Raw genomic sequence first — 57,671 nt, 5'->3', positions numbered from 1 at the left:
ACGGCTTGGGGTCGCCGGCGTCGTCGCGGGTGTAGAAGTTCGTGCGCAGCATCGCGTTGATGACGCCGAGGAACGACCGCAGGATGCGGTCGTGGTCGAGGCTGGCGACGTCGTCGAAGGCCTCCAGCAGGTCGACGCTCGCCCGCGCGGCCCTCATGTCGCGATCGCCGTCGGACTCGTCGAGATCGGGGTCGAACCGCAGCGCGAAGAGCTGCACGAGGTCGGCGGCGAGCTGCGGGTGGGCGATCAGCGCCTCGTCGATGTACTCCATCGAGAAGGCCGACCCGGCCTGACGGAGGTAGCGTCCGACGGCCCGCAGGATCACGATGTCGCGCCACGGCAGGCCGGCCCGCAGGACGAGCGCGTTGAGTCCGTCGCTCTCCGCGGCGCCGGACCAGACGGCGCGGAACGCGTCCTCGAGCGCAGCGGCGGCCCCCTCGGCCTGCCACAGCGCCGGGTCGGGCGCGGTGATGCCGAAGTCGGAGATGTACCGCGTCGAGCCGTCCGCGGGCTGCACCGTGTACGGCCGCTCGTCGAGCACGTCGACGCCGAGGCCGGTGAGCAGCGGCAGCACCCAGGTGAGCCGGTGCTCGCGGAGCGACGCCACGGTCAGCCGACGCACGCTCGGGTCGGCGTCCTCCGGCGTGTACAGGTGCACCGCGATCGGCTCGGCCTCGGTCAACCCCTCGAGACGCCCGATGTCGCCGACGGCCGCCGCCGGGGTGATGTGCTCCTTGTACGCCTCGGAGAAAGCCGTGCCGTACCGGTGCAGGATCTGCGCCGCCGTCTCCTCGTCGTGGACGTGGTGCAGCTCGTCCACGAGCGCCGCCGTCCATGTCCGCACCGCGTCCTCGAGGCCGCGCTGCAGGTCCTCCTCGTCCACCGCGGGGATCCCGGTGTCCTTCGGGACGCGCACGACGAAGTGCAGCTGCGCCAGGGGCGAGTCGTCCACGCGGGTGGTGTGCTCCACGCGCTCCGCGGCGAACGCCTCGCGCAGCAGGTCCTCGATGCGCAGCCGCACCGTGGTGTTGTACCGGTCGCGCGGGAGGTAGACCAGCGCCGAGACGAAGCGCCCGAACTCGTCGGCGCGCAGGAAGATGCGGCTCTGCCGGCGCTCGCGCAGGCGGATCACCTGGCTGGCGACGTCGTGCAGGTGTTCGGGGCTGTCCTGGAAGAGCTCGTCGCGGGGGTACTGCTCCAGCACCTGCAGCAGGTCCTTGCCGGAGTGCGAGGTCGGGGCGAACCCGGAGGCGCTCAGCACGGCGCGGGCCTTCGCGGCGACGATCGGCAGGGTCAGCACCGAGGAGGCGTAGGCGGCCGACGTGAAGATCCCGACGATGCGGCGCTCGCCGGTGACGTTGCCCTCGTCGTCGAAGGTGCGCACCCCGACGTAGTCCAGGTAGACGTCGCGGTGCACCGTGGCCCGCGAGTTCGCCTTGGTGATCGTCAGCAGCCGCGGCTCCCGCGCGGTGCGCTGCGCCTCGGGGCGCAGGTGCACGATGTCGGTGGTGGGCTTGCGCAGGATCCCCAGGCCGGTGTGCGACAGGGGGCGCAACACGTCCTCGCCGTCGACGGTGTCGAGGCTGTACTCGCGGTAGCCGAGGAAGGTGAAGTGGTCCTCGGCGAGCCAGGTGAGGAACTCGATCGTGGGCGCGACCGTCGCCGGATCGGCGGTGGGCGGCGGCTGCACGCGCAGGTCGGTGCAGATGTCGAGGCATGCCCGGCGCATCGCCCTCCAGTCCTCGACGGCGGCGTGCACGTCGGCGACGACCTCCTGCAGCCGCGTCACGAGCGCCTCACGGTCGTCGTCGTCGGTGATGCGGTCGGTCTCCACGTGCATCCACGACTCGGGCAGACCGCCGCGGGCGTGGAGGCCCTGCAGCTCGCCGGACTCGTCGCGCTGCGCCCCGACCACGGGGTGCTGCATGAGGTGCACCGTCCCGCCGTGGCGGGCGATGGCGCCGTCGACGGAGTCCACCAGGAACGGCACGTCGTCGGTGCAGATGTCGACGACGGTGCGCCGCGACGTCCAGCCGTCCTCGCGCAGCGTCGGGGTGAAGGCGCGCACCAGCGTCTGTCCCGGGTCGCGCCGGTGCGCGAACCGGCAGGTGGACGCGGCCGCACCGACCACGTCGCGGGGCTCCCGCTCCGTCATGTCGTCGTCGGTGTAGACGCTCAGCAGGTGGTTGGCGCAGCGCCGCAGGTCGGCAGGGAGGTCGTCCACGGCATCCCGGATCTCGGGGCGCAGAGCAGCTTCGTCGGTCATGAACCTCTTCGTTCTCCGTCGGGACCGTGACCCGGGTCTCGGGTCGTCCCGATGCTATCGCTGGGACCGGCTGCCGTCAGGCCCACGGGGCGCACGACGAGAACGCCGTGCCCGGTGGTGCGGCGCGCTCGGCGCGACACCCCGGGCACGGCGCCCCGCAGGGAAGGTCCCGGCCCCGCCTACTCCGCCGGCGCGTGCCGGTCCAGGAACTCGTAGACCGCGGTGGTGTCCACGCCGGGGAACGCCCCCGACGGCATCGCCGCGAGCATGGAGGCGTGCGGGCGTGCGCTCGGCAGGGCGTTGCCGTCCCAGCGCTCGGCCAGCGGCCGCGAGGGCCGGCGGCAGCACGACTCGTCCGGGCAGCGCGAGGTGGACCGCGCCGTCGTCTCCCGCCCCAGGAACCACTTGACCTGCGCGTACGGCACACCGACGCTCACGGAGAACTGCCCGTCCGGGGTGTCCTGGACCCGCGAGGTGCACCAGTAGGTCCCCGTCGAGGTGTCGGTGTACTGGTAGTACGGGCTCAGGCGGTCCTTGACGTCGAACACGACCCGGGCCGTCCACTGCTTGCACACGTGCTGACCCTCGACGGTGCCCAGGGCGTCGGCCGGGAACCGGACGCCGTCGTTCTCGTAGGCCTTGTGGATCGCCCCGGACTCGTGGACCTTCATGAAGTGCACGCCGATGCCGAGGTGCCGCGTGGCGAGGTTGGTGAACCGGTGCGCGGCCGTCTCGTAGGAGACCGCGAAGGCGTCGCGCAGGTCCTCGATGGAGATCGCGCGGGCGTCCTTGGCCTCGCGCAGGTGCTTGACCGCCTCCCGCTCGGGCAGCAGCAGCGCCGCGCAGAGGTAGTTCGCCTCGACGCGCTGGCGCAGGAACTCGCCGTAGTCGCGCGGCTCGGTGTGCTCCAGGACGTGCGACGCCAGGGCCTGCAGCAGCGCGGAGCGGGCGTCGGACCGGCCGCGGATGCCGTTGCTGGGCAGGTAGACGCGCCGGTGGCGCTGGTCGATGACCGCACGGGTGGAGTGCGGCAGGTCCGACTCGTAGTGGATGGAGAAGCCCAGGTGCGAGGCGATGTCCACGGCCGCCCGCTGCGGGACCGGGCCGTGGGTGTGCCCGACGTCGTCGAGGAGGCTGCGCGCGACGATCTCCAGGTCGGGGAAGTAGTTGTCCTGCGCGCGCATGTCGGCACGCAGGTCGGTGTTGGCGCGGCGGGCCTCCTCCGGGGTGAGCGCCCGCTCGGAGTGCAACCGCTCCAGCTCGGCCTGCAGGGAGACGATCGCCTCCAGCGCGTCGGTCGGCAGCGACTTGCCCACCCGCACCGGCTTCACCCCGAGCGCGGAGAAGAGCGGTCCTCTTTGCACCCGCTCCAGCTCGATCTCCAGGGCGTCCCGTCGCGAGGGGGCCTCGGGGGACAGCAGGTCGTCGACGCTGGTGCCCAGCGCCTTCGCCACCGCCTGCAGCCGCGCGATCGTCGGTTCGCGCTTGCCGTTCTCCAGCATGGAGATCTGCGACGGGGCACGTGAGACCGCCTCTCCGAGCTCTCCGAGGGTCATGCCCCGCTGCAGGCGCAGGTGGCGGATGCGTCGCCCGATCGTCAGCGCGTCGGGCTCGGACTCGGCCGGGGGCGGCGTGGGGGGCGTCGCCGGCGGCCGCGACGTCGTCGTGAAGGCCATGCCCCAGGGTGACATGCGCCACTCCTTCTGCCAAGGAGAAGAACCGAGAAAGTTCTTCTCTCAGAACCTCGCCACAGGGGTTGCGCAGGGCGCAGAGTCGATACCGAGGGACGACGACGGCGGAACTCGAGGCGGTGCTCACCACCGCGAGGACCGCCGTCGGACCCCCTCGCCAGACAGGCAGCAGGCGGTCCGTCCGCACCGCGACGGACCGCACGACGAAAGGCGACGACGATGACCGCGACCCTCGAGACCGGTTCCACGAACGGGACGACGACCACCACCCCGCGCACGGGCGACCAGGTCACCACCGCCGCGGCCCTGGCCGAGCAGTGGGCTACCGACCCCCGCTGGGCCGGTGTCACCCGCGACTACACGGCCGAGGACGTCATCGCGCTGCGGGGCTCGGTCGGCGAGGAGCACACGCTGGCCCGCCGCGGGTCCGAGCTGCTGTGGGAGCTCCTGCACACCGAGGACTACGTCAACGCCCTCGGCGCGCTGACCGGCAACCAGGCCGTGCAGCAGGTCAAGGCCGGGCTCAAGGCCATCTACCTGTCCGGCTGGCAGGTGGCCGGCGACGCCAACCTCTCGGGCCAGACCTACCCCGACCAGTCGCTCTACCCGGCCAACTCGGTGCCGGCCGTCGTGCGGCGCATCAACAACGCGCTGCTGCGCGCCGACCAGATCGACGTCGAGGAGAACGGCGCCCCGACCCGCAACTGGCTGGCCCCGATCGTGGCCGACGCCGAGGCCGGGTTCGGCGGCCCGCTGAACGCCTACGAGCTCATGAAGTCGATGATCTCCTCCGGCGCCGCGGGCGTGCACTGGGAGGACCAGCTCGCCTCGGAGAAGAAGTGCGGCCACCTCGGCGGCAAGGTGCTCATCCCCACCAAGCAGCACGTGCGCACCCTCAACGCCGCGCGGCTCGCCGCCGACGTCTCCGACGTGCCGAGCGTGGTCATCGCCCGCACCGACGCCGAGGCGGCCACCCTCATCACCTCCGACGTCGACGAGCGCGACCAGCAGTTCCTCACCGGCGAGCGCACGTCGGAGGGCTTCTACAAGGTCCGCAACGGCATCGAGCCCTGCATCACCCGGGCCCACGCCTACGCCCCGTACGCCGACCTCATCTGGATGGAGACCGGCACGCCCGACCTCGAGCTGGCCCGCAAGTTCGCCGAGTCGGTCAAGTCCGAGTTCCCGGACCAGATGCTGGCCTACAACTGCTCGCCGTCGTTCAACTGGAAGAAGCACCTCGACGACGCCACGATCGCGAAGTTCCAGCGCGAGCTCGGCGCCATGGGCTTCAGCTTCCAGTTCATCACCCTGGCGGGCTTCCACGCCCTCAACCACTCCATGTTCGACCTGGCCCACGGCTACGCCCGTGAGCAGATGACCGCCTACGTGGAGCTGCAGGAGGCCGAGTTCGCCTCCGAGTCCCGCGGCTACACCGCCACCAAGCACCAGCGCGAGGTCGGCACCGGTTACTTCGACCGCGTGTCCACGGCTCTCAACCCCGACGCCGCCACCCTCGCCCTCGCCGGCTCCACCGAGGCCGCTCAGTTCTGACTCACCCCTCGCCTCGGGCGTCCCGGTCCGGCGCACGTCGCGCCCGCCGGACCGGGACGCCCGGCCCCCTTTTCGATCAGGAGTCCGCCATGACCACCACCGCCGACCTGCCCCGCACCCAGTCCGGTCGTTCGACCGGCTCGCCCGCCACCCCGCCGCGCGGCATCGCGCTGGCCGACTCGGCCACCGTGGCCGAGGGCACGATCGACGTCGTCGGCCCGATCGCCCCGGGCGACGAGGAGATCCTCACCCCGCAGGCGCTGGAGTTCCTGGCCCTGCTCCACGACCACTTCGCCGACACGCGCTGCGAGCTGCTGCTCTCCCGCCAGCGCCGGACCCGGCAGATCGCCGACGGCACCGACCCGGACTTCTTGCCCACCACGCGGCCCGTCCGGCACGACCCGTCCTGGCGCGTGGCCGGCTCCACCGGGGCGCCCGGGCTGTCCGACCGCCGCGTCGAGATCACGGGGCCGACCGACCCGAAGATGACCATCAACGCCCTCAACTCGGGCGCCAAGGTCTGGCTCGCCGACGCCGAGGACGCCTCCAGCCCGACCTGGGCCAACGTGATCGGCGGCCAGCGCGCGCTGCGCTCGGCGATCCGCGGCGAGCTGTCGTTCGACGGTCCGTCGCCCGACGGCGGCCGCACCCCCGGCAAGCACTACGCGCTGCGCACCTCGGAGCTGACCGAGATGCCGACGATCGTGTTCCGGCCGCGCGGCTGGCACCTGTTCGAGTCGCACCTGGCGTACACCGGCACCGACGGCTCCACCCAGCCGGCGTCCGGGTCGCTGGTCGACTTCGGTCTGTACTTCTTCCACAACGCCCGCGAGCTCATCACCCGCGGCCGGGGCCCGTACTTCTACCTGCCGAAGCTGGAGAGCCACCGCGAGGCGCGGCTGTGGAACGAGGTCTTCGAGCTGGCCCAGCACGCCCTCGACATCCCGCGGGGCACCGTCCGCGCGACGGTGCTCATCGAGACCCTGCCGGCCGCGTTCGAGATGGAGGAGATCCTCTACGAGCTGCGCGACCACTGCGCCGGGCTCAACGCCGGCCGCTGGGACTACCTGTTCAGCGTCATCAAGTGCTTCCGGTCCCGCGGCGACTCCTACGTGCTGCCGGACCGGGCGCAGGTGACGATGACCGCCCCGTTCATGCGGGCGTACACCGAGCTGCTGGTGGCCACCTGCCACCGGCGCGGTGCGCACGCGATCGGCGGCATGAGCGCCTTCATCCCCGACCGCCGCAACCCGGAGGTCACCGAGCAGGCGTTCGCCAAGGTCCGCGCGGACAAGGAGCGCGAGGCCGGCGACGGGTTCGACGGCTCCTGGGTGGCGCACCCGGACCTCATCCCCATCGCCCGGGAGGCGTTCGACGCCGTGCTCGGCGAGCGGGAGAACCAGGTCGACCGCCAGCGCGACGACGTGACCGTGGGTCAGGCCGAGCTGCTCGACATCGCCTCCGCGCGACGCGAGGGCGCGACCATCACCGAGTCCGGTCTGCGCACCAACATCTCCGTCGGCGTGCGGTACATCGCCTCCTGGCTGCGGGGCACCGGTGCCGCGGCGCTGGACAACCTCATGGAGGACGCCGCCACGGCGGAGATCTCCCGGTCGCAGATCTGGCAGTGGATGCACTCCGGGACCCGGACCGAGGACGGGACCGTCATCACCCGGGAGCGGTGCGAGTCGATGCTGCAGGAGTTCCTGCGGACGACGCCCCGCACCCCGGGCGACCGGCTGGACGAGGCCGTGACGATCTTCCGTGAGGTCTCGCTGGGCGACGAGTTCCCGCCGTTCCTCACCACGAGCGCCTACGCCCGCTACTTCAGCTGAGCAGTTCCGCTCGGCGCACCCGGCGGCGCCGAGCACACGCGACGGCGGCCCGTCACCGACAGGTGGCGGGCCGCCGTCGCGTCTGCCGGGGTGCGACCCCCGGTGCCCCAGCGTGGTCAGTCAGCGGGCGCGACCAGTCGGTCGACGACGGAGGTGGTCGGCGGGTGCGCCGCCATCTCCCCGGCGACGCGTTCGGACGTCGCGTGGACGTCCGCGTCGTCGAGGACCGCCGCGACGGCCGTGCCGAGCCGGTCCGGGAAGTCCTCTCCCGGGGTGACCATCCTTCCGAGGCCGCGCTCGTCCAGGCGGCGGGCGTTGAACCACTGGTCGAGCGCGAACAGCGGCACAGCCACCTGGGGCACGCCCGCGGCCAGGGCCGCCGCGGTGGTGCCGAAGCCCCCATGACCGACCACGGCCACCGCGTGCGGCAGCACCTCCTCCTGGGGCCACCACTGCTCGACGTGAGCGTTGTCCGGCCACGGACGCAGCCGGTCGGGGTCCAGAGCGCGGCCGACGGTGAGCAGGACGCGGACGTCCAGCGACGCCAGGGCGGCGAGCAGCTCGCGGTAGGTCTGCTCGGCGGACGGCATCGTGCCTGCCACGGTCCCCAGACTCGCGTACACCAGCGGAAGATCCGACGTCTCCGGAGGGAGGCCGCGTCCCTCTGGCGCGTCCGTCGTGGGCCCGGGCCGGAACCGGACGACGTCGCGCCCGCCCGACGGCGGGTCGTCGAACGACGCCGGCAGCACGGTGAAGGACGGCGCGGAACGCTGCGCGGAGATCAACCCGTCGGCGTCGAGCCCGAGGGGCCGACCCAGCTCCTCCGCCGGGTCGGTGAACCAAGGCGCCGTGCTTGCGATCAGTCCGTCGAGGCAGAGCCCGACGCTCCGGTGCGGGATTCCCTCGGCCTCCGCGGCGACGAGTGAGGCAAGCTCGAAGGGGTCGCGGACCACAAGGTCCGGCCGCCACGAGCGGACGGTGTCGAGCAGCCGCGGCAGCGCGGCACCGCCGTCGAGCCGCCCGAAGATCTCCCGGATCATCAGCTCGTTGGCGGCCTCCATCGACAGGCCGGCCATGCCGCCGAACGCACGGCCCATCGCGTCGGACGACGGTTCGTCGAACGGCGCCACGACGAGGCCCTCCCGCGCGACCTGGTCGGCGAAGCCGGCCGGGGCGGCGACGCGGACCTCGTGCCCGGCCGCTCCGGCGGCGTGGGCGAGCGGAACCTGCGGCAGGAAATGGCCGAGGTTGCCCGTCGAGGCGAACAGCACGCGCACGACCTCACCGTAGATCGGGGCGGGTCGGCTCGCCGCCTGCCGTCGGCGGTCACGCAGCGCGGTGGGTCACCAACGCCTCCAACTGGTTCATGACCAGCACGATGGCGTCCTGCCGCTTGTCCGGCGGGTACTTGTGCTCGGCCACGGGCACGGAGGCGACGAGCAGCCCCGAATCCTTGCCGCGGAAGGTCCGGTTCACCCGGGCGAGCGTCTGCATGAGCAGCGCACCGCGCAGCGGCCAGTCGAGGTAGAGCGTGTGCAGCGACGGCGAGTCGTAGCCGGTGAGCAGCATGTCGTTGACGATGACGAGGCCGCCCGACGACGCAGCGCGGACACCCTCGAGCGGTCCAATGGACTCCGGGCAAGAGCGGTCAACACGGGTACGGACGGCGTCGCCCGAGCGAGCGAGGCCACAAGCGGTTCTTCGGCGGCCTCGCCGATCGAGCCCGTCGTAGGCAAGCGGAGATCGACGAGGCACGGGCCGAGTCGTGGCTGTGAGCGGCTCGGGGTAGTGCCGCGCAAAGCCCACTGCTCCACCGACGCCAGCGAGTCAGCCCGCCGACCCCTCGAAGACGACTTCCACCGTCTCGTAGCCCAGCCCGCCGATCAGTCCCTCGAGCGTCTTGCGCGTGTTCTCCTCGGCGCGGCTCTCCAGGTCGCTCTCCCGGGCGGCAGCGGTGAGCATCTCCTCCGCCTTCAGGAGCGTCTGCTGGCGGCTGCCGTCGTCGTCGGCGAAGAAGTCCTCGGCGCGGTTGATCAGACCTCGCGAGTCGGAGAGCGCCCTGCTCTGCTCGAGATCGATCCGCGGCTCCGCGAGCGCGGGCTCCGGCAGGGTGACCGTCACGGTGGAACCGTCCTCGGAGACGACGACCGCCTCCTCGGGCAGGTCGCGGAAGTCGACGTAGACCTCGACCGAACCATCCGCGAGGAAGATCGTGCGCTCGCCCATCAGCCAGTCCGGCACGTACTTCGTGTCCTGCTCCAGGTCCACGACCACCTGGTAGTTCCCCTGGGCCGCGACGAACCGGGCGAGGTTCTGGATGCCCAGCAGCACCGGCCGGTCGGAGCGGTCGACCTCCTCGGTGGCGAAGGGGTTCTCCAGCTCCGGCAACGAGATCAGCTCGGTCCGGATGGCACCCCAGACCAGCACGACGAGCAGCACCAGCGCGCCGACGATGCCGAGCATCACGCCCAGGAAGGCCTTCAGGAAAACACCGCCCCGGGAACGGGGCGGGACATCATCCGGCTTCTCCGGGGAGGCGTGTTCCGGCCTCTCCTCAGTGGCGACGGGCGGCTGCTCGGACACCTGATCTCCTACCTCGTGGCGGATCGCGTTCACACCAGGTGCGTTCCGGGCCTCGTCGCCGTCGATCCCGACTCCGCGTTCTTGCCCGGGAGCACTTCTGGCATCGGTCGTTGGACAACCTAGGGCCAATCGGCCCAATCTGCCTCCGAAGCGGCGAAGTTGCGGCGCTTCACACCAGGCGGTGATGGGAACGGTCCGCGAACCGTTCCATCGCCTCGACCACCTCGACCGCCTGCCACACCCGGTCGCGGGCTCCCCGTCCGATCTGGTCGAGGACGCCGTCCTCGACGAGACGGTCGATGGCCACCTGGGCGTTCGCCGTCGTGACGCCGAGGAGCTCCGCGGCGAGACGGGAGTCGATCACGGGGCGCTCGACGAGAATGTCCGCGAGGCGCCAGGCGGCGGCACCGCGACGGGCCCGGATGATTCCCACCCACCGCGCATGGGCGTCGGACACGTCGCGCATGAGCTCACGTGCGTTCTGCAACGCCGGAAAGACCGCCTCGCACACCTCGGTGACGATCGGCACGGGATCGCCGGAGCGATACGCGGTCAGGGCCGCGAAGTACCGCTCGGTCTCGGCGATCAGCCCGGCCGAGATCGGCACGATGACGTGTCGGGTCAGGCCTGCGTGGCGCAGCTGGGCGTGCATGAGGGCACGGCCGATGCGCCCGTTGCCGTCCGGGAACGGGTGGATGTTCTCGAACTGGGCGTGCGCGACGGCCACCTGGGCGAGCGCGGGAACGTCGTCGCGCGCGATGAAGGCCGCCAAGTCCTCCATGGCACCCGGCACCAGGTCGCTCCGCGGCGCCACGTAGTCCGCCCCGTGCGGGCTCCGGGCAGAGCCGCCGATCCAGACGGCCGCGTCCCGCCACACACCGGCGGGGCCCGGCATGTGGTCCCTCATCAAGACCTGGTGCATCGTCAGGATGGCGTCGGTGTCCAGATGGTCGGCGACGTCGAGAGCGCGCGTCATGGCGCCGACGTTGGCGACGATCTCGTCGGCGTCGGCTCGGCCCCGGCGTCCCAGCTCCGCCAGGGCGATCGCCTTCGGGGACGAGGTCAGGTTCTCGATCTGAGACGAGCTCGCCGCCTCGGTCCTCAGCAGGAGCGAGGCGAACGACATCAGGGAGCCGAGCGACTCACCGTCGAGACGGGCGATCTCGGAACTCGCCTCGGCGACCAGCGCGGCCGTCGGCCCGTCGAGACGGAGCTCGGCGTCTGCGATGCGCGCCGGCACGGCCGCCTCGTACGATCCCCGGCGACGGCTGCGGCCCGCGCGCGGGCCGTACTCGACGTCCGAGGGCTCCCAGTCGAGCAGCTCGATGCCGAACACGGGCCATGTCGTATCCGATGACACGCGTCCAGGTTAGCATCGGAAGATTGCGGAACCGATGCTAAGGCGTTCGCGGGGTATCGGATTCGGCTCTGACGGACTTGCTGGCGCAGAGCCTCCAGGGCAGCAGCAGACGGGACGGCTTCGTACGGGGCCGTGATACCTCAGGCGAGGTCTGCATGGCTCCCTTGCGCGAGCCCGGGCACCGGGTCACCTCCGCCATCGTCCGGCGGTACGCGCCCCAGGGGGCCACGCATGGCCCTCACCCCGAGCAGCCTCAGCACCGCGCCGCGGCCGCCACCGCTGCCACCAGCGGGCGGCGCACCGTGCTCGTCGCCGGCATCGCCTTCGTCCTGGGCGCCGCCGTCGGGAGTGCCGCCACATGGTCCGCCCTCGGCGCCGAGGACGAACCGCCGTCGGCTGCCGCACCACCGCCCGCTGCGTCGGGCTCTCAGCTGTCGGCGGCCTACGACAGCTGCGGAGCCGTTGACGGCATCCGGCTCGAGGACGGCGGCACCACGCTCATGCTCGACGTCCAGGGCTCCGACGACTACTCCGGCGCCACGTTCGACGACCTCGCCTGCGTCCTGAGCGAGCTCGGGACACCGGCTCGCGTCACCGAGCTCATGGGTACCACCCGCGCGCTCGACGGGCATCAGAGCGACACCCGGGGCCGGTTCACGGCGACCTGGTCCTACCACCCCGATTCCGGCCTCGACCTGATCGTCGTCGAGGACTGAAGCCACCATCGACCGAAAGAGGATGACCATGTCCACCCCGTACCCGCAGGCGCCCGCGCCTGCACCTGCCGCGTCCGCCCCCTCCAACGGCCTGGCCGTCGCGGGCTTCGTCGTCAGCCTCGTGTCCCTGGTCCTGTGCCTGGTGCCGATCCTGAACAACGTGGTGTTCTTCACCGCGATCGTCGGCCTCGAGCGCTTGCTGCAGTCGAAGGTCTCGCTCTCCGGCGCGGTGGTGGTGCCCGAGCAGGTCACCGAGGAGGAGGTGGCCCGCGCGATGGGGCTCGCCTGACCGGTCGAGCCGTTCCACGGTCACCCCCAGCCTCTCCGGAAGATCCGGCGAGCACATGCCTGTGGACGACGGCGGCAGTGGTCCGTCCCGTGCGCGATCGTCACCGCCATGGACACCACGCCCACCCGTATCCGCCCCGGCGACCTCGTCCTCACCGACGACGACCGCCTCGCCCTCGCCTCGACCCTCGCCGCCGCCGCGCTCCCCCGCTCCCGCACGCTGTGCCTGTCGTGGATCCGCAGCGACGACCGCGCCACCGGTGTGCTGGTCCCCGTCCGCGAGGTCCCCGAGAAGCCGGACGTCGACGACGCCCGCCGGTTCGGCATGGTGATCGCCTCCGTGACCGAGCAGTCCGCGGCGGGCGGCAGCGTCGTCGCGGTCCTGTGCCGGCCCGGTGACGACACCATCACCGACGCGGACCGGGCCTGGAACGCCGCCCTGCGGGAGCAGGCCGCCACGCACGGATTCCGGCTGCACGGCTTGTTCGTCGGATCGGGCTCGGCGGTGCGTCCGCTCGCGATGGACGACGCCGGGTCATTAGCCTGACGGGATCATGGCACCTCCACACAGCGCCGATCCCGCCGGCGAGGTCTTCACCACGATCGTGGCCGAGCACGTCCGGCGCATCGAGCAGCGCCTCCCGCCCGCGCTCGCGGACGAGGACGACGCCGTCCACCGGCTGCGCACCGCGGTCCGCAGGCTGCGCACCGTGCTGGCCGTCTACCGTCCGGTGTTCGAGCGCAAGGAGGTGAAGCAGCTGCGCCGTCGCCTCGCCGAGCTGGGCGACGTGCTGGGCGAGGCGCGCGACCTGGAGGTGCGGCGGGCCGACGTCGAGTCGGTCGGCGCCGCGGCGAGCGTCTCGCGGGACGCCCGGGCGCGGCTGGTGGCGGAGCTCGACCGGGAGCACGCGGCTGCGCACGCCCGCTTCGTCGACTACGCCGGTGGGCTGCAGATGCGTGCGACGACGGCGGAGCTGATCCGCTGGGTCCGGGAGCCGCCGCGCGGGAAGGCTGCGGACCGACGGGCCGGCAAGGTCGCCCGCCAGCGGCTGCGCAAGGCCGTCGACCGGGTCGGCCGCGCCGCGGCCGACCTCGACCTGCAGGCCCTGGCCGAGGTCACCGTCGAGGACCTGGACGACCGGGCGGCGCTCGACGACCTGCTGGCTCGCGCCCACCGGCTGCGCAAGGCCGGACGGCGCCTCTCCCAGGGGGCCCGCGCGGTGACGCGCACCCCGACGAAGGTGCTGGGCTCGCGGGCGAAGGAGCTCGGCACGGCGGGCAAGACGCTGCAGTCGTCGCTCGGGGACCACCGCGACGCGCTGCTGCTCGCGCTCCTCGCCCGGGACCACGCGGCCGAGGCCGCGGCCCACGGTGAGGACCCCGCGCCGTACGACCGGCTCGCCCGCGCCGCGACACGGCGGGCCGCCGACGCCCTCGCCGATCTGCCCGACGCCGTCGACCGCCTGACGTCGGAGGCTCCCTAGCCGTACCGGTCGGCAGACGTCGTCGTTTTCCGCCCGAAACAGGATCTTCCGGGCCATCGTCAGGTCGATCCTGCCCAAAACTCTGGACTTCCCGGCCAGGCGCTCATATTTTTTCCGTGACAGGCGCCACAGACCGGCCTGTCCGGAGGTCCTGCCCGGATCGCCGCCGCACCCGACACCGACCCCTCGAGGAGCCGCCGAGAGCGCACCGGTCCACCGGCCCGTGCGCACCGCACCGGAAGGAGCAGGACCGTGGCCGACGTGCTGGTCCTCAACGCCGGCTACGAGCCGCTGCACCGCGTGTCGGTCAAGCACGCCATCACGATGCTGGTGCGCGGCGTCGCGGTGGTCGAGGAGTCCGTCGACGGGAGGTCCTTCGGCCCCTACCCGCTCCCCCGTGTCCTGCGGCTCGTGCGCTACGTGGCGATGCGATGGATCTACCGGGGCACCCGGCCGACCGTCACCAAGGACGGCGTCAAGCAGCGCGACGGCGAGTGCGCCTACTGCGGCGGGCCGGCCCAGACCGTGGACCACGTGATCCCGCGGTCGCGCGGCGGGGACAGCTCCTGGCTGAACCTCGTGGCGGCCTGCGAGGCCTGCAACCACCGCAAGGCGAACCGGACGCCGCTGGAGGCCGGGATGCCGCTGCGCCTCACCCCGCACGTCCCGGCGGCGGGTCGGCACGGGGTCGTCCGGCACCGCCAGCAGCTCCGGCCCCTGGCCGCCTGACCGGCCGGGCCGGCCCCCGTCGCGGGACGGAGGGCCGGCCGGGGTCGAGACCTGTCAGATCCCCGGGTGGGGCTCCCAGCGGGGGTCGTCGTCCGCGGGACGCGGCGCGTCGGTGGCCGAACCGGCCGTCAGCGCGTCATCACCGACCATCGAGATGGTGCCCGTGACGGGCTGCGGGACGGCGGGGCCGTCGGCGTCCAGGACCCGGGAGGCGACCACGGTGCTGCCGAAGTTCGCGTGGCAGTCGGTGCAGTACCACTCGGGCGTCGGCACCGGGACCTCGAAGCCGCCGTAGACGACGTCGGGCTCGGCGCTGACGACGTCCTCGGAGAAGGTCATGCCCCACACGATGCGCTTCGTCTTGCCGCGCATGCCGCAGCCGGGGCACTGCGGGCGCAGCCGGTTGCGCTGTGCGGTCACCGAGTGCTCGTGCATCAGCTCGTGGCAGTGGGAGCACAGCAGGTGCACGTCGCGGATGACCTGCTCCAGGGTGCGACCGCCGGCAGTGGTCGTCCCGAGCCGCACGGCGCCGTCGTCGTGCGCCTGCATCTCGCGCACGTCCACGAACTGCTCGCAGGTGGCGCAGCGCTCCTCGCGCCGCAGCGCCCACCCGGTCACCGCCCGGTGGCCGATGATGCGCAGCGCGTGCACGTCCGAGGCGGCCTCGCCGGCGCCGCAGTCGCCCGGGTCGATCGTGTGCACCGGACCGTCGTGGAACTGGTTGGCGACCCCGTCGAGGACGGCGCGGGCGTGCTCGGCCGGCAGCCAGCCGGAGGAGCCGATGTAGGCGTCGGCACCGTCGAAGAGGTCCGCCCACACGATCGGGCGGTCCGGGCCGAAGAGCTCGTCGGTCACCCAGGAGTCGCCGTCGGAGGCTCCCATGAGCTCGACCGCGGCGACGACCCCGGCCTCGCCGAGGACGGTCACCACGACGTCCCCGCGCTTGGGACCGTCGGGTCCCCCGGGCAGGTGGTGCTCGCGGGAACGCGTCGCGATGGCGACCGACTCGCGCAGCCAGTCCGTCGACCAGTTCAGGTACACGGACGGCACGAGCCACGCCGGGAGCGACGACACGGACGGGAGGGCCTCTGCTTCGGTGCTCACGGGGTGCAACATAGCGGGTCCGCACGGCCCGGCGACACCCCACCGGGCATCGGACCGATGCCCAGGTCAACGCCGCCGGACGGTCACTCCCGCCCGAAGGCGCGCCGGAGCTCGGTCTTGGCCTGCTCCAGCACCTCGCGGCGCTCGGGCGGCAGGTTGCGCCCGGCCCGGTTGAGGTAGAACGTCAGCATCGACATCGCCGAGGAGTAGGCCGACCCCTTGCGCCGGTCGCTGGCCTCGGCGGACCGCTTCAGCGACGCGGCGATCGCCGCGGGGTCGTCCAGGGTGAAGACGTCGTGCTCGAGGTCGAGGGCGTCGGAGTGGTCGGTGACGTCCTGCGACCACCGCTCGCCCCGGCCGTCGTGAGGGTCGTGCTCGTCCTGCGCCATGGGCACGACGCTAGGACGCCCGGGGCGACGACGCAGCCCCGGGCGCCCTGGCGCCGTGCCTCAGCGGCCCAGTGCCGTCAGCTCGGCGTCGGTCAGCAGCCGCGACCGGATGAGGAACCGCACGCCCTCCGGCGCCTCGACGCTGAACCCGGCTCCGCGGCCGGGCACCACGTCGATCGTCAGGTGGGTGTGGCTCCAGTACTCGAACTGCGCCCTGCTCATCCAGACCGGGACGGTGAAGGGTTCCTCCCCGTCGGACAGCGCCAGGTCGCCCAGGTGCACGTCGGCGTCCGAGGTGAGGAAGTCACCGGCCGGGTAGCACATGGGGCTCGAGCCGTCGCAGCAGCCACCGGACTGGTGGAACATCAGCTCGCCGTGCCGGCGCCGCAGCCGAGCCAGGAGCTCGGCCGCGGCGTCGGTGACGGCGACGCGCGCGGGGCCCTCGGGCCCGCCGGCGTCGGTCATCGATCCTCCTTCGGCCTAGAAGAAGCCGTCCCGCACGCCGGAGTAGCTGACGAGCAGGTTCTTCGTCTGCTGGTAGTGGTCGAGCATCATCTTGTGGTTCTCGCGCCCGACGCCGGAGCCCTTGTACCCGCCGAACGCGGCCGCGGCCGGGTAGGCGTGGTAGCAGTTCGTCCACACGCGGCCGGCCTCGATGTCGCGGCCGGCCCGGTAGGCCGTCGTGCCGTTGCGGGTCCAGACGCCGGCCCCGAGCCCGTAGAGGGTGTCGTTGGCGATCTTGATGGCGTCGTCGTAGTCGGCGAAGTCGGTGACCGAGACGACGGGACCGAAGATCTCCTCCTGGAAGATCCGCATCGAGTTCTTGCCCTCGAAGATCGTCGGCTGCACGTAGAAGCCGCCGGACAGGTCCCCGCCCAGGTCGGCGCGCGCCCCGCCGGTGAGTACCTTGGCGCCCTCGGCCTGGCCGATGTCGATGTAGGACAGGATCTTCTCGAGCTGGTCGTTGCTGGCCTGGGCACCGATCATCGTCTCGGTGTCCAGCGGGTTGCCCTGGACGGCCGCCTCGGTGCGCTTGAGCGCGTCGCCGAGGAACTGGTCGTAGATGTCGGACTGGATGAGCGCCCGGGACGGGCAGGTGCAGACCTCGCCCTGGTTGAACGCGAACATCGTGAAGCCCTCGAGGGCCTTGTCGTAGAAGTCGTCCTGGGCCGAGGCGACGTCGGAGAAGAACACGTTCGGGCTCTTGCCGCCGAGCTCGAGCGTCACCGGGATGATGTTGGCCGAGGCGTACTGCATGATCAGGCGGCCCGTCGTCGTCTCGCCGGTGAAGGCGATCTTGCGGATCCGCGACGAGGACGCGAGCGGCTTGCCCGCCTCGACGCCGAACCCGTTGACGACGTTGACGACGCCCGGCGGCAGCAGGTCGCCGATGATGTCCATCAGGTACAGGATCGAGGCCGGGGTCTGCTCGGCCGGCTTGAGCACGACGGCGTTGCCCGCCGCGAGCGCCGGGGCCAGCTTCCACACGGCCATGAGGATCGGGAAGTTCCACGGGATGATCTGCCCGACGACGCCGAGCGGCTCGTGGAAGTGGTAGGCGATGGTGTCGCCGTCGATCTCGGAGATCGACCCCTCCTGGGCCCGGATCGCGCCGGCGAAGTACCGGAAGTGGTCGACGGCCAGGGGGATGTCGGCACCGAGCGTCTCGCGCACGGCCTTGCCGTTCTCCCAGCTCTCGGCCACGGCGATCTTCTCGACGTTGGCCTCGATGCGGTCGGCGATGGCGTTGAGGATGTTCGCCCGCTCGGTCACGGACGTGCGGCCCCAGGCGGGGGCGGCGCCGTGCGCGGCGTCCAGGGCGCGCTCGATGTCCTCGGCGTTGCCGCGCGCGACCTCGCAGAAGGTCTGTCCGGTGACGGGGGTGGGGTTCTCGAAGTACTCCCCGCTCGCCGGGGGGACGTACTCGCCGCCGATCCAGTGGTCGTAGCGGCTGCGGTACTCCACGATCGACCCGGGCTGTCCCGGTGCCGTGTAGACGGTCATGGCGTCCTGCCTCCTCGCAGTGCTCACCGCACCACCCGCGTCCGGTGGACGGGATGATGACGACGCGTCGTCGCGTCGTGCCGGCGACGTTAGGCGGCGAGCGTTGCAGCGGCGTTGCAGGTGTCGGTCGGCGCCGCTCAGCGCAGGCCGGCGTCGACGACGGCGAGGTGGGCACGCGCCCGGGCCCACCGGGGACCGCCCTGGTCGGACCGCGCCACGAGCTGCTGCCAGGCCTCCACGTCCTCGGCACCGTCGTCCGTGCGGGTCCACACGTCCAGGACGTCCGGGTCGCCGTCGGCCAGGACCGCCGAGCGCATCTCGGCGGCCAGCTCGTCACGCATCCGCTCGACGCCGGGGGCGAAGGACCGCGGCAGCAGCGGAGCGGTGTAGGCCCGCACCGCACCGGCCACGTCACCGGCGGCGAGCAGGTCGCGGACGGCGTCGACGTCGCTGCGCACCTGGGCGGCGAGCCGGTAGGGCCGCGACCCGGTCACCACCGACCCGGCCGAGCGGCGCAGCCGGGAGATCTCGGCGCGGACCGTCACCTCGGACAGCTCGCCGGGGTGCAGCAGCACCGCGAGCTCCTCCGCGGTGAGGCCGCGCGGGTGCGCGCCGAGGAGCGCGAGGATCTCGGCGTGCCGTCCGGAGAGCCGGCGCTCGCCGTCCGGGGACCGCCAGGCGGGCGTGCCGAGCAGCCGCAGGGCGGGGTGGGTGTCGCCGGCCGCGTCCCGGGCACCTGCGGCCCGTGCCGCGAGCTCCCGCTCGAGGCTGGCGACGGTGGCGCGCACCAGGGACAGCGCGACGTGCGAGCCGGCGGCCCGTCCACCGGTGACGTCGAGGACCCCGAGGACACGGCCGTCGGGATCCTGGATCGGGGCGGCCGCGCAGTTGAGCTGCTGCACCGGCCGCGAGAAGTGCTCCGCCCCCAGCACCTGCACCGGCCGCCGGGTGGCCAGCGCCGTGCCCGGGGCGTTGGTCCCGACGTTCTCCTCGCGCCAGACGGCACCGGCGACGAATCCGACCCGCTCGGCGGCACCGCGGGTGCGCAGGTCCCCCTCGACCCACAGCAGGCGTCCCGCGTCGTCGGACACGGCCACGACGAGCCCGTCGTCGCGAGCGGCGTCGACGACGAGGTCGCGCACGACGGGCATGAGGTCGTGCAGGGGGTGCGCCGCACGGTAGGCGTCGAGCTCGTCGGGCGACAGCCCGCTCGTGGTGCGCGGCGTGTCGGGGTCGACGCCGCAGGAGCGGCTGCGGCGCCAGGAGGCGGCGACGAGGGGGTCGAGCCCGGGCGGCACGGCGCCGGTGTCGAGGAACGCGTCGTGGGCGCTGCGCACGGAACGCCGGTCGCGCCGGACGGGGACGGCGGGCGACAGCGCATGCGCGAGGTCGCCGTGCGGGGTGCTGGGTCGATGCCCCATGGAGCCTCCGACGTCGTCGTCCGGTGGTGCACCACAGTGTAGGGCGGCGTCGCGTCCGGGGTGTCCCGAGCGCACGGACCAGCCATCTCACATGCTGGTCCCGCATCGTGGAACCGCGGTGTCGGGGCTGGTCGCCCGCGGCCTAGGGTGGCTCCCGGACCACGCCGCACCAGGAGGAGATCATGCCCGCACCGCTCGACCCCACCCCGCGACTGCAGGAGTACGCGCACCCGGAGCGCCTCGTCACCACCGAGTGGCTGGCCGCGCACCGGGACGACCCGGGCCTCGTCGTCGTGGAGTCCGACGAGGACGTCCTGCTCTACGAGACCGGCCACATCCCCGGCGCCGTCAAGGTCGACTGGCACACCGACCTGCTGCTGCCCGTCGAGCGCGACTACCTGGACGGCCCGGGTTTCGCCGACCTGCTCGGCTCCCGGGGCATCGCCCGCGACACCACGATCGTGCTGTACGGCGACAAGAACAACTGGTGGGCCGCCTACACGGCCTGGGTGTTCACCCTGTTCGGCCACGAGGACGTCCGCCTCCTCGACGGCGGGCGCAACCTCTGGGTGGCCGAGGGCCGCGAGCTGACCACCGACGCCCCCGCCCCGACGCCGGTCGACTACCCGGTCGTCGAGCGCGACGACACCACCTTCCGCGCCTTCCGCGAGGACGTGCTCGACCACCTGGGCAAGGGCCCCCTCGTGGACATCCGCTCCCCGCAGGAGTTCACCGGCGAGCGGCTGCACATCCCGGACTACCCGGAGGAGGGCGTGCTGCGCGGCGGTCACATCCCCACCGCTCACAACGTCCCGTGGGCCACGGCGGTGGCCGAGGACGGCACCTACAAGCCGCGGGCCGAGCTGGAGGCCATCTACCAGCAGGGCGGCCTGGGCATCACGGACGACGACCGGGTCGTCACGTACTGCCGCATCGGGGAGCGGTCCAGCCACACCTGGTTCGCGCTGCACTTCCTGCTCGGCATCCCCGACGTGCGCAACTACGACGGTTCCTGGACCGAGTGGGGCAACGCCGTGCGCGTGCCCATCGCGGCCGGCGCGGAGCCCGGCGAGGCGCCGGCCCGCTGAACCCCGGACCCGACGCGACGTGAGAGACGATGGACCCATGACCGACGACGCCCCCGCGCTGCCCGACCAGCTGGCCGAGATCCGGGAGGACTTCCTGGCCCTGACCGAGTCCGAGCGGCTGCAGCTCCTGCTGGAGTTCTCCCGCGAGCTGCCGCCCCTGCCCGCCCGGTACGCGGACTCCCCCGCCCTGCTGGAGAAGGTGGAGGAGTGCCAGTCCCCGGTGCACGCCTTCGCCGAGGTCGACGGCGACGTCGTGCACTTCTACGCGACCGCGCCCGAGGAGGCCCCAACCACCCGGGGCTTCGCCTCGATCCTGGCCCAGGGGCTGTCCGGGCTGACCACCCGTGAGGTGCTGGACGTCCCCGAGGACTTCCCGCTGCAGCTCGGCCTCACCCGGGCGGTCTCGGCCCTGCGGCTCAACGGCATGGCCGGCATGCTCACCCGGGCGAAGCGCCAGGTGGTCGAGCAGCTCGCCGCCGCCTGACCGCCGGTGGTGGCGGCCCGCCCGTAGCCTTGTCGCGTGAGCCTCACCAGCGTCCTGCTCCTGCTCGCCGGGTTCGTGCTGCTCGTCGGGGGTGGCGAGGCCCTCGTCCGCGGCGCGGCGTCGCTGGCGCGGACCCTGGGGATGTCCGCCCTCGTGGTGGGCCTGACCGTCGTGTCCTTCGCGACCTCGAGCCCGGAGCTCGCCGTCAGCGCCGGCTCCGCGCTGTCCGGCTCCCCCGGGCTGGCGGTCGGCAACGTCGTGGGCAGCAACATCGCCAACATCCTGCTCGTCCTCGGGGTGGCGGCGATCGTCGTCCCGCTCACGGTCACGAACCGCCTGGTGCGCACGGACATCCCCGTGATGGTCGGGATGTCCGTGCTCGCCCTCGTGCTCGCGCTCGACGGCACCATCAGCACGACCGACGGCGTCCTCCTGCTGGGTCTCCTGGCCGCCTACCTGGCCGTCACCACGATCGTCGCCCGGCGCACGGAGACGGTCACCACCGTCCCGGAGGCCGACGAGGACGGCGGGGCCCTGGGCCGCCTGCGCACGACCCGCGCCCGCTCGGTCGGGATCGACGTCGCCCTCGTGGTCGTCGGGGTGGCCCTGCTCGTCGGCGGCGCCCGGTTCCTGGTGGACGGCGCCACCCGGATCGCCTCCGCGTTCGGCGTGAGCGACCTCGTGATCGGCCTGACCGTCGTCGCGGTCGGCACGTCGTTGCCGGAGCTCGCCACGAGCGTCATCGCCGTGCGGCGCGGCGAACGGGACATGGCCGTGGGGAACATCGTGGGCAGCAACATCTTCAACATCGGCGCCGTGCTCGGTCTCACCGCCGTCATCGCCCCGGGCGGGATCGACGTCGACCCCGCCGCCGTGAACCTCGACCTGCCCGTCATGGTGGCCGTCGCGCTGGTGCTCCTGCCCATCGCGTTCACCGGGCAGGCGATCGTGCGCTGGGAGGGCGTCCTCCTGGTCGTCCTGTACGTCGCCTACCTGGCCTACGTGCTGCTCGCCGCGACCGACCACGACGCCCAGGAGCCGTTCGGCGGCGCGCTGTTCGGGTTCGTCCTGCCGGTCACCGCGGTCTGGCTCGTCGCCCTGACGGCCTACGAGCTGGGTCTGCGACGCGGCCGGCGCGAGGTGTGACACAGTGGGCCCATGACGGTGCTCGTGGCCTATCGCGCCTGCCCGCACGGCGAGGCGGCAGTCCGGACCGCGCTGGAGGAGTCGCGTCGACGCGACCTGCCGCTGCGGGTGCTCGTGCTCGACGCCCAGGATCCCGGTGACGGCCCGTCGGCCGAGCTCTCCGCGATCCTCGGGGACACGGACGCCGCGATCAGCTACCGCGACGAGGACACCGAACCCGCGGACGCCATCCTCGACACCGCCGACGAGGTCGGGGCCGACCTCGTCGTGGTGGGGTCGCGCAAGCGGTCCAGCCACGGCACGTTCCTCATGGGCACCACGACGCAGCGGGTGCTGCTGGACGCCTCGGTGCCGGTCCTCGTGGTCAAGGACGCCTACGACTCCTGACCGGGACGCTCACCGCACCGTCAGGTGACGCTCGTCCTCGTGCAGCGCCGCGAGGGGCACGACCGGCAGCTTGTCCACCCCTCCGCAGTCGTCGATCCACTGCTGCAGGTTCGGAGCATGCTCGGCGTACCGGTCACGTGCGACGTAGCGCACGAGCGGCTCGGCGACGCACACCCCGTCGCCCCAGACCTCGCCGTCACGCCGGGCGAGCACCCGCAGGCCGTGCCGGAACACCTCGCGGCCGTCCACGACCCCGCTGCCCGGCCGCAGGCGCTTGACCCGGTTGATCAGCCGGAACAGCACCCGGGGCCGGACGTCCACGACCAGCTCCTCCTGGTGCGCCACCTGCTGCTTCCACAGGTCCTCGTCGATCGCGACGCCGACCTCGCGCAGCTCGCCCACCATCCACTCCAGCGCGACGTCGGACAGCCCGGAGCGCGGTCCCCCGCCGCCGACGTCGCCGTGCCCGCCCGGGAACCACACCTGCCGGACCCGGCCCTCGGGGCTGTCGCCCGGCACGGTCCACAGGCACGGCGAGTAGGACAACCGGCGTTCGTCCACCGAGAGCGCCTGGCGGGCCACCTGGACGCTTTCACCGAGCTTCACGTCGTGGAACCGGTAGCGGCGGCGCGTCAGCCCGGGGACGCCCAGCGTGCCGACGGTGTCGAAGACTCCGAGGAACCGCACCGGCCCCCGCGGGTCCCTCGGGTGGGAGTTCTCGGCCCGGAACCTGTCCCGCCGCTCCTGCCGTGCGGCGCGCGCGGCGTCGTCGTCGGCCGGCTCGCGGTAGAGGTCCGCGGCGTCGTGCAGCCGGCCGGCCACGAGCGCCTCGCGCGTCAGCAGGCCCACCGCCCCCACCATGCCGACGACGCTGCGCGCGGTGTACGCGCCCCGCGAGTAGCCGAGCACCACGATCTCGTCGCCGGGGTCGTAGTTCATGGCCAGGAACCGGTAGCCGTCGACGACGTTGTGGGTCAGGCCCGACCCGAACGCGCCACCGAGCACCTTGTCGAACAGGTACCCCTGCGAGCCGACACCGCCGACGTACTCGACCATCTGCACGACGCCGTCGTCGACCGCGCCCCGGCGCAGGACCCGGGCGATCTTCTCGATGTTCGACACGTACTGGTTGGCGGCATGGTTCCACGTGCCGTCGCAGCACAGGATCAGGCGCTTCATCGTCACCACGTCCCCTCGCCGACGGAGGGCGTCGCGCGACGCCCCACTGCCTCTCCAGAGCGTCGCGCGACCTCGGGTGATACGCACGCGGTCGGCCCGGCGCAGCCGGCGCGGCTCAGCGCAGCCGGCGCAGGAACTCCCGGGTCCGGTCCCGCTGCGGGTCGTCCAGGACCTGGGCGGGCGTGCCGCGCTCGTGCACCCGGCCGTCGTGCAGGAACACGACCTCGTCGGCGACCTCGCGGGCGAAGTCCATCTCGTGGGTCGCGACGAGCATCGTGGTGCCCTCGGCGCGCAGCTCCAGCAGCAGGTCCAGGACCTCCCCGACCAGCTCCGGGTCCAGGGCCGAGGTGACCTCGTCCAGCAGCAGCAGCTCCGGGCCGCCGGCCAGCGCCCGCGCGATCGCGGCGCGCTGCTGCTCCCCGCCGGAGAGCTGGTCGGGGTACCCGCGCGCCTTGTCCGCCAGCCCGACCTTGGCCAGCAGCGCCCGGCCGGCCTCCTCGGCCTCGCCCCGCGGACGGCGGTGCACGAGGCGGGGGGCCAGGGTGACGTTGTCCAGGACGGACAGGTGCGGGAACAGGTTGTACTGCTGGAAGACCATCGCGAGCCGGGCCCGGACGGCGTCGGCGTCGACCCACGGGTCGGCCACGTCGACCCCGTCGAGGAGCACCTGACCGTCGTCGACCTCCTCGAGCAGGTCGACCACGCGCAGCAGCGTCGACTTGCCCGAGCCCGAGGACCCCACCAGGACGACGCACTGGTGCTCGCCCACGTCCAGGTCGATGCCGTCCAGGACCGTCCTGCGCCCGGCCCGGCGGCCCGGTCCCGCGGGGAACGACTTGCGCACCTCACGCAGGCTCAGCAGCGGCGGTGCGGTCACCGGACCACCCCCGCACCGCTGACGCCGCGGAGCGAGCCGCGCCAGCCCTGCCGGGCCGACCAGGCGTCGACGAGCCGGGTCAGCGGGATCGAGATCAGCAGGAACAGCACGCCGGCCACCACGTACGGGGTGAAGTTGTAGTCGCCGGTGGTGGCGATCTGGGCGGCCCGGATCGCGTCGACCGCCCCGAGGATCGAGATCAGGCCGGAGTCCTTCTGCAGGGACACCAGCATGCTCGCCACCGGCGCCGACACGTTCCGCACCGCCTGCGGCAGCACGACCTTGCGCACCGCCTGGCCACGGGTGAGCCCGAGGGAGCGCGCGGCGGCGACCTGGGAGGGGTGCACGGACTCGATCCCCGCGCGGAAGATCTCGGCGAGGTACGCCGTGTACGTCAGGAGGATCGCCAGACCGCCGAGGAACGCCGCGCTCACCGGCAGCCACTCCAGCCGCAGGGCGGGCAGCCCGAAACCGACCAGCAGCAGCACCAGCAGCACCGGCACCCCGCGGAAGACGTCGACGTACAGCACGGTGAACACCCGCAGCGGGAACAGCGCCGGCAGCCGGGAGGTGCGCACGACCGCCAGCAGCAGGCCGACGGTCAGGCCCACCACGGAGGCCGCGACCCACACCCGCAGGTTGAGCCACAGCCCCTCGGCGACCTCGGGCAGGACCTCCCAGGCGCGCTCCGGGGAGAAGAACGCCTCCCGGGCCCGCTCCCAGCCGGGAGCGGTGGTGACGACCGCGACGACGGCGACGAGCACGATCGCCGTCGCCGTCCCGGCGACCAGCAGGGCGCGCCGGTGCTGGGCCCGGCGGTACTCCGCCCGGGCCCGGGCACGCTCCGACAGGGCCGGGCCGTCCGTCGCTCCGGTCATCGCCGTCGCGCGGTCAGGACAGCTCGGGGACGTCGTCCGACTTCAGCCACTCGGTGCGCAGCTCGTCGAGGGTGCCGTCGGCCTCCAGGGCGTCCACGGCCTGCGAGACGCACTCGGTCAGCTCCGAGTCCTTGTCGAGCACGAGGCCGAGCTGCTCCGGCTCGCCGACGTCCGGCAGCGTGCCCACGACCTGGGTGTCCGGGAAGTACACCGTCGAGGCCGCCACGCCCTGGTCGACGTCCATCACCATCGCGTCGATGGTGCCCGAGGTCAGCGCGGTCATGCCGTCCCCGGCGGCGTTGAAGGGGGTGATCTCCACCGCGTCGCCCCAGGCGGACTCCGCGGCGTCCAGCGAGGTCTGCGCGGCGGTGACGCCGATGCGGGCGCCCTCCAGGTCCGCGAGGCTCGTGGCGTCGGCGTAGTCACCGTCGTCGGCCACGATCACGCCCTGGTGGCTGGTCAGGTACGGGCTGGAGAAGTCCACGGCCTCCGCCCGCTCCTCGGTGATGGTGGTCTGGTAGGCGGCGAGGTCGAACGGCTTGATCGCCGGGGAGATGATCTGCTCGAACGTCACCGTCTCCCACTCGACGTCCTCGGCCGCGTACCCCAGCTCCTCGGCGACGGCGTAGACCAGGGCCGACTCGAAGCCCTCGCCGCTGGTGGGCTCGCCGACGTACCACGGCTCGAACGGCTCGCCGGCACCGACGGTGAGGGTGCCCTCGGTGAGCGTCGGCAGGTCGCCCGCGGCGCAGGCCTCGGACGCGGACGGCGTGGCGCTCGCTGCGTCGTCCGCACCACCGTCGTCGGCGGTGGAGCAGGCCGTCAGCCCGAGCAGCACGGCGGGCGCGAGGGCGACGGCAAGAACGGGACGGGTTCGCACGGGTGGGTCCTCCTGGTCGGGACGACGGCGCGGATCACCGTCGAGAGCCGCACCGAGCCTATGCGCGCGGCGGCGGCCGGAACACCGCGCGGCACTGTGCGTCCGGTCACCCCCGCCGGCCGGTCCCGCCCGGCCGTCCGCTCAGTCGTGCACGTGGGCCGGCACGCCGGTGGAGGCGGTGATGTCCTCCTCCGCCTGCCCGAGCAGGGCGTCGGCGAGACGCCGCAGCGCACGCCCGGCGGCCACCTCGTCGCCGATGACCGGGATCTCCGTGTCGTGGGGATCCTTGCGGGCGTGCCCGACGGACCGCAACGGGCCGACGTCGGCGTGCTCGACCGGGCCGGCCACCAGCACCGCCTCCGCCGTCGTGCTGCCCGACGCCTCCACCAGCGACAGCTGGACGGTCCAGGTGGCGGCGCGCGCAGGGCGGGCCGTCTCGTCCGCGGCCCCGGCGTCGCCGTGCTGCACGAGCGAGTCCGGCCCGGGATAGACCAAGGACTCCTCCTCCGTGTCCGACCACCTCACCGTGTAGGGCGGGGACCCGTCGTCGTGGTGGAGCTCCGTGACGACGCCGTCACGGACCGCACCTCCCACCACGCCGGACGCGGTGATGATCCTGTCCCCCACCGAGGCCTTCATGCTCCTCGCCTCCGTCTCCCCGTCGAGCCACGGAACCTGTCCCTCCATGGTGCTCCCGGCGACGACGGCACGCCAGGGGCAACCGGCCGGATCGGCCGTCTCAGTGCGACCGCAGAGCCTCGATCAGCTCGTCCTTGCGCATCGAGGACCGCCCCTCGATGCCCAGCTCGGCGGCGCGCTCGTGCAGCTCGTCGACGGTCCAGTCCTCGTACGCCGGGGACTCGCCACCCTCGCGGCCGACGTCGTCGCGACCGCGGTTCGCGGCCGCGTTAGCGATCCGCGCGGCCTTCTCCTTGCTGTTGCCCTCGTCGCGGAGCTTCTCGTACAGCTCCTCGTCCTTGACGCTGGGGCCGGGATCCTGTCGTGGCACGGCGTGCTCCTCTCCTCGTCCCTCCATCGTGGGACGGCGGGACGACGTCCGCACCTGGGCGGGACGGGCCGAGGTCCGCAGCACGACCGGCGAGGCGGGCGGAACCGGGCGAGCTCGACACCCCGACCGGCAGGACCCGCCGGGTCGTGCCCGGCTCGCCCGTCCGACGTCCCCCGGGACGTTCTTGCACGAGCAATCCGGGGACGGTAATTTCCTGTGTGCTCGACCGGCGACGGCCCCTCGCACCTTGCGAACCTTCCGGCCGCGAGCAGTGGAGGTGGCGATGGGCAGGATGCCTGCGGTGGTCGTCCCCCACGCCGGTTCCCCGGTCGGCGACCCCGACCCGACGGAGCACGGGAACGCGCCCGCGGCTCCGCACCTCCGCGCCGCGGACACGACCGATCCCGGCACCCCTACTCGCGGCATCGACGACGCCGCGTCCCCCCGCGTCAGGGAGCTCTCGAGCGCGCGTCCCCGCGCGCTCCCCTCTGATGCCAGCACTGGGCGAACCAGCGGTGTGGGAGCGCTCCCGCACACCGGTCCGCCCCGCACCACAACCGCAAGGAGCAGCGCATGACCACGACCGGGCCCACCTCCGAACGGCTCGTCGGCCACGCCGTCGTCGACGGCTCGCACCTCGGTCTCGACGACCGTCGCTACTACGCGATCACGTCGTACGACCAGATGCCGCCCTTCCTGATGACCATCGCCGGGGCGAGCGACCTGTGGATGTTCATCTCGAGCACCGGAGGACTGACCGCGGGCCGCCGTGACGCCGACCACGCGATCTTCCCGTACTACACCGAGGACAAGGTCGCCGAGGGGGCGGGTCGCACGGGCGGACTCACCACGGTCCGGGTGCACCGCGAGGACGGCGACGTCGTGTCCTGGCAGCCTTTCGCCGAGACGCGACCGGGCGACCCGGCCGTCGACCGCAGCCTCTACAAGGACTTCCTCGGCACCAGCGTCGTCTTCGAGGAGACCCGGACCGACCTCGGACTGCGCCTGCGCGTCGTGTGGCAGACCAGCGCACGGTACGGGGTGGTGCGCAGCTGCCAGATCACGTCCCTCGCCGAGCGCCCGGTCGACCTCGAGGTCGTGGACGGGTTCCGCAACCTCCTGCCCGCCGGCACCACCGCCCAGGTCCAGAACGAGCTGAGCATCCTGCTGGACGCCTACAAGCGGGCCGAGCTCGCCCCGGGCGGCCTCGGCATCTACTACCTCAACTCCGCCCTGACCGACCTCGCCGAGGCGAGCGAGTCCCTGCAGGCCTCGGTCGCCTGGCAGGTGGGCCTCGAGCAGGTCGAGCACCTGCTGTCCGAGCGGCAGCTCGACGCGGCGCAGGCGGGCGAGGCGCTGACCAAGGAGCTGGACGTGCGGGGCGGCCGGGGCGCCTACCTCGTCCGCACCCGTCTGGTGCTGGACCCCGGGGCGCAGCGGACCTGGCGCGTCGTGGCCGACGTCTCGCGGTCCGCACCGGACGTCGTGGCCCTGCGTGACGAGCTGGCCGACCCCACGGCGCTCGCGGCGCGACTCGACGAGGACGTCGAGGCGACCCGTCGCGGGCTGGAGGACCTGCTCGCGGCCACCGACGCGGCGCAGCTGACCGGCGACGAGCTGGCCACCGCCCACCACGGTGCCAACGTCCTGTTCAACACGATGCGCGGAGGCGTCCCGGCGGGCGGCTACCAGCTCCGCGGGGGCGACGTCCGGGCCTTCGTCCGCACCCGGAGCCCCCTCGTCGCCGAGCGCTGCGCCGAGGTGCTCACGTCGCTGCCCGCGACCCTGTCCCACGAGGAGCTGATGGCCGCGGCCGAGGAGAGCGGGGACGCCGACCTCTGGCGCCTGTGCACCGAGTACCTGCCGCTGACCTTCGGCCGTCGCCACGGCGACCCGAGCCGGCCGTGGAACAAGTTCCAGATCTCGCTGCGGGACGCCGACGGTGAACCCCTGCTGGACCACCAGGGCAACTGGCGCGACATCTTCCAGAACTGGGAGGCGCTGGCGTGGTCCTTCCCCGAGTACGTCGAGTCGATGGTCGCCGTCTTCCTCGACGCCACGACCGCCGACGGGTACAACCCGTACCGGATCTCCCGCGGAGGGATCGACTGGGAGGTCCCCGAGCCGGACAACCCGTGGTCCAACATCGGGTACTGGAGCGACCACCAGCTGGTCTACCTCGTCAAGCTGCTCGAGACGTCCGAGCGCTTCCACCCCGGGAGCGTGCGGCACCTGGTGAACCGTGCGGTCTTCACGCACGCCGACGTGCCGTACCGGATCGCGTCCTACGCCGACACCGTCGAGAACCCCTACGCGACGATCACCTTCGACACCGAGGCCGCGGCCGCGATCGCGCGCCGTGTCGAGGTGGAGGGCGCGGACGGCAAGCTCGTGCACGGCCCCGACGGGAACCTGCTGCACGTCACCCTGGCCGAGAAGCTGCTCGTGCTCACCCTGGCGAAGGTCGTGAACCTGGTGCCCGAGGGCGGCATCTGGATGAACACGCAGCGGCCCGAGTGGAACGACGCGAACAACGCGCTCGTCGGGCGCGGACTGTCCGTCGTGACCCTCGCGTACCTGCGTCGCTACCTGGGCACCGTGCGCGACCTGCTGGACGAGGAGCTGACCGTCGGCGTCGAGGTCCGGGAGCTGCTCAGGGAGGTCGGCGACGTCCTCAGCCGGCACCTCTCCGGCACCGTCGGCGGCTTCGACGACGTCGAGCGGCGACGCGTGGTCGACGCCCTGGGCGCGGCCGGGACGGCCTATCGCGAGCGTGTCTACGCCGGGCTCACCGGTGAGCGCACCGTGGTCGGGGCGGACGAGGTGCGCGAGGTGGTCGACACCGTGCTCGCGTACGTCGACTCGGGCCTGCGGGCGAACCGCCGTGCCGACGGGCTCTACCACTCGTACAACACGCTCGACCTGGGGCAGGGCCGCGTCACGATCAACCGGCTGCAGGAGATGCTCGAGGGACAGGTCGCGATCCTGTCCTCGGGGTTCCTGACGCCCGCCGAGTCGCTCGACGTGCTGCGGGCGATGCGCGAGAGCGCGCTGTACCGCGCCGACCAGCACAGCTACCTGCTGTACCCGGACCGCGACCTCCCCGGGTTCCTGGACAAGAACCGGGTCACGCCCGCGCAGGCCGCCCAGGCCCCCCTGATCGACGCCCTGGTGCGCGCCGGGGACCGGTCGATCGTCCTGCAGGACGCGGGTGGTGACTACCGCTTCGCCCCGGGGATCCACAACGCCCGGGACGTCGACGCGGCGCTCGACGCCCTCGAGGGTCCGGAGACGGACGGCGCGCTCGACGAGGCGGTGGCGACCGGCCGGGAGGCGCTGCTCTCCGTCTTCGAGGAGGTCTTCCGGCACGCGGAGTTCACCGGTCGGTCCGGGTCCTTCTTCGCCTACGAGGGCCTCGGCAGCATCTACTGGCACATGGTGTCCAAGCTGCTGCTCGCGGTGCAGGAGAACCTCGAGCGTGCCGTGGCCGAGGGCGCCGACGCAGCCGTCGTCGACGAGCTCCGGGCCCGGTACGAGGACGTTCGCCAGGGGCTCGGCTACTGCAAGCCGCCCGAGGTCTACGGCGCCTTCCCGGTCGACCCCTACTCCCACACGCCGAAGGGTCGCGGGGCGCAGCAGCCCGGGATGACGGGCCAGGTCAAGGAAGAGGTCCTCACCCGCATGGGTGAGCTCGGCCTGCGGGTGGAGGAGGGCCGGATCGTGTTCCGCCCCGTCCTGCTCCGTACCGAGGAGTGGACCGCGGAGCCGACGACGTTCCGGTATGTCGACGTCGGCGGGACCGAGCAGGCCGTCGAGCTGCCCGCCTCGAGCCTCGCGTTCACGTTCTGCCAGGTCCCGGTCGTCTACCGGCGGGGCGCCGACCTCGAGGTGACCGTCGAGGGCTCCGACGGGGTGGAGCAGGCCGTCTCCGGGGCCGCGATCCCGGCCGAGGTCAGCGCCGAGGTCTTCCGCCGTACGGGGGCCGTGCGCGCGATCCGGGTCACCCTGCCGGCCGCCTGACACCGGTCGCGACACGACGGAGCCGGCGCCCGGCCCGGGACGGGAACACCGCCCGGGACGGGCGCCGGCTCCGTCGCGCTCGATCGGAACGGGTCCTGCGGGGAAGCGACCTGGGCGGGCGCTGCGTCGCACACCCGTCCGAGGCGGGCAGCAGCCCCGGGCAACCCGACGTGGTCAGCGCAGGCGGCCCGTCGGCAGGGTGAGTATCTCCGCACCGTCGTCGGTGATGGCGATCGTGTGCTCGCTGTGCGCTGTGCGACAGCCGGTCGCGCTGCGCAGCGTCCACCCGTCGGCGTCCAGGGCGAGCTCGTCGGTGTCTGCCATGACCCACGGCTCCAGGGCGAGGAGCAACCCGGGTCGCAACCGGTATCCCCGGCCGGGACGTCCCGCGTTGGCGACGTGCGGGTCCTGGTGCATCGTGCTCCCGATGCCGTGCCCGCCGAACTCGGTGTTGATCGGGTAGCCCGCAGCGCTCAGCACCGCGCCGATGGCATGCGAGAGGTCGCCGATGCGAGCCCCGGGTCCGGCAGCGGCGATGCCGGCCGCCAGGGCGCGTTCGGTCGCTTCGATGAGGGCGACGCTCTGCGGAGACCGTCGATCGCCGACGACGAAGCTGATGGCCGAGTCGGCGGCCACGCCGTCCTTGAGGACGGCCAGATCGAGAGTGACCAGGTCACCGTCGGCCAGCCGGTAGTCGCGAGGGCGCCCGTGGAGGACGGCATCGTTGACCGCCGTGCAGACGTAGTGACCGAACGGCCCCCGCCCGAAGGACGGCGCATAGTCGACGTAGCAGGACTGCGCCCCGGCGTCGCGGATCAGGTCCCGAGCCCATCCGTCGAGGTCCAGGAGGTTCGTGCCGACCACGGCCCTGCGCCTCAGGGTCTGCAGGATGTCCGCCACCAGGGCTCCGGTCACCCGGGCACGGTCGACCTGGGCAGGCGTCAAGATCTCGATCATCGGCAGGCACTCTCCTCAGGGCTGATGATCGATCCACCCACGGTGTGTCCAGCCCGGCCGGCCTGCCCGGCCCGCGGCGCCACCACCGCAGCGAACCGCTCACCGATGAGTCGATGGGTGGCGGCATCGGGGTGGAGGTTGTCGGGCAGCGGCAGCCGCTCGGCGTCCTCGGGGCCGTACAGGGTCAGCCCGTCGACGTAGGACAGGTGCGGGTCGCCGCGACGCTCGACGACGTCGGCGAGCACCTCGCGAACCGCCTGCAGGGTCAGTGCCCCGCGAGCTGCTCCTTGCGGGTCTCCCTCCGCCCGGAAGGCCAGCCGCCCCTCGGTGAAGGCGGCCGTGTCGACTCCCGTCGGTCCGGGAACTGCTTCGTGGATTCCGCAGTGGATGGGTGAAACGATCACCAGGGGCGTCTCGGGGTGCCCGTCGCGGATCGTGTCGAGCCAACCGTGGACTGCGGGTCCCAGAGCGCGCCGGCGCACCAGGTCCTGGTTGACGAGGTTGATGCCGACCTTGACGCTGATGACGTCGGCCGGCGTGTCACGCATCGTCCGGGCGACGAACGGATCCAGCAGAGCGCTGCCGCCGAGACCCAGGTTGGTGAGGTCGACCTGGGCAAGGCGGGCGGCGACGACCGGCCACGGCTCGGTGGGGTAGGTGGCGAGCGAACCGTGGCTGATCGAGCTGCCGTGGTGGACCCAGCGCGGGCGGTCGTCCTCGAGCGGCGCGACCGGGGCGTCGGCGCGGAGGGCGAGGAGCTCGGTCTGCTCGTCGTGCGGCAGCCAGACCTCCACCTCGCTGTCGCCACCCGGGAGGGTGAGCACGAGGGTCGTCGGCTCGCCGGCGTCGAACGTGCTGGCGCCGGTCATCATGTCCACGTGGAGCACGTTGCCGCCCGGCGCCTGGTGGCGCTCGACCAGCTCGCCCCCGACCAGCACGTCGTACCAGCCGTCGGGTCGCGAGGGCGCCCCGACGTAGCGCCGCTTGGTCGGAAGCACGTCGAGCTCCAGCCGAGTGGCCGCGGTGCGGATCGCGAGGCGGACACCCGCGGGTTGTCCTGCGGCGTGGTGGAGCTGCGGATCGTCGGACTGCGCCCGCGCCCAGGCCGGTAGCCGATGGGGCAGCAGTCCGCGGTCGGTGCGCTCGAGCTCCAGCGCTCCGTGGATGAGCAACGGGTCGATCATCGGGCCTCCCAGAATCTCAAGATGGCGTCGAGCCCGTCCAGGACGCGCTCCCAGGACTCGTCGGACGCAGGTGCGTCGGCCGCACCGTGGCCGAAGGCTCCGGCGGCGTCGAGGGCCGCGTAGCCGTGGAACGTGGCGCCGAGGAAGCGCACGGCGTGAACCTCGTCGGCACTGGACAGCCGGTAACCGCGGAGCGCGGCCCGCGACAGGTCCGCGTGCCGCGGCCCGGCGCTCGCCGCGGCCGTCTCGGCGTCGAGCGGCAACCGGGACGCGGCGTAGCGCCCGGGGTGCTCGACGGCATAGGTCCGCCACACGCCGCCGAGGGCTGCCAGTGCAGCACGTCCGCTCACCCCGGCGATGGCCGCGGCGACCAAGTCGGCGGTCTCCGCCAGCGCGAGCAGCGCGACACCGGTGCGAACGTCGGCCTGGCTGCGGACGTGGGTGTAGAGACTGGGGGTCGCGACCTCGAAGTGCTTGGCCAACGCCGTGAGGGTGACCTGCTCCAGGCCCACCTCGTCGGCGAGATCGGCCGCGGCCGCTGTGACGCGACCGGTGGTCAGTCCTTGACGAGGCATTCCGCCCCCCTCCTATGCTCTGATGGTTTTATCCTAATGCGCATAGGTAACGGCGTCCAGCCGTCCACGCGAGAACCTGCGCGATGCCGGTGAACGGATTCGGACGGCCCCACGCCGGAACCCACGGCCTGCTCCTGATCCACGACCACGACCACGACGTGCAGGTCATCGACGCCGCCACCGGCGAGATCCTGCGCGAGCTCCCCATCGACCTCGCCCGCGACGACCAGCCACGCCGCACCAAGACCCGGGAACGACAAAGGCCCTCCCGATCTCTCGATCGGGAGGGCCTCTGCCGGGATACTTCCTTGGTAGCGGGGGCAGGATTTGAACCTGCGACCTCTGGGTTATGAGCCCAGCGAGCTACCGAACTGCTCCACCCCGCGGCGATGTCCTTAACTCTAGGACACGGAATCCGGCCCCGTCCAATCGGTCCGGGCAGATGGGACGCAGGTCACACCGCACGTCCCTCTGCCCGGACCGACCGGCTCAGGGGTTCAGCTCGCCCTCGGCGGCCAGGGCCTCCTCCAGCGCGGTCTGCAGACGCTCCTGGGCCTCGCCGTAGGCGGTCCAGTCGCCGTTCTGCAACGCCTCGTTGCTGTCGTTCAACGCCTCGTTGGCGTCCTGCAGCGCGGCGTCCAGCCGGGCCTGGGCGTCGCCGGCCGGCGGCGCCTGGGTCTCCTCGGTGGTCTCCGTCGGCGACGGCGTCGGCTCCTGGGTCGGCTCGGCCTCGGTGGGCTCCGGGGACGGCTCGATCGGCTCACCGGTCTCCGGGTCCACCTGGTCGGTGGGCACCTCGGTCTCGGCCTCGTCCGCGTCACCGGCCTCCGCACCGGAGTCTCCCCCGAAGACCTGGTCGAGAGCCTCGTCCAGGGTCTCGGCGTACCCGGTCTGGTCGCCGAAGGCGACCAGCACGCGACGCAGCAGTGGGAACTGGGTGCCCGACCCGGACTGGATGTAGACCGGCTGGACGTACAGCAGGCCGCCGCCGACGGGCAGCGTCAGCTGGTTGCCGCGCACGACCTCGGAGTCACCACGGCCCAGGATGTTGAGCTGCTCGGAGATCGTCGGGTTCGAGTTGAAGTTGTTCTGTACCTGCCCGGGGCCCGGGACCGTCGCGTCGCGAGGGAGCTCGAGCAGCCGGAGCGTGCCGTACCCCTCGGCGATCTCGCCGTCCTCCGACCCCGCGTCGGCCTCGGCCGCCAGGTAGCCGGTGAGGATCTCCCGGTCGGTGAAACCACCCGGGATGAACGTGCTCGTCAGCGAGAAGGCCGCGTCGTCCTCGCCCGGCATCTGCAGGGTGAGGTAGTACGGCGGCTGCTTCGACATCAGGGCGTCGTCGCTGCCGACCGGGTCGTCCGGGGTGCGCCACTCGTCGGAACCGGCGAAGAACTGCTGCGCCTCGGTGACGTGGTAGCGCTCGAGCAGCGTGCGCTGCACCTTGAACAGGTCCTCCGGGTAGCGCACGTGCGACATGAGGCTGCCGGACATCTCGGAGATCGGGCGCACCGAGTCCGGGAACACGTCGTTCCAGGCCTGCAGCAGCGGGTCCTCGTCGTCCCAGGCGTACAGGGTGACCGACCCGTCGTAGGCGTCCACGGTGGCCTTGACGGAGTTGCGGATGTAGTTGACCTCCGGCGGGGCCTCGACCGGCAGACCCTGGGCGGCGGCGGTCAGGGAGTCCGTCGTCGCCTCCTGCATCTGGTTGCTCGCCGAGTACGGGTAGGCGTCCGACGTGGTGTAGGCGTCGATGACCCACTTGACGCGGCCGTCGACGACCGCCGGGTAGACCTTGTTGTCCAGGGTCAGCCAGGGGGCCACCTTCGACACCCGCTCCTGCGGGTCGCGGTCGTAGAGGATCTGGGAGACCTCGGTGACACGGTCGGAGAAGAAGATCTCCTCGTCGCCGAACCGCAGCGCGTAGAGCAGCCGCTGCAGGAACGTGCTGATCTCCGGACCGGCCGACACCTCGTCCGTCGGGAAGCTGTACAGCTCCTGCTGCCCGCCCTCGGCGTCCGCCTGGTAGTCGAGCTCCCACGGGTCGGTGCCCTCGGGCGCTCCGACGATGGAGTACGGCGGCGCCTCGGGGCTGAAGTAGATCCGCGGCTCGTACCCGCCGGGGAACATGTCGGTCAGCGCGCCCTGCGTGGGGATCCCGCCCTCGAAGAAGGCCGGCTGCCCGTCCGGGCCGGGCTGGTTGCCGTAGGCCGCGACGACGCCGAAGCCGTGGGTGAAGACCGTGCGGTCGTTCGTCCAGTTCCGGTCCGCCAGGCCGCTGAGGTTCAGCTCGCGCACGGCGATCACGGTGTCGCGTGACTCGCCGTCGATCTCGTAGCGGTCCACCGCCAGGTTGTCGGTGAAGTTGTAGTACTGCTTGTTCTGCTGCAGCTGCCGGAAGGACGGGCTGACGACCTGCGGGTCGAGGAGCCGCACCTGGGTCGTCGTGCCCGCGTCGTCGCGCAGCTGCCCGGCCTCCGCCACCGTGGTGGCGTCGTACTGCTGGGACTCCACCTCGGCGATGTCGAACGCGTCGAGCGTGGCGTCGATGTTGCGCTGGATGTACGGCGCCTCGAGCGACTGGGCGTTCGGGTCGACCTGGAAGCGCTGCACGACGGCCGGGTAGATCGCGCCGATGGCGATCGCGGAGACGACCATGAGCCCGACGCCGATGGCCGGCAGCCGCCAGGTGTCGCGGAAGGCGGCGACCACGAAGAGGATCGCGACCAGGACGGCCACGCCGGTGAGGATCTCCTTCGACGGGATGACGGCGTGCACGTCGGTGTAGTTGGCGCCGTCGAACCGCTCGTGCTGGCTCGTCAGGATGGAGTACCGGTCGAGCCAGTAGTTCGTCGCGACGAGCAGCATGATCAGCGTGCCCAGCACCGCGAGGTGCACCCGCGCCGCCGTCGTGGTCCGCGACGCGCCGTCGGCGATCGGGCCCAGGCGGACGCCACCGTAGAGGTAGTGGGTGACCACGGCGGCGATGGTCGAGATGACCAGGACCGCCATGAGGAAGCTGACGACGAACCGCAGCACGGGCAGCATGAAGACGTAGAAGCCGACGTCGAGGCCGAACTCCGGGTCGGCGGTCCCGAACGGCTGCCCGTTGAGGGCCAGCAGGACGGTCTCCCACTGGGCGGACGCCGCCACGCCGGCGAAGAACCCGATGAGCACCGGACCCGCGTAGGTGACGACCTTGCGCAGCGGCTCGACGGCCTCGCGGTACTGGTCGAGCGTCGCCTGCTCCGGCGTCGACGGCGCGTAGATCGGCCGCGTGCGGTACCCGACGGCGAAGGAGCTGTAGACGGCGGCCGCCATGATCAGGAAGGCCGCGACGAACAGCACGCTGCGGGTGATCCACTGCGTCCAGATCACGTTGGCGTACCCGACCTGGGTGAACCAGAGGACCTCGGTCCAGAAGTTCGTCAGGAACAGCAGCACGACCACCAGGGCCGCCAGCACCACCAGCGTGATGAGCAGCGGGCTGCGACGTCGGGACGGGGCTGGACCGTCAGGACGTCGGGGCGGGGCGAAGGACACGGTGCGGGCACCTCATTCGTGCTCGGGTCGGGACACATGCGTCGGACATCGGGACAAACGTCCCGGCGTCGTTCCAGGTTCCCACGTTTCCGGCACGGGAGGGGTTCACGCCGCTCACGAGTCGGTCACGATCACCCCGCCCGGTGGCAAGCCCCTCAGGCGTCGCCGGCCTCGGCCTCACAGCTCGGCAGGTCGGACGTCTCACCGGCGCCGATGGCCTCCATGGCGTCGCGAGCCTCGGCGAGGGTGCCGACGGACACGACGTCCAGGCCGTCCGGCACGTGGCCGACCACCTGCGGGCAGTTGTCCGACGGCGCGAGGAACCAGGTGGCCCCGTCGCGCAGCGCGCCGTACATCTTCTGCTCGATCCCGCCGATCGGGCCGACGCGACCGTCGACGTCCATCGTGCCCGTACCCGCCACCACGACACCGCCGAGCTCGTCCTCCGGCGTCAGCAGGTCGACGATCCCTAGCGCGAACATCGTCCCCGCGCTCGGGCCGCCGATGTCCTCGATCTGGATCGTGACGTCCACGGGGAAGTCGTAGACCGGGTCGATGAGCACGCCGAGCAGGGCGCGACCGTCGCCCTGGCCCGTGGTGACCGTCAGGTCGGTCGGCTCGCCGTCCCGCTCGACCCCGAGCACGACGTCGTCGCCGGGCGTGACGCCGTCGAGCGCGGCCAGCAGCTCCGGGTAGGTGGCGAGCGGCTCGCCGTCGAGCGAGACGATGACGTCGCCCTCCTCGACGACCCCCTCGGCGCCCGTGTCCTCGGCCGCGGTGACCACGGTCATCGTGGTCGGGACCTCGTAGCCCAGCTCGGTCAGCGCCGCCACCGTCGCCGACTCCTGCGAGCTGAGCATCTGGGCCTGGCCCTGCTCCTGCTGCTCCTCGGAGGTGATGGGCTCCGGGAAGATCGACTCGACGGGCTGCACGGACCGTTCCGGAGCGGTCCAGCCCCACAGCACGTCGCCGAACAGCACGTCGCCGCCCGGCCCGCCGAACACGGAGACGGTGGTCAGGCGGAGCTCCCCCGAGGCCGGGTAGGTGTCCGCACCCGAGATCTCGATGAGGGGTACCGCCGTCGCGCTCTGCCCCTCGGCGGCCTCCTGGGTGCCGAGCGTGTCCTCGGTGGGCCCGGGCGTGCGGATCGCGTACGGGGCGGGCGAGACCATGAGCACGGCCGCCAGGACGGCGGTGATCAGCAGCGAGACGACGAGCGTCGTCGACCGCGGGCTCATCCGGCGTCGCGGCGCTCCCTCACGGGCACGGGGCACGTCGAGAGGGGCGAGCGCCTGCCCGTAGCTCTCGTACGGCTGATGACTGCGGTCCTCGAAGCTCACGGCCCCATCATCGCCGATGCGCGCAGTGCGCCGTGAGCGAAAGGGGGAACCCCGGCCGCTCCGTCGACGTCGGACCCGGATACCGTGAACGTGCGGCGGACGCCGCACGCGGAAGGAGCCGAGGACACCCATGAGCGACCTGCCCGACGACCCCGACGCCCGCGAGGAGATGCTGCGGGACGCGCTGCGCGGCATCTTCGGCGACCGGACCGACGAGGTGCTGAGCCAGATGCGGGCGCAGGGCCTCGACCCCGCCGCGCTGATGGGCGGAGCGGCACCGGACCCGGCGACCATGCAGCGTCTGATGAGCCAGCTGCAGCGCATGTTCACCTCCTCCGAGGGGCCGGTGAACACCGAGGTGGCGCACGACCTGGCCCGCCAGGTCGCGGTCGCCGAGGGCGACCCGTCCCTGACCGGCGGCCAGGCGAAGTCCGCCACCGAGGCCCTGCGCGTCGCCGAGCTGTGGCTCGACGCCGTCACGGACCTGCCGCCGTCGGGCGGCGCGACCCACGCCTGGAGCCGGAGCGAGTGGGTCGAGGCGACGCTGCCGGCCTGGCAGCGGCTCGTCGCCCCCGTCGCGTCCTCCGTCGCCGACGCGCTGGCCACGGTGCTGCGCGACCAGCTCGGCGACGAGGGAGCCGGAGCGCTGGGGCTGCCCGGCATGCCGGTGTTCCCCGGCGGCGGGCTGGGTGACCTGGACCCGGCGACGATGATGCGCGGCCTCGGGTCCGCGGTCTACGGCATGCAGGTCGGCCAGGCCGCCGGCACGCTCTCGCGCGAGGTCTTCGGCGCCACCGACGTGGGCATCCCCCTGCTCGAGGACCACGCCACCGTGCTGCTGCCCACGAACGTGGCCAGGTTCGCCGAGGGGCTCGACACCCCGTACGACGAGGTGCAGCTCTACCTGGCCCTGCGCGAGGCCGCGCACGCCCGGCTGTTCGTGCACGTCCCGTGGCTCCGCAGCCACCTGCACGGTCTCGTGGAGCGGTACGCCCGGGGCATCACCATCGACCTCGACGCCCTCGAGGAGCAGGTGCGCGGCATCGACCTGTCCGACCAGGAGGCCCTGCGCGGGGCCCTGTCCGGGGACGTCTTCGGTCTGCACACGACCGAGGAGCAGGAGGCGACGCTGCTGCGGCTGGAGACGGCCCTGGCGCTCGTCGAGGGCTGGGTCTCGGAGGTCGCCGCGACCGCGTCGCTGGCCCACCTGCCGCACTCGGTGCCGCTGCGCGAGATGATCCGGCGCCGTCGTGCCGCCGGCGGCCCCGCGGAGCACACGTTCAAGTCGCTGGTCGGCCTCGAGCTGCGCCCGCGACGGTCCCGGGACGCCGCCGCGCTGTTCGCCCACCTCGTCTCCACCGGCGGCCCGGAGGCCCGCGACGCCGTGTGGGACCACCCGGACCTGCTCCCGGGCCCCGAGGACCTCGACGACCCCACGGGCTACCTCGACCGTCGGCGCGCGCAGGACGAGGAGCACTCGGACGTCGACGCGGCGCTGGCGCAGATCCTGGGCGAGTCCGGCCCGGACGGCGACGAGCCGTCGCCCGACGACCAGGACGCCGAGGACCGCCGGACGGACTGACCGGCGGTGGAGCGGTTCAGCCGGCCGACGACCCGGAGTCGGCGTCGTCGGCGGGCGCGCCGCCCCCGGAGAACGAGACGCCCTCGAGGAACCCGCGCGCCCGCTCGGTCCGGGGGTAGGTCTCCAGCAGGCGCCAGAAGTCAGGGCCGTGCCCGGCGTGCAGCAGGTGGGCCAGCTCGTGCAGCAGCACGTAGTCGATGACCCACTCCGGCATGCCCTGCAGGCGGGTCGACAGGCGGATGGATCCGTCCCCGACCGTGCACGACCCCCAACGGCGCTCCTGGTTGCTCACCCAGCGCACGCTCGTGGGGCGGGCGAGGCCGTCCAGATACTTGACCGAGAGGTCCCGGGCGCGTTCGACCAGCTCGTCGTCGGAGGGTCGGCGCCGACGCTCCTTGTCCTCCAGCCGGGCCACCATCTTGGCGACCCACTCGCGCTCCTGCGCCTGGGAGAACCGCGCAGGGATCGCCACGACGGTGCGGTCACCGTCGCGAAAAGCGCTCACCGTAGCGGTCCGACGGCGGCTCCGTCGGACCTCGACGGACGCCAACGTGTCCGGGGTCACCTCATGAGAATACCGGGAGATCGTCAAGACTGTGTGCCAGGACACACGAAATACGCCCATCCCGGACCTGTCCACAGCACTGTGGACGACCCGCACGACACGGACGAAAGCCGTGCGAGGTTGGGTACATGCCCGTCACCGACGCCGGTCCCGCGACGCGCGCGCTCCGTCTGCGGCGGGGAGTGCCGGTCCTGGACCGCGGGCCCGACCGGCTCCAGCTCGGGTCCGACACCCGTTGGTCGCTCGTCGTCTGCGGGCTGTCGGACGGGGAACGGGCCTGGCTCCGCGAGGCCGCGACCTCTCGGCACGACGACCTGGAGCACGGTGCCGCACGGCACCGGGTGGCGCCGGAACGCCGGGCGCAGATCGTCGCCGCACTGACCGCGGGCGGTTTCCTCGTCCCGACCGCCGCTCCCCCGGGCACCGTCCTGGCGACCGCCGGCGGCGCGGCGGACGCCCCGACGCTCGCCGCGCTCCGACCCGACGGCGACGGGCTGCGCACGTTGACCAAGCGCGCCCGTCGGCAGGTGGCGGTCCTGGGGCTCGGCCGGCTGGGGGCGCTGACCGCCGCCCATCTGGCGTCCGCCGGACTGGGTGCCGTGATGCTCGACGACGACCGTCCGGTGCAGCTCACGGACCTGGGCCTGGGCCTCTACCGGGAGGCCGACGTCGGCCACCGCCGCGCCGCCCGCCTGCAGTCGGTCCTGGCGGCCCGGCACCCCCGCACCCGGTTCGGGTCGACGTGGCGTGACGAGGCACCGCCCGACGTGGTCGTCGTCTGCGGCGGGACGGACCCGCCGGAGGCGTTCGCCCGGCTGATGAGCCACGGCCTCGCCCACCTGCCGCTGGTCGCGGGCGAGGCCGGCATCGAGGTCGGGCCGTTCGTACGACCCGGTACGACGGCGTGCACCGCCTGCCGCTACCACCACGAGGTGGACGCCGACCCGGACTGGCCCCGGCTGGTCGCCCAGCTCGCCGCACGGCCCGGCGACGCCGGACAGGAGACCGTCCTCGCCACGACCGGGGCGGCCGTCGCGGCGGGTCAGGTGCTCGCGCACCTCGACGGCGCCCGGCCCGCCGCGGCCGACGCCGTGCTCGAGATCAGCCTGCCGGACCCGCTTCCCCGGGTCCGCGCGATGCCGCCGCACCCGGCGTGCGGCTGCACCGGGACCGCACCTCCGCCGGCGGCGGACCGGTCCGGGTAGCCGACGAGGCGGTGCACCGGTCGTGGTGCACCGCCTCGCGGGGCGACGGCGAGCACGGCTCAGGCCGCCTGCTCGCTCTTGCGGGGCCGCCCGCGGCCCCGCTTGCGGGCCACGACGACGCCGTCGACGAAGACCTCGCCGCCCCAGACGCCCCAGGGCTCGCTCCGGTCGAGCGCGCCCGCGAGGCAGCCGGCCTGGAGCGGGCACGACCGGCACAGGGCCTTGGCCCGCTCGACGTCGACGGTGTGCTCGGCGAACCAGAGCTCGGGGTCGTTGCTCCGGCACGGCAGCAGCTCGGCGAACTGCCGGTCCAACGCAGCGACCTCGGCGGGGTCCTGGGTCACGGGTTGGTGGGGGGTCCACGGGCGGCTGCCGCCGGCGGGGGTCGCATCGACCAGCCGCTCGTCCAACAGCTGTGCGAGACGCACGATGTTCCTCCGTCAGGTCCTGGGTGTGGTGTGAACGTCAGTGTTCAGGACCTACGGGTGGTCCCCCCGTGTGTCGGAGGGGCCGGTTCGTCCGGCCGTGGAGGCCGATCTCCCGGTCAGGAATGACGAAGGCCGCGGGTCCCGTGGACTCCGCGGCCTGGACCGGTCAGTGGACCGGATGTCTCCAGGGTGCGGAGCCGGGTGCGAGAGCGACGAGAGCGATGCCTGCTCCGCCGCCGGACGTGCGGAGACGGGCCGACGGAACGAAGTGGATGAAGGCATACTTCTCCCCCGTCGCGATGCCGTTGTCGCCGATGAATCGCGTCATCTTGTCCATCTCGTGCCCACCTCCTCACTGGTCTCGGGTTCCCACCTCTCGGCGGTCACCGCAACGAACTCGGTCTCCACGAGCATAGACCTCGGTCGCTGACTCGCCACATCTTTTTTCCAGAACTTCTTCGGGAATCTCGGTGCGCCCCGTCCGGCGCCTTCTCACGGGCGACCGGGAGCCCCCTGGACGAGCGCCAGCAGGGTGGCTCCGTACCGGTCGATCTTCGCCGGGCCGATGCCGTTGATCCGCGCCAGCTCGGCCGTCGAGGACGGACGCAGCTCGGCGATCGCGGCGAGGGTCGCGTCCCCGAGGATCGTGAAGGCGGGCTTGTCGACCTCCCGGGCGACGGTCAGGCGCCACTCCCGCAGCGCGTCGAACAGCGCGAGGTCGGCCTCGCCGGAGAGCTGGGACCGCGCCTGCCCGCGCGGACCGCGCGAGCCACCACGACGACCCCGACCGTCGTCCGGCCACATCCCGTCGAGGAACCGGGTGCGCTTGCGGGTCGCCCGGCCGCCGGGGTTGCGCGACCGGGCGTAGGAGATCTCCAGGTGCTCGCGCGCCCGCGTGATGCCCACGTACAGCAGGCGGCGCTCCTCCGCGACGCCGTCGTCGGTCTCGGCCAGGGAGATCGGCATGAGCCCCTCGCTCATGCCCGCCAGGAACACCGCGTCCCACTCCAGCCCCTTGGCGGAGTGCAGCGAGGCGAGCGTGACGCCCTCGACCGTCGGGGCGTGCTGGGAGGCCGCACGCTCGGCCAGCTCGTCGACCAGCATCGGCAACGTCGCCGGCGCGTCCTCGGGCGCGGCGGCCGCCAGGTCGTCCGCGAGCGCCACGAGGGCCTGCATCGCCTCCCACCGCTCCCGGGCGGCTCCCCGGGCGTGCGGCGGCTCCGCGGACCACCCGGCGCTGACGAGCACGTCGCGGACCTGCTCGGGCATCGGCTGGTCCGGGTCGGCGGACCGCGCCGCACCGCGCAGCAGCACGATCGCGTCCCGCACGTCCTTGCGGGTGAAGAACCGCTCGCCGCCACGCACCTGGTAGCTGACGCCCGCCTCGGACAGCGCCGACTCGAAGGAGGCCGACTGCGCGTTGGTGCGGTAGAGCACGGCGATCTCGCTGGGACGCACCCCCGAGGCGATGAGCCGCGCCGCCCGGGCGGCGATGCCGGCCGCCTCCGCCTCGTCGTCGTCGTGGGTGGTGAAGGACACCGCCGGTCCGGAGGGCCGCTGCGCCACCAGTTCGAGCGCCCCGGTCACGCGGCCCCGGCGCAGCAGGTCGTTGGCCAGGGAGACCACCTGCGGGGTGGACCGGTAGTCGCGCACGAGACGGACCACCTGGGCGTCGCGGTAGGTGCGCGTGAAGTCGAGCAGGTAGTGCGGCGTGGCCCCGGTGAACGAGTAGATGGTCTGCGACGGGTCGCCCACCACGCACAGCTCGCGCCGGTTGCCCAGCCACTGGTTCAGCAGGAAGTGCTGCAGCGGCGAGACGTCCTGGAACTCGTCGACGACGAAGTGGCGGTACTGCGAACGGACCTGGTCGGCCACGTGCGGGTGGGAGCCGAGCATGTCGGCGAGCATCAGCAGGACGTCCTCGAAGTCGATGACGCCCCGCTCGGTCTTGACGTCCTCGTAGGCGCTGATGAGCCGCGCCACCGTCTGGTGGTCGTAGCCGGACGGCGGCGGACGGTCGTCGGCCGCCGCGGCCCGCACGTAGTCCTCGGCCGTGACGAGGGACACCTTGGACCACTCGACCTCGCTGGACAGGTCCCGCACGGCGACGCGGTCCACGCTCGCCCCGATGCGGCGCGCGGCCTCGGCCACGGCCGGCGCCTTGTGCTCCAGGATCTGCGGCGGCGCACCGCCGACGATGCGGGGCCAGAAGTAGCCGAGCTGGCGCAGGGCCGCCGCGTGGAAGGTGCGGGCCTGCACCCCGTGCGCCCCGAGATCCCGCAGCCGGGTGCGCATCTCCCCCGCGGCCCGCGCGGTGAAGGTCACCGCGAGCACCGACGTCGGCGGGTAGGCCCCGGTGCGCACCCCGTACGCGATGCGGTGGGTGATCGCCCGCGTCTTGCCCGTCCCCGCGCCGGCGAGCACGCAGACCGGGCCCGTCAGCGCGAGCGCGACGTCACGCTGCTCGGGGTCGAGAGCGTCCAGGATCGCGTCGGGATGAAGCAGGGCGCCCGGTGAGTTGGTCGTGGGGGACATCGTCTGCGATTGTCGCAGCCGGTGCCGACACCGACCCCACGTCTCCCCAGGAGGACCCCGATGACCGTCGCCCCGACGCTGCCCGCACCCGGCACGATCACCATGTACTCGACGCCGTGGTGCGGCTACTGCCGGAGGCTGCGCACGCAGCTCGACTCCGAGGGCATCGGCTACACCGTCATCGACATCGAGGAGCACCCCGAGACGGCCGCCTACGTCGAGCAGGTCAACGGCGGCAACCAGACCGTGCCAACGGTGGTCTACCCCGACGGTTCCGCGGCGACCAACCCGTCGCTCGCCGACGTCCGGGCCGCCCTGTCCTGACGGCGGTCGGACGCTGCCGGGTCACCAGGCGCCCGGCAGCTCCGCGCCGTACCACTCCTCGATCAGCGCCCGTGCGATCGAGTGCCGTCCGGGCAGCGAGATCTCCCCGGCGGCGGCCGCGTCGTGCAGCTCGGCCCGGGCGAACCAGCGTGCGTCCGTGACCTCCTCGTCGTCGGTGCGCACCTCGGTGGCGACGGCCCGTGCCCGGAACCCGAGCATGAGCGAGGCCGGGAACGGCCAGGCCTGGGAACCGCGGTACACGACGTCGCCGGGCGCCGTCCCGACGACGACGCCGGACTCCTCGGCGACCTCCCGGCGCACCGTGTCCTCGAGCGCCTCGCCCGCCTCGACGAACCCGGCCAGGGTGGAGAACCGGCCCTCGGGCCACGTCGCGGCGTGCCCGAGCAGCAGCCGGTCGGCGTCGTCGACGACGGCCATGATCACGGCCGGGTCGGTGCGCGGGTAGGTCTCGCGCTCGTCCACCGGGCAGTGCCGTGCCCAGCCACCCTGCACGACGACGGTCGGCGTCCCGCACCGGCCGCAGCGCTGATGGGTGCCGTGCCAGCCCGCCAGGGCCACCGCCTCCACCGAGAGCCCGTGCACCAGCACCGTCGAGTCCTCGTCCGCGGCGAGCGCCTCGGCCTGCCCGGCGGTCAGCTCGCGCAGCCCCGCCCAGCCGTCGGCACCCGCCGGGGGTGGCGGGTCCTCGACGTCGTCGGGCAGCAGCAGCGCCACGTACGTCGACCCGTCGTCCTCGCCCAGGTACACCCAGGTGCCCTCGGGCAGCCCGGCGGGCGCGAGCAGGGCCGCTCGCGGCGCGTCGGCGCCGACGACGGCGAGGCGCTTGCGGTGCAGCACCAGGGCGCGGGTCGTGGACTCCCGCCGCAGCCTGTCCATGAGACCGGTCTCCGTGCGGCGGTGCGCGGCACGGTCGTGCCGGGTGCGCGAGAACGGCAGCTCCAGGGGGTTCACGCCTGCGACCGTACGCCAGGACACGCCCGAGGGCGCACCCGTGCTGCGCCCTCGGGGCGCACTACGGTGGCACTGTGCCCCGTAGTCCACTCGCTCTCGCCGCGCTCGCGACGGCCGCCGTCCCCGGCCTCGACGCGTGGTCCGTGCACCCCGAGGACGTCCCCGGCGACTACGACGTCGCGATCGTCACGACCGGTGACGGGACGGAGTGGCTGGTGCGTGCACCGTCGACGACGCTCGCCGGTGCGGCGATGGAGGCCGAGATCGAGCTCCTGGAGTCCCTGCACCTCTACGTCGAGGCAGGTGTGCTGCCCTTCACGGTCCCCCGGGTCGCGGGGTCGGCCCTGCTGCCCGAGGGCGGCCGCGCCGTCGTCCACCGTCGCCTGAGCGGCAGCCCGTTGGACGTGGCCTCGCTGCGCCCCGGGCCGGGTCTGGCCGCCGACCTGGGTCGCACGCTCGCCGCGGTGCACGAGCTGCCCACCGCGGTGGTCGAGGCGTGCGGGCTGCCCTGCTACTCGGCCGCGGAGTACCGCGAGCGGCGTCTGGTCGAGCTGGACGAGGCGGCCGCGACCCGCCGGGTGCCCACCCGGCTGCTGCGCCGGTGGGAGGCCGCGCTCGAGGACATCAGCCTGTGGCGCTTCCAGCCGGTCGTCGTGCACGGCGACCTCGCCCCGGACCAGGTGCTGGCGTCGGGCCGCCGCGTGAACAGCATCAGCGGGTGGTCCGAGGCCCGGGTGGCGGACCCGGCCGACGACCTGGCGTGGCTGCTCGCGGCCGCGCCACCGGACTGCGTCGACGCGATCATGGAGGCGTACCGGCTGCGTCGCACCGAGCTCACCGATCCCCGTCTCGTCGACCGGGCGCTGCTCGTCGGCGAGCTGGCGCTGGCGCGATGGCTGATGCACGGCGTGCGCCGCGGCTACCCCGACGTCGTCGCGGACGCCGAGTCGATGCTCGCCGACCTCGACGAGGCCACCCGCGAGGACACCCCCGCGTGAGGCGGAGGTGGAGCGGAGCGTGGGGCCCGAGGCACGAGGGACCCGCACGCAGCGGCGCCGCACCCGCACGCGGCGAGGGAACCGCCTGACCGGACTCGCCCCACGCTTCGGGCGACCAGGACGGCGACGAGACCCCCGGCGACGACCCCGGGTGCCTCCTAGGACCCGCGGACCAGTGCCTCCAGCCCGTCCTCGTCGAGCAGCTCGGCGGGCCGCACCGTCGTGCCGGACGTCACGTAGACGAACGCGGCGCTGACCTTCTCCACGGGCAGCCCCGTCCAGCGGGACCAGGCGAGCCGGTAGGCGGCGAGCTGGACCTCGCGCTGGGCGCGGTCGGCCGGGTCCCGCGGTTCCCGGCCCGTCTTCCAGTCGACGACGACGACGGCGGGCGGCTCGCCGTCCGCGGCGGGCGGGGCGTCAGGGTCGACGAAGACGGCGTCCATGCGCGACCGCACCATGACCCCGGCGATCGGCGTCTCCACGTCCTGCTCCACCGCGATCGGGGTCCGCGCGGCCCACGGCGTCTCCTCGAACCGTCGGCGGAGCTCGTCGAGCGCCAGGTCGGTGGCGGCGTCGGGCTCGTCGGCACCGGGCAGGTCGTCGACGTCCATCAGCGAGGCCTTCGAGTAGAACTGCTCCACCCAGGCGTGGAACAGCGTCCCGCGGCGTGCGTGCACGGTGGGTTCGGACGGGACGGGCCGGCGCAGCTGCCGGGCGAACTCCCCGCGGTCGCGGGACAGCCGCACCAGGCCCGAGGCGGAGACGTGCGCGGGCATCTCGACCGTGGGCCCGTCGCGCTCGGACCGCTCGGCGAGCAGGATCCGCGAGAGCTCGACGAGGTCGTGGCCCGTGGCGTCGCGCAGCGCGCCGTCCCGGGGCGTGGCGCCCTGCCGGGAGGCGTCGGCGACCCGCGCCGCCGTCGCGCGCAGCACGTCGCGGGGCGCGGGCTGCCGGGCGGCCCCGTCGCCGGCCGCGGCGTCGTGCCCGTCGGGCGGCGCGGAGCCGCCGGACATGTCGGGCGCGGGCCACACACCCGTCCGTTCGGCGTCGTCACGCGGGTTGTGGTCGGTCGCGCCCGGCAACGCCTCCCAGCCGGTGGGGTCGACGAGCCCCGACTCGGCCAGCTCGGCCAGGAACGGGGAGATCCGGCGCGGCCGGGCCCCGGTCCCCCACCAGTGGGCGGCGCAGAAGAGCTCGTGCCGGGCCCGCGTGAAGGCCACGTAGGCCAGCCGCCGTTCCTCACGGAGCTGGTGGGCACCGCAGTCGAGCGCGAACGCGTCGCGGCGCGCGATCAGGTCCTTGGTGTCGGTGACCTCGTGCAGGGGCAGCTCCGGCAGGTCTGCAGCGTCACCGCGCAGCGGGTACGGCAGCTCACCGAGACCGGTCAGCCAGCCGGAGTCGGTGCGGCCCTTGGCGCTCTCGGCCGTGGTGGGGAAGACACCGTCGACCAGTCCGGGCACGGCCACCACGTCCCACTCGAGCCCCTTGGCGGCGTGCGCGGTGATGATCTGGACGGCGTCCGGGTCGGGTTCGCGCACCGGCATGTCCAGGCCGCGCTCCTGCGTGCCGGCCACGCCGAGCCAGGCCAGGAAGGCCCCGAGCGTCGCGACGTCGGCGGACTGGGAGAACCCGGCGGCGACGTCGCGGAAGGCGTCCAGGTGCTCGCGCCCGCGTCGGCTGACCCCCTCGGCGGCGGTCGCCCCGCCGGCGGCGACGAGGCGGTCGACGACGACCTCCGCGGTCGCGACCTCCACGTCCAGCCCGAGGGCGCGTTCGGCGACCACGACGAGCTCGGGCAGCGAGAGGTAGGTCAGCGACCGCAGCTCCCGCAGCAGCCGGGACAGCGCGGCCAGGCGGGCATGACCCTCCGGGGTGAGGACACGACCGTCACGGGCGGCCCGGCCGACGTCGGGCAGGTCGTCGAGCGCGTCCACGATCGAGCGGTGGTCGACGACGTCGCCCTCCACGACCGCCGGGTCGTCCCCGTCGTCGGGGCCGGCCCGGTGGGTGCGCGGGGCGTCACGGCGCGCGAGGTCCGCCGCCCAGGACCCCAGGGCGTGCAGGTCGGCGGCCCCGAGGTTGACGCGGGGACCGGTGAGCAGCCGCAGCAGGGAGTCGCCCCGCGAGGGGTCGTGGACCGCTTCGAGCAGCGCGACGACGTCGACGACCTCGGGCGTGCTGAGCAGCCCGCCCAGGCCGACCACCTCGACCGGCAGCCCCCGTCGACGCAGTGCCGTCTCCAGGGCGGGGAACTGCGACCGCGCCCGGCACAGCACGGCGGCGGTCACACGGTCCGACGCGTCGGGACGCGTCGCCCGGCGCCACCGGGCACCGACGAAGTCCGCGACCGCCTCGGCCTCGTCCTCCAGGGTGGCGGCCACGTGCGCGCTGACGGCACCCGGGCCGGCGCCGGGTCGCAGGTCCAGCGGGGGCACCCGGACCGCTGCGCCGGTGTCGTCGCGCAGCGGGCGGGACGCCACGTTGGCGGCCTGCAGGACGGCGTCGTCGTTGCGCCAGGAGGTGCTGAGGTAACGCACCGCCGCCGCGCCGCCGTCGGCGTGACGGAAGCGGTCGGGGAACCGCGCCAGACCCGAGGCCGAGGCCCCGCGCCAGCCGTAGATGGACTGGTGCGGGTCGCCGACCGCGGTGACCGCGTGCCCGCCGCCGAAGAGGCCCGCGAGCAGCTCGACCTGCGCGTGCGAGGTGTCCTGGTACTCGTCGAGCAGCACGACGCGGTAGCGGGCCCGTTCGGCCGCGCCCACGGCCGGCACCGTGCGGGCGAGCTCGGCGGCGAAGGCCACCTGGTCCCCGAAGTCGAGGGAGTCGGTGTTGCGCTTGCGACGCCGGTACTCGGCCACGAGGTCGAGCAGGCGGGCGCGCTCGGCCACCGAGCCGATCAGCTTCTCCACCTCACGGGTCCGCTGCTTCTGCTTCGGCCCCAGCGGCAGGTTCTCCAGCCGCTCGACGATGTCCTCCAACGCCGCACGGGCCTCGTCGACGCCCCGCAGGTGCTCGCCGAGCGCCCCCGAGAGGGACAGCACGGCACCGACGACGGTGCTGACGGCCTTGTCGGTGCCCAGGTCGGCGTCCCAGGACTCGACGACCTCGGCCGCGAGCTGCCACTGGTTCGCCTCGCCGAGCAGCCGCGAGCCGGGCTCGACGCCGAGCCGCAACCCGTGGTCGCCGACCAGGGAGGCCGCATAGGCGTTGTAGGTGGCGACGGTCGGCCGGGCCAGCAGGTCCAGGTCCGACGCGCCGCGGTCCCGGGCCCGGGCGAGCTGGGCCAGCCGCGACTGCACGCGCGCCGCCAGCTCCCCGGCGGCCTTGCGGGTGAAGGTCAGACCGAGGACCTCCTCGGGCTCGACGAGCTCGTTCGCCAGGAGCCACACGACCCGGGCGGCCATCGTCTCCGTCTTGCCGGAGCCGGCGCCGGCGACGACCAGCACGGGTTCCAGGGGCGCCTCGATGACGGCCACCTGCTCGTCGGTCGGGACGGGACGTCCCAGGAGCTCGGCGATGTCCCGCGCGGACAGCCGTGGCCGGGCCTCCTCGTCGACGGGTTCGTCCGGGGTCTCCAGCGCGGGGTACCCGAGCTCCGCGCTGCGGTGGGACCCGCCGAGCGCCGCCCAGGCGCCGTCGTCGAGCAGCGTCTCCTCGTCGCGCCGGGACCGCCCGGCGTCCGGCGTCGTCACGAGATCACGCTCCGTCCCTCGGCCTGCACGGGGCAGCTGCGGCGCACCGGGCACACGGTGCACAGGTCGTTCTCACGAGCGGTGAACGCCGAGGCCGCCATGGTGTCGGCCGCCTGCTCGACGAGAGCCCGTGCCCAGCTCGAGCCGTCGTCCCCCACGTCCAGCGCCGACTGGGTGCGCAGGGTGGCGCCACGGGCGCCGGTGGCGACGTGGACGAGCCGCGCCCCCGCGCTGCGGGTGCCCTCCGGCAGGTCCAGCGCGCCGGCGTCGACGGCGAGCTGGTAGGCGCCGAGCTGGGGGTTCTCGGCGGCCTTCGCCTGCGGCGGCACGGAGCGGCCCGTCTTGAGGTCGGCGACGACGACCCCGTCGCCGTCGCCGGGTTCTACCCGGTCGATCTTGCCCCGCAGACGGGCGCGGCCGACCGTGAGGTCGAACGCGGGCTCGACCAGGAGCGGCGCGCCGTGCTCGGCGGTGTACGCCGCGAGACGTTCGACCATCTCCTCGGCGCGCTGCCGCAGCTGCCGCGCCGGCCACCCCTCGGGCAGCGCCAGCTCGGGCCAGCGACGGTCGAGCTCGGCGCGCAGCGTCGTCAGGGGTGCCGCGGGGTGCTCCTCGGCGATGCTGTGCACGAGCGTGCCCAGGCTCTGGTGCGTGGCGTCGGGGGCCGTGCCGCCGGCGGACTCGAACGCCCAGCGCAGCGCGCACGCGTCGACCGTGTCCACCTTGGACGGCGACACCGTCACCTCGTCCTCCGGTCCCCACAGGGCGGCGTCGCTGGAGGCGTGGGCGACGCCGTACCACGTGCGCGGGTCGGCCTCCGCGATCCCTGCCTCGGCCAACCGGGCCAGCAGCGCGGCGGCCGCGTCGGCCGCGTCGTCGACATCGTCGGCGTCGTCCTGATCCCCGTCGGCGGCGAGCCGGCCCGTGACCGCGCGGACGAGCTCGGCGCGAGCGGCCGCGACGATCCCGCGCAGGTCGAGCGGCGGGCCGACGGCCACGCGGCGGGGGTCCGGGCCCTCGCCGTCGTCCCCCCGCGGCGAGACGAGGTCGCAGAAGACCGACGGGCTGTCCTCGGCGTCCTCGACGGCCGTGACGAGGAGCCGACGCCGCGCGCGCGACGTGGCCACGGCGAAGGCCCGCAGCTCGTCGGCGAGCACCTGCGACCTCGCCTCCTTGCCGACGCCGTGGCCGTCGACGGCCCGGCCCGCGAGCAGCTCCACCAGCGCCTGCGACCCCAGCAGGGAGTCGCGCAGCCGCAGGTCCGGCCACACCCCGTCCTGGACACCGGCGACCACGACGACGTCCCACTCCCGTCCGGCGGCACCGGCGGGGGTCAGCGCCTCGACCGACCGGGTGCCCGTGGCGGCGGCGGCGAGGGAGTCGGCGGGCAGGTCCTGGGAGGCGAGGTAGTCCACGAACGCGCCGACGGGGGCCCCCGGCATCCGCTCGACGTAGGTCTCGGCGGCGCGGAACAGCGCCAGCACGGCGTCCAGGTCCCGGTCGGCGCGCACGCCCGCGGGACCGCCCGCGAGCGCCAGGTCCCGCCACCGCTCGGCGAGTCCGGTGGCGGCCCACGCGGCCCAGAGCACCGTCTGCGCGGTCGCGCCCTCGACGGCGGCGGCCTCCCGGCCGGCGGCGAGCACGCGGGCCACGGCCACCGCACCGCGCCGGACGCCGGTCGGCAGGGTGGCGGCCCGGTCCGGGTCGCCGAGCACCTCGACCAGCAACGTGTCCGAGGTCCGTCCCCCGCCACCGGACAGCTCCTCGGCCCGCAGCGCGCGCCGGAGGCGCCGCAGGGAGACCACGTCGAGGCCGCCGACGGGCGAGGTCAGCAGCAGGGCGGCGGTCTCCGCGTCGAGCACCGGCGGCGGTCCGTCCGCACCCTCGGCCAGCATGCGGTCCAGGGCGTCGGGGCCGGCGCACGCCCGCAGGACGGCGAGCAGCGGGACCACGGCGGGCTCGTCACGCAGCGGGACGTCGGAACCGAGCAGGGCCACCGGCACCGAGGCGGCCACCAGGTCCCGCCGCAACGAGGCGAGCCGGTCGCCGCTGCGGGCCACGACCGCCATGCGCTCCCAGGGGGTCCCGTGCAAGAGGTGCTCCGCGCGCAGCTCGCGGGCGACGTACGCGGCCTCCTGGGCGGCTCCGGCGAGCACGGCGACGTCGACCCGGGCGGCGTCGTCCTCGGCGTCCGGCCCGGGTTCCGCGCCGCGGTGCAGCGCCCCGGAGACCGTCGCCACCCGGGACGTCACCGTGCGGGTGACCTCGCGCAGCCGTGCGGGCTGACGCCACGCCGTCCCGAGCACGACGGTGCGGGCGTCGAAGGCCCCGACCTCGCCGGGCCGCGCACCCGCCCGGCCGACCAGGCCGGGGACGGCCCCGCGGAACCCCTGCACGGCGGTGTCGGGGTCGGCGAGGAGCACGAGCCGGGCCCCGGCGCCGTGCAGCACCCCGAGCAGGCGCGCCGTGGCCACCGTGGCCTCCTGGTAGTCGTCGACGACGACCAGGTCCCAGCGGGGCACCGGGGTGCCCGGGACCTCGTCGGTCCAGGTGGACAGCGCGTGCGCGGCCTCGTCGACGACGACGGCGGGGTCGTAGCGCTCGCCCGCGTCGGGCGTGCCCAGCCGTAGCGCCATGACGTCCAGGTACTCCTCGTACAGCCGCGCACCCAGCTCCCACTCGGGCCGCTCGTGCCGGCGCCCGAGATCGGCGAGGTCGGCGGGGGTCAGCCCGCGCTCGGCCGCGCGCATCAGCAGGTCACGCAGCTCCTGTCGCAGCCCGCGCAGCCCCAACGACTCCTCGGGGAGGCCGTCGGGCAGCGTCAGCGGAGCCCCGTCACCGGCGAGCCGGCCCTCCAGGAGCTCGGCGAGCACGAGGTCCTGCTCCGGTCCCGACACGAGCGTGGGAGGCGGCTCGCCGAGCGCACCCGCGCGGGTGCGCAGCACGGAGAAGGCGGCCGACGCCGCCGTGCGCACCATCGGCGCACCGATCGTGCGGCCCGCGCCGGCGGCGACGTCGTCGCGGAGCCGGGCCGCGGAGCGTCGGGTCGCGGCGAGCACCAGCACCCGCGCCGGGTCCAGGCCGCCGCGGATCGCGCGGACCGCCACCTCCCGCGCCACGGTCGTCCTGCCCGTGCCCGGTGCGCCGACGACGAGAGTGACGGGCGCCGCGAGAGCCTCCGCGACCGCCGCCTCCTGGGTCTCGTCCAGCACGACACCGGCCCCGGCGGACTGCGCGGGGGCCGGCGGGACCAGGCGGACCGGGGTGCGGACGGGTGCGGTGGCTGTCACGGGGCGATTCGACCACGCGCCACCGACAGCCCCGGCCCCGTTCACCCTGCGCGGACGCCACCACCGCGAGGGCCCTGCCGTGCATAGGATCAGGTCAGCCAGAACCACCCGGCGTCGCAGGCGCGACGCCGATCGCGAAGGAGACAACGTGGAGATCACGATCGGTGTGCAGAACCTGAACCGCGAGCTGGTGGTGGAGACCGACCAGAAGCCCGAGGAGATCGCCGAGGCCGTGCGCGCCGCGCTCGAGGGCGGCAAGCCCTTCGAGGTCAAGGACACCAAGGGCCGCCAGATCCTCGTGCCGGCCGCGGTGCTCGGCTACGTCGAGATCGGCACCGGCGAGCAGCGTCCGGTGGGCTTCGGCTCGCTCTGAGCCACCGGGCCGCTCCCCCGCGGCCGTGACGGGTCGGCGCGGGGGACGGGCGCGGGCACGCACCGCCGTCGCGCGGACCCGCCGGGTGCGCCCGTCGGCTAGGCGGCGAGCTGCAGGCGGTCCATGCGCCGCGTGTGCTCGGCGGTGAGCCGCGCGACGATCCAGGCGCGGGACCCGCCGTCGCCGACGTCGGCCCCGAGCGCTGCGGGCGCCCGGCTCGCGAGGTCGTCCAGGCCGGGGTGCGTCGCGAGGAGCACGGTCACGAGGTTCAGCGCCTCGCCGACCACCCGACGACCCCACAGGGCCAGCCGGGACGCCAGGACCTCGTCGGCGGCGCCGAGGCGGCCGAGCACCTCGATCGCCTCGGCGTCGGCGCCCGCCTCGGCCACGGCGGCGGGTCCGGGAACCGGCCGGTCCAGCACCTCGCGCAGCCGGCGCCCGACGGGATCCTCGATCGACGCCGCCAGGGTGCGGCAGAAGTCCTGCGCGACGCCGTGACCGACGACGCCCTTGAGCAGGCCCTCGGCCCAGTCGTCGGTCCGCGTGCGGGCGTCGAACTCGGTCAGCGTGTCCGCGAACGGCGCCATCACCGCGGCACGGGGTCCGCCGACGACGGCGAGCATCGCCCGTTCACGCTCGAGCGCGCGCTCGGCCCCGTCGGCCAGGGCCTGGCGGGTGTCCAGGTCGGGGGCGTCCACGGACCGGGTGGCGAGCAGGCCGAACTCGGCCAGCTCGGAGTAGGCCGCGAAGCCCACGAGGTCGACGACGGACGCGGGCACGGCGGAAGGGCGCTGGCTGCTCACCGGACCAGGATAGGTGCCCGTGTCGAACGCCTCACCCGGCGGCACGACGTGTCCGATACCATGGCCGGGTACCTCGGTTGCCCGGTCGTCTCGATGCTGACCTGATGCGCACACCGCGCGACGTACTTCCGCGATCGGCTGCCGACCACTCCGGCGCAGCGTGCGATCCGCGGCCAGACCGTGTGGTCCGCCGCGCCGACGACATGTGAAGGCACCAGTGACCACAGACACCACCGCCGGGGACGCCGTCGCGGCGACCGGCACCAGTGAAGAACCCGACTACTCGACCGCGGCCGCGATCCAGGCCCAGGACGTGAGCTTCGCCGACTTCGGCGTCCGCGAGGAGATCGTCGCAGCCCTGCGCGACGCCGGGATCACCCACCCGTTCCCCATCCAGGCGATGACCCTTCCGGTCGCGCTGCAGGCGCACGACATCATCGGCCAGGCCAAGACCGGCACGGGCAAGACCCTGGGCTTCGGCGTGCCGCTGCTGCACCGGGTCGCCGCCCCGGGCGAGCCCGAGTACGACGAGCTGCCCGCCCCGGGCAAGCCGCAGGCGATCGTCGTCGCCCCGACGCGCGAGCTCGCCGTCCAGGTCGCCAAGGACCTCGAGGCCGCGTCCAGGGGCCGCGACGTCCGCATCGTGCAGATCTACGGCGGCCGCGCCTACGAGCCGCAGATCGAGACGCTGAACAACGGCGTCGAGGTCGTCGTGGGCACCCCGGGCCGCATCGTCGACCTGATGAACCAGGGCCACCTCAACCTGTCCCGCGCCGCGACGGTCGTGCTCGACGAGGCCGACGAGATGCTCGACCTCGGCTTCCTGCCCGACGTCGAGAAGATCCTGGCGCGCACGCCGGCGGTGCGGCACACGATGCTGTTCTCGGCCACGATGCCCGGCCCCGTGGTCTCCATGGCCCGCCGGTACATGAAGCAGCCGACGCACATCCGGGCCGCCGACCCGGACGACGAGGGCGCCACCGTCAAGAACACGCGCCAGGTCGTCTACCGGGCCCACGCGCTCGACAAGGTCGAGGTGCTGGCCCGGATCCTGCAGGCCGAGGGCCGGGGCCGCACGATCGTCTTCACGCGGACGAAGCGCACCGCCGCGAAGGTCTCCGACGAGCTGCGCTCGCGCGGGTTCGCCGCGGGTGCCATCCACGGCGACCTCGGCCAGGGCGCCCGCGAGCAGGCCCTGCGCGCGCTGCGTCACGGCAACATCGACGTCCTCGTGGCCACCGACGTCGCCGCCCGCGGCATCGACGTCACCGACGTCACGCACGTGATCAACTACCAGTGCCCCGAGGACGAGCGCACCTACCTGCACCGCATCGGCCGCACGGGTCGCGCCGGCAACAAGGGCACCGCGATCACGTTCGTCGACTGGGACGACGTGCCGCGCTGGCAGCTCATCAACAAGGCGCTCGACCTCGGCTTCCCGGAGCCGGTCGAGACGTACTCCTCCTCGCCCCACCTGTTCACGGACCTCGGGATCCCCGAGGGCACCAAGGGCCGTCTGCCCAAGGGCGCCCAGAAGCTCGGCGGCCTGGAGGCCGAGGAGCTCGAGGACCTGGGCGAGACCGGCAAGCGCACCGGTGGCCAGGACCGCGGCGGCCAGGGCGGCCAGAGCCGTGGCGGCGGTCGCTCCCGCGGCGGACGCGGCGGCCAGGGGCAGCGCGCGGGCGGCCAGGAGCGCCGCTCCGACGCCGGCCCGCGTGCCGAGCAGCCCGCCGGGGGACCTGCCCAGGGCCAGGACGCGAACGGCGAGGGCGGCCAGCGCCGCCGGCGTCGGCGTCGCCGCCGCAGCGGTTCCGCCGAGGGCCAGGGCGGCGGCACGCCGTCGGCCGGCACCGACTGACATCGTCGTGGGGGGGGGGCGCCCCCCCCCCCCCCCACCCCCACACGCGCGGCCCCCCCCCCGCCCCCCCCCCCGCAC

Annotated in this window: 47 protein-coding genes and 1 tRNA gene (1 of these 48 cut by a window edge); 18 read left to right on the top strand and 30 right to left on the bottom strand. The window is 73.5% G+C overall.

Annotated features, from left to right (window positions below):
* On the bottom strand, window positions 1-2,266 hold the 5' end (the start) of the coding sequence (locus tag Q6349_RS06710; RefSeq protein WP_304603415.1) for an NAD-glutamate dehydrogenase. It extends 2,519 nt beyond the left edge of the window; 2,266 of the gene's 4,785 nt are visible here — the first part of the coding sequence; its start codon is at window positions 2,264-2,266; its stop codon lies off the left edge, out of view.
* A 179-nt stretch (window positions 2,267-2,445) separates the two neighbouring features.
* On the bottom strand, window positions 2,446-3,942 hold the full coding sequence (locus Q6349_RS06705) for a helix-turn-helix domain-containing protein (RefSeq protein ID WP_304603794.1): 1,497 nt from the start codon (window positions 3,940-3,942) through the stop codon (window positions 2,446-2,448).
* A gap of 234 nt (window positions 3,943-4,176) precedes the next feature.
* Here Q6349_RS06705 and aceA point away from each other — a divergent pair, with 234 nt between their 5' ends.
* Window positions 4,177-5,511, top strand: coding sequence for an isocitrate lyase (gene aceA, locus Q6349_RS06700; protein ID WP_171248422.1), 1,335 nt, complete (start codon window positions 4,177-4,179; stop codon window positions 5,509-5,511).
* Window positions 5,512-5,600: 89 nt separating this feature from the next.
* Window positions 5,601-7,346 (top strand): malate synthase A, encoded by a 1,746-nt coding sequence (gene aceB / locus Q6349_RS06695; protein ID WP_304603414.1) that lies wholly within the window; start codon window positions 5,601-5,603, stop codon window positions 7,344-7,346.
* A 116-nt stretch (window positions 7,347-7,462) separates the two neighbouring features.
* Here aceB and Q6349_RS06690 read toward each other — a convergent pair whose 3' ends face one another.
* The 4 genes from Q6349_RS06690 to Q6349_RS06675 all read right to left on the bottom strand — a co-directional run bounded on the left by Q6349_RS06690 (window position 7,463) and on the right by Q6349_RS06675 (window position 11,265).
* Window positions 7,463-8,623 carry a glycosyltransferase gene (locus Q6349_RS06690; protein WP_304603413.1) on the bottom strand — a complete coding sequence of 387 codons (1,161 nt, stop codon included), beginning with the start codon at window positions 8,621-8,623 and terminating at the stop codon, window positions 7,463-7,465.
* Window positions 8,624-8,672: 49 nt separating this feature from the next.
* Window positions 8,673-8,915 carry a hypothetical protein gene (locus Q6349_RS06685; RefSeq protein ID WP_304603819.1) on the bottom strand — a complete coding sequence of 81 codons (243 nt, stop codon included), beginning with the start codon at window positions 8,913-8,915 and terminating at the stop codon, window positions 8,673-8,675.
* 258 nt (window positions 8,916-9,173) lie between these two features.
* On the bottom strand, window positions 9,174-9,809 hold the full coding sequence (locus tag Q6349_RS06680) for a DUF4230 domain-containing protein (protein WP_304603412.1): 636 nt from the start codon (window positions 9,807-9,809) through the stop codon (window positions 9,174-9,176).
* Between the two features lie 289 nt (window positions 9,810-10,098).
* Complete coding sequence (locus Q6349_RS06675; RefSeq protein ID WP_304603411.1) at window positions 10,099-11,265, bottom strand: Fic family protein; 1,167 nt, start codon at window positions 11,263-11,265, stop codon at window positions 10,099-10,101.
* Window positions 11,266-11,444: 179 nt separating this feature from the next.
* Here Q6349_RS06675 and Q6349_RS06670 point away from each other — a divergent pair, with 179 nt between their 5' ends.
* From Q6349_RS06670 to Q6349_RS06650, 5 genes are all read left to right on the top strand, one after another.
* Window positions 11,445-12,005 (top strand): hypothetical protein, encoded by a 561-nt coding sequence (locus tag Q6349_RS06670; protein ID WP_304603410.1) that lies wholly within the window; start codon window positions 11,445-11,447, stop codon window positions 12,003-12,005.
* Window positions 12,006-12,033: 28 nt separating this feature from the next.
* Window positions 12,034-12,294: a hypothetical protein gene (locus tag Q6349_RS06665; RefSeq protein ID WP_304603409.1), complete on the top strand. Its 261-nt coding sequence runs from the start codon at window positions 12,034-12,036 to the stop codon at window positions 12,292-12,294.
* A gap of 108 nt (window positions 12,295-12,402) precedes the next feature.
* Entirely contained in the window at window positions 12,403-12,840 is a 438-nt protein-coding gene (locus Q6349_RS06660; protein ID WP_304603408.1) for a hypothetical protein, read from the top strand.
* A 7-nt stretch (window positions 12,841-12,847) separates the two neighbouring features.
* Window positions 12,848-13,777 (top strand): CHAD domain-containing protein, encoded by a 930-nt coding sequence (locus Q6349_RS06655; protein WP_304603407.1) that lies wholly within the window; start codon window positions 12,848-12,850, stop codon window positions 13,775-13,777.
* Between the two features lie 252 nt (window positions 13,778-14,029).
* The gene (locus Q6349_RS06650; protein WP_171247301.1) at window positions 14,030-14,506 is read left to right on the top strand and encodes an HNH endonuclease; all 477 of its coding nucleotides are present in this window, start codon (window positions 14,030-14,032) and stop codon (window positions 14,504-14,506) included.
* A gap of 54 nt (window positions 14,507-14,560) precedes the next feature.
* Here the strand turns inward: Q6349_RS06650 and Q6349_RS06645 are convergent, their stop codons facing one another.
* The 5 genes from Q6349_RS06645 to Q6349_RS06625 form a co-directional block, all read right to left on the bottom strand.
* Window positions 14,561-15,610, bottom strand: a complete 1,050-nt coding sequence (locus tag Q6349_RS06645) for a hypothetical protein (protein WP_216077580.1) — start codon at window positions 15,608-15,610, stop codon at window positions 14,561-14,563.
* 83 nt (window positions 15,611-15,693) lie between these two features.
* Window positions 15,694-15,999: a DUF3175 domain-containing protein gene (locus Q6349_RS06640; protein WP_304603406.1), complete on the bottom strand. Its 306-nt coding sequence runs from the start codon at window positions 15,997-15,999 to the stop codon at window positions 15,694-15,696.
* A gap of 60 nt (window positions 16,000-16,059) precedes the next feature.
* On the bottom strand, window positions 16,060-16,464 hold the full coding sequence (locus Q6349_RS06635; RefSeq protein WP_304603405.1) for a DUF779 domain-containing protein: 405 nt from the start codon (window positions 16,462-16,464) through the stop codon (window positions 16,060-16,062).
* A 15-nt stretch (window positions 16,465-16,479) separates the two neighbouring features.
* Window positions 16,480-18,003 (bottom strand): aldehyde dehydrogenase family protein, encoded by a 1,524-nt coding sequence (locus Q6349_RS06630; RefSeq protein ID WP_304603404.1) that lies wholly within the window; start codon window positions 18,001-18,003, stop codon window positions 16,480-16,482.
* Window positions 18,004-18,140: 137 nt separating this feature from the next.
* Window positions 18,141-19,424 carry a GAF domain-containing protein gene (locus Q6349_RS06625; RefSeq protein ID WP_304603403.1) on the bottom strand — a complete coding sequence of 428 codons (1,284 nt, stop codon included), beginning with the start codon at window positions 19,422-19,424 and terminating at the stop codon, window positions 18,141-18,143.
* A gap of 182 nt (window positions 19,425-19,606) precedes the next feature.
* Here Q6349_RS06625 and Q6349_RS06620 point away from each other — a divergent pair, with 182 nt between their 5' ends.
* From Q6349_RS06620 to Q6349_RS06605, 4 genes are read left to right on the top strand one after another with little or no spacing between them, the layout of a single operon-like run.
* Window positions 19,607-20,512, top strand: a complete 906-nt coding sequence (locus Q6349_RS06620; protein WP_304603402.1) for a sulfurtransferase — start codon at window positions 19,607-19,609, stop codon at window positions 20,510-20,512.
* 37 nt (window positions 20,513-20,549) lie between these two features.
* Complete coding sequence (locus Q6349_RS06615) at window positions 20,550-20,996, top strand: SufE family protein (RefSeq protein WP_171247307.1); 447 nt, start codon at window positions 20,550-20,552, stop codon at window positions 20,994-20,996.
* A gap of 36 nt (window positions 20,997-21,032) precedes the next feature.
* Entirely contained in the window at window positions 21,033-22,142 is a 1,110-nt protein-coding gene (locus Q6349_RS06610; protein WP_304603401.1) for a calcium/sodium antiporter, read from the top strand.
* A 12-nt stretch (window positions 22,143-22,154) separates the two neighbouring features.
* Window positions 22,155-22,529, top strand: a complete 375-nt coding sequence (locus Q6349_RS06605) for a universal stress protein (RefSeq protein ID WP_171247309.1) — start codon at window positions 22,155-22,157, stop codon at window positions 22,527-22,529.
* Between the two features lie 9 nt (window positions 22,530-22,538).
* Here Q6349_RS06605 and Q6349_RS06600 read toward each other — a convergent pair whose 3' ends face one another.
* From Q6349_RS06600 to Q6349_RS06575, 6 genes are all read right to left on the bottom strand, one after another.
* A complete protein-coding gene (locus tag Q6349_RS06600; RefSeq protein WP_304603400.1) occupies window positions 22,539-23,708 on the bottom strand; it encodes a DUF2235 domain-containing protein in 1,170 nt (389 codons plus the stop codon).
* A 115-nt stretch (window positions 23,709-23,823) separates the two neighbouring features.
* Window positions 23,824-24,585: an amino acid ABC transporter ATP-binding protein gene (locus Q6349_RS06595; protein ID WP_304603399.1), complete on the bottom strand. Its 762-nt coding sequence runs from the start codon at window positions 24,583-24,585 to the stop codon at window positions 23,824-23,826.
* Window positions 24,582-25,463, bottom strand: a complete 882-nt coding sequence (locus Q6349_RS06590) for an amino acid ABC transporter permease (RefSeq protein ID WP_304603398.1) — start codon at window positions 25,461-25,463, stop codon at window positions 24,582-24,584. The genes Q6349_RS06595 and Q6349_RS06590 overlap by 4 nt, the downstream gene beginning before the upstream one ends.
* Before the next feature lie 13 nt (window positions 25,464-25,476).
* Window positions 25,477-26,343, bottom strand: coding sequence for a transporter substrate-binding domain-containing protein (locus Q6349_RS06585; protein WP_304603397.1), 867 nt, complete (start codon window positions 26,341-26,343; stop codon window positions 25,477-25,479).
* 141 nt (window positions 26,344-26,484) lie between these two features.
* Window positions 26,485-26,982 carry a dsRBD fold-containing protein gene (locus tag Q6349_RS06580; protein ID WP_171247314.1) on the bottom strand — a complete coding sequence of 166 codons (498 nt, stop codon included), beginning with the start codon at window positions 26,980-26,982 and terminating at the stop codon, window positions 26,485-26,487.
* 100 nt (window positions 26,983-27,082) lie between these two features.
* Window positions 27,083-27,352, bottom strand: coding sequence for a Rho termination factor N-terminal domain-containing protein (locus Q6349_RS06575; protein WP_304603396.1), 270 nt, complete (start codon window positions 27,350-27,352; stop codon window positions 27,083-27,085).
* Between the two features lie 573 nt (window positions 27,353-27,925).
* Between Q6349_RS06575 and Q6349_RS06570 the strand changes: the two genes are divergently transcribed.
* Window positions 27,926-31,372, top strand: a complete 3,447-nt coding sequence (locus Q6349_RS06570; protein WP_304603395.1) for a hypothetical protein — start codon at window positions 27,926-27,928, stop codon at window positions 31,370-31,372.
* A gap of 174 nt (window positions 31,373-31,546) precedes the next feature.
* Here the strand turns inward: Q6349_RS06570 and map are convergent, their stop codons facing one another.
* From map to Q6349_RS06540, 6 genes are all read right to left on the bottom strand, one after another.
* Window positions 31,547-32,329, bottom strand: a complete 783-nt coding sequence (gene map, locus Q6349_RS06565) for a type I methionyl aminopeptidase (protein WP_304603394.1) — start codon at window positions 32,327-32,329, stop codon at window positions 31,547-31,549.
* A complete protein-coding gene (locus Q6349_RS06560) occupies window positions 32,326-33,513 on the bottom strand; it encodes an SGNH/GDSL hydrolase family protein (protein ID WP_304603393.1) in 1,188 nt (395 codons plus the stop codon). The genes map and Q6349_RS06560 overlap by 4 nt, the downstream gene beginning before the upstream one ends.
* Window positions 33,510-34,088, bottom strand: a complete 579-nt coding sequence (locus Q6349_RS06555; protein ID WP_304603392.1) for a TetR/AcrR family transcriptional regulator — start codon at window positions 34,086-34,088, stop codon at window positions 33,510-33,512. The genes Q6349_RS06560 and Q6349_RS06555 overlap by 4 nt, the downstream gene beginning before the upstream one ends.
* A 309-nt stretch (window positions 34,089-34,397) precedes the next feature.
* A tRNA-Met gene (locus Q6349_RS06550) sits at window positions 34,398-34,474 on the bottom strand.
* 103 nt (window positions 34,475-34,577) lie between these two features.
* Window positions 34,578-37,628, bottom strand: coding sequence for a UPF0182 family protein (locus Q6349_RS06545; RefSeq protein WP_304603391.1), 3,051 nt, complete (start codon window positions 37,626-37,628; stop codon window positions 34,578-34,580).
* A 155-nt stretch (window positions 37,629-37,783) separates the two neighbouring features.
* On the bottom strand, window positions 37,784-38,968 hold the full coding sequence (locus Q6349_RS06540; RefSeq protein ID WP_370375603.1) for a PDZ domain-containing protein: 1,185 nt from the start codon (window positions 38,966-38,968) through the stop codon (window positions 37,784-37,786).
* Between the two features lie 130 nt (window positions 38,969-39,098).
* Here Q6349_RS06540 and Q6349_RS06535 point away from each other — a divergent pair, with 130 nt between their 5' ends.
* Window positions 39,099-40,550: a zinc-dependent metalloprotease gene (locus tag Q6349_RS06535; RefSeq protein WP_304603390.1), complete on the top strand. Its 1,452-nt coding sequence runs from the start codon at window positions 39,099-39,101 to the stop codon at window positions 40,548-40,550.
* A 16-nt stretch (window positions 40,551-40,566) separates the two neighbouring features.
* Here the strand turns inward: Q6349_RS06535 and Q6349_RS06530 are convergent, their stop codons facing one another.
* On the bottom strand, window positions 40,567-41,055 hold the full coding sequence (locus Q6349_RS06530) for a M48 family metallopeptidase (RefSeq protein ID WP_343035763.1): 489 nt from the start codon (window positions 41,053-41,055) through the stop codon (window positions 40,567-40,569).
* A gap of 188 nt (window positions 41,056-41,243) precedes the next feature.
* Between Q6349_RS06530 and Q6349_RS06525 the strand changes: the two genes are divergently transcribed.
* Entirely contained in the window at window positions 41,244-42,320 is a 1,077-nt protein-coding gene (locus tag Q6349_RS06525) for a ThiF family adenylyltransferase (RefSeq protein WP_304603388.1), read from the top strand.
* Window positions 42,321-42,379: 59 nt separating this feature from the next.
* Here the strand turns inward: Q6349_RS06525 and Q6349_RS06520 are convergent, their stop codons facing one another.
* Together Q6349_RS06520 and Q6349_RS06515 are read right to left on the bottom strand one after the other, a co-directional pair.
* On the bottom strand, window positions 42,380-42,664 hold the full coding sequence (locus tag Q6349_RS06520) for a WhiB family transcriptional regulator (RefSeq protein ID WP_304603792.1): 285 nt from the start codon (window positions 42,662-42,664) through the stop codon (window positions 42,380-42,382).
* Window positions 42,665-43,240: 576 nt separating this feature from the next.
* Window positions 43,241-45,283, bottom strand: coding sequence for an ATP-dependent helicase (locus tag Q6349_RS06515; protein ID WP_304603387.1), 2,043 nt, complete (start codon window positions 45,281-45,283; stop codon window positions 43,241-43,243).
* A gap of 60 nt (window positions 45,284-45,343) precedes the next feature.
* Between Q6349_RS06515 and Q6349_RS06510 the strand changes: the two genes are divergently transcribed.
* Window positions 45,344-45,607 (top strand): mycoredoxin, encoded by a 264-nt coding sequence (locus tag Q6349_RS06510; RefSeq protein ID WP_171247326.1) that lies wholly within the window; start codon window positions 45,344-45,346, stop codon window positions 45,605-45,607.
* A gap of 21 nt (window positions 45,608-45,628) precedes the next feature.
* On the opposite strand, the gene nudC is transcribed toward Q6349_RS06510, so the two are convergent.
* Window positions 45,629-46,579, bottom strand: a complete 951-nt coding sequence (nudC, locus tag Q6349_RS06505; protein WP_304603386.1) for an NAD(+) diphosphatase — start codon at window positions 46,577-46,579, stop codon at window positions 45,629-45,631.
* A 74-nt stretch (window positions 46,580-46,653) separates the two neighbouring features.
* On the opposite strand from nudC, the gene Q6349_RS06500 reads away from it, so the two are divergent.
* A complete protein-coding gene (locus tag Q6349_RS06500) occupies window positions 46,654-47,577 on the top strand; it encodes a macrolide 2'-phosphotransferase (RefSeq protein WP_171247328.1) in 924 nt (307 codons plus the stop codon).
* Window positions 47,578-47,735: 158 nt separating this feature from the next.
* Here Q6349_RS06500 and Q6349_RS06495 read toward each other — a convergent pair whose 3' ends face one another.
* Both Q6349_RS06495 and Q6349_RS06490 read right to left on the bottom strand, forming a co-directional pair.
* Window positions 47,736-51,269, bottom strand: coding sequence for an ATP-dependent helicase (locus Q6349_RS06495; RefSeq protein WP_370375602.1), 3,534 nt, complete (start codon window positions 51,267-51,269; stop codon window positions 47,736-47,738).
* On the bottom strand, window positions 51,266-54,559 hold the full coding sequence (locus Q6349_RS06490) for an ATP-dependent DNA helicase (RefSeq protein ID WP_304603385.1): 3,294 nt from the start codon (window positions 54,557-54,559) through the stop codon (window positions 51,266-51,268). Before Q6349_RS06490 ends, Q6349_RS06495 begins: the two co-directional genes overlap by 4 nt.
* Before the next feature lie 148 nt (window positions 54,560-54,707).
* On the opposite strand from Q6349_RS06490, the gene Q6349_RS06485 reads away from it, so the two are divergent.
* The gene (locus tag Q6349_RS06485) at window positions 54,708-54,932 is read left to right on the top strand and encodes a DUF3107 domain-containing protein (RefSeq protein ID WP_304603384.1); all 225 of its coding nucleotides are present in this window, start codon (window positions 54,708-54,710) and stop codon (window positions 54,930-54,932) included.
* Between the two features lie 98 nt (window positions 54,933-55,030).
* Here the strand turns inward: Q6349_RS06485 and Q6349_RS06480 are convergent, their stop codons facing one another.
* Window positions 55,031-55,735: a ferritin-like fold-containing protein gene (locus Q6349_RS06480; RefSeq protein ID WP_304603383.1), complete on the bottom strand. Its 705-nt coding sequence runs from the start codon at window positions 55,733-55,735 to the stop codon at window positions 55,031-55,033.
* Between the two features lie 217 nt (window positions 55,736-55,952).
* Between Q6349_RS06480 and Q6349_RS06475 the strand changes: the two genes are divergently transcribed.
* On the top strand, window positions 55,953-57,593 hold the full coding sequence (locus Q6349_RS06475; protein ID WP_369810828.1) for a DEAD/DEAH box helicase: 1,641 nt from the start codon (window positions 55,953-55,955) through the stop codon (window positions 57,591-57,593).
* Window positions 57,594-57,671: the final 78 nt, after the last annotated feature.

This window comes from Isoptericola sp. 178, assembly GCF_030586525.1.
Taxonomy (GTDB): Bacteria; Actinomycetota; Actinomycetes; order Actinomycetales; family Cellulomonadaceae; genus Isoptericola; species Isoptericola sediminis.
Note: the sequence above shows the minus strand (reverse complement) of the source record. Positions and strands in the feature narration are given on the sequence as shown.

Bases quoted from the DNA above. Each gene is read 5' to 3' on its own strand.
- Q6349_RS06705 (WP_304603794.1), bottom strand. From the start codon at position 3,942: ATGGCCTTCACGACGACGTCGCGGCCGCCGGCGACGCCCCCCACGCCG.
- aceA (WP_171248422.1), top strand. From the start codon at position 4,177: ATGACCGCGACCCTCGAGACCGGTTCCACGAACGGGACGACGACCACC.
- aceB (WP_304603414.1), top strand. From the start codon at position 5,601: ATGACCACCACCGCCGACCTGCCCCGCACCCAGTCCGGTCGTTCGACC.
- Q6349_RS06685 (WP_304603819.1), bottom strand. From the start codon at position 8,915: ATGCTGCTCACCGGCTACGACTCGCCGTCGCTGCACACGCTCTACCTC.
- Q6349_RS06680 (WP_304603412.1), bottom strand. From the start codon at position 9,809: ATGCTCGGCATCGTCGGCGCGCTGGTGCTGCTCGTCGTGCTGGTCTGG.
- Q6349_RS06670 (WP_304603410.1), top strand. From the start codon at position 11,445: ATGGCTCCCTTGCGCGAGCCCGGGCACCGGGTCACCTCCGCCATCGTC.
- Q6349_RS06665 (WP_304603409.1), top strand. From the start codon at position 12,034: ATGTCCACCCCGTACCCGCAGGCGCCCGCGCCTGCACCTGCCGCGTCC.
- Q6349_RS06660 (WP_304603408.1), top strand. From the start codon at position 12,403: ATGGACACCACGCCCACCCGTATCCGCCCCGGCGACCTCGTCCTCACC.
- Q6349_RS06655 (WP_304603407.1), top strand. From the start codon at position 12,848: ATGGCACCTCCACACAGCGCCGATCCCGCCGGCGAGGTCTTCACCACG.
- Q6349_RS06640 (WP_304603406.1), bottom strand. From the start codon at position 15,999: ATGGCGCAGGACGAGCACGACCCTCACGACGGCCGGGGCGAGCGGTGG.
- Q6349_RS06635 (WP_304603405.1), bottom strand. From the start codon at position 16,464: ATGACCGACGCCGGCGGGCCCGAGGGCCCCGCGCGCGTCGCCGTCACC.
- Q6349_RS06630 (WP_304603404.1), bottom strand. From the start codon at position 18,003: ATGACCGTCTACACGGCACCGGGACAGCCCGGGTCGATCGTGGAGTAC.
- Q6349_RS06625 (WP_304603403.1), bottom strand. From the start codon at position 19,424: ATGGGGCATCGACCCAGCACCCCGCACGGCGACCTCGCGCATGCGCTG.
- Q6349_RS06620 (WP_304603402.1), top strand. From the start codon at position 19,607: ATGCCCGCACCGCTCGACCCCACCCCGCGACTGCAGGAGTACGCGCAC.
- Q6349_RS06615 (WP_171247307.1), top strand. From the start codon at position 20,550: ATGACCGACGACGCCCCCGCGCTGCCCGACCAGCTGGCCGAGATCCGG.
- Q6349_RS06605 (WP_171247309.1), top strand. From the start codon at position 22,155: ATGACGGTGCTCGTGGCCTATCGCGCCTGCCCGCACGGCGAGGCGGCA.
- Q6349_RS06600 (WP_304603400.1), bottom strand. From the start codon at position 23,708: ATGAAGCGCCTGATCCTGTGCTGCGACGGCACGTGGAACCATGCCGCC.
- Q6349_RS06590 (WP_304603398.1), bottom strand. From the start codon at position 25,463: ATGACCGGAGCGACGGACGGCCCGGCCCTGTCGGAGCGTGCCCGGGCC.
- Q6349_RS06580 (WP_171247314.1), bottom strand. From the start codon at position 26,982: ATGAAGGCCTCGGTGGGGGACAGGATCATCACCGCGTCCGGCGTGGTG.
- Q6349_RS06570 (WP_304603395.1), top strand. From the start codon at position 27,926: ATGACCACGACCGGGCCCACCTCCGAACGGCTCGTCGGCCACGCCGTC.
- map (WP_304603394.1), bottom strand. From the start codon at position 32,329: ATGATCGAGATCTTGACGCCTGCCCAGGTCGACCGTGCCCGGGTGACC.
- Q6349_RS06560 (WP_304603393.1), bottom strand. From the start codon at position 33,513: ATGATCGACCCGTTGCTCATCCACGGAGCGCTGGAGCTCGAGCGCACC.
- Q6349_RS06555 (WP_304603392.1), bottom strand. From the start codon at position 34,088: ATGCCTCGTCAAGGACTGACCACCGGTCGCGTCACAGCGGCCGCGGCC.
- Q6349_RS06535 (WP_304603390.1), top strand. From the start codon at position 39,099: ATGAGCGACCTGCCCGACGACCCCGACGCCCGCGAGGAGATGCTGCGG.
- Q6349_RS06525 (WP_304603388.1), top strand. From the start codon at position 41,244: ATGCCCGTCACCGACGCCGGTCCCGCGACGCGCGCGCTCCGTCTGCGG.
- Q6349_RS06515 (WP_304603387.1), bottom strand. From the start codon at position 45,283: ATGTCCCCCACGACCAACTCACCGGGCGCCCTGCTTCATCCCGACGCG.
- Q6349_RS06510 (WP_171247326.1), top strand. From the start codon at position 45,344: ATGACCGTCGCCCCGACGCTGCCCGCACCCGGCACGATCACCATGTAC.